The organism is Pseudomonas sp. GD04019 (assembly GCF_029837695.1).
In the GTDB taxonomy this organism is placed as follows: Bacteria; Pseudomonadota; Gammaproteobacteria; order Pseudomonadales; family Pseudomonadaceae; genus Aquipseudomonas.
This window is the reverse complement of record NZ_JAOEEA010000006.1, coordinates 1-57,671: the sequence shown is the minus strand read 5'-3', so window position 1 is coordinate 57,671 and position 57,671 is coordinate 1. Positions and strand designations below refer to the sequence as shown.

The following is a 57,671-nucleotide window of genomic DNA, read 5'->3' as shown; positions in this document are numbered from 1 at the left end:
TGTTGACGACACCAAGCTGGTCTCCATGCAGGCCTTGAGCGAGGGGCGGACGCTCTACAGCAATACCAACATTCAGGGTGCCAGCTTCGAGGGTTCTTTCTCGCTGCAGGTGCCATCCGAGGGTGATGAGCTGGTTATCGAGCTGCGTGGCCGTGACCAGTACGGCAACGAGGCCGAGGTTACGCTGTGGCGCTTCGACATCGAGCGCGATATGCCGCCGCAGCTGAGCGTACGCCTGCCTGCTCCAGGTGCGCGGCTGTATGAAGGTGAGGCCTTTACTGCCCAGGTGCTGGCCCTGGATGACCGCAAGCTGGAACGGGTCGAGTTCTTCCAGCGTCAGGGTAGCCAGACCAAGATACTGCATACCGTCCAAGGCACCGATCAGAACCTGGTGCGTGAAGGCTATGCCAGTGCCGCTCTGCGTGTGCCGACTCAGACTGATCCGGCCATTGTCATGGGCGCGCGTGCATTCGACAGTGCCGGACAGAGCAGCGAGGCGCTGTTCGACATACAGATCATCGACGATGTCGAGGCGCCGACTCTGCAGCTGAACAAGCCCGTCAGCGACTTCAGTCTGGAGCCTGGCAAGAGCTTCGATGTACAGGGCAGTGCGGGAGACAACCGTTTTATCGAGGCGGTCGACGCCATCCTGATTGACCCGCAGACCCATGAAGAACACGTTCTGTCCTGGGAGATGTTCGGCCGCAAAGATCGCGTCGAAACCATCAAGGTTCCCAACCCCGGCACGCTGGGCTCGATCATTGCCGGTGAGCGCTTCTTCACCGACTTTAACGCTCGGCTGCGCCTGTCCGCCGTGCTATCCCGCCGTTATGCCGGCCAGGTCGTCCAGCTGGTCTTCCGCGCTCGTGACCGTGGTATCAACGAGGGGCGCACCGCGCCGATCAATCTGCGGATACTGGCCGATGAGACCGGGCCGAGCATTACCATCCAGTCGCCGGCCGAAAAACTGTTCGAGCGCCAGGCTGCAGAGCTGAAGGTTTCGCTGCAGGATGAGACCGAGGTGGATTCGTACGAGGTCCGCCTGCTCGATGATCTGGGGCGCGACGAGGTAGTGGTGAGCGCCAGTGGCGTAGCCAGCGCCCAGGTCAGTATTCCCGCCGCCAACGGCACCAATCCATTGGTACTGGACCTCGCTCGCTATCGTCCGACGAGCGAGCCGACGGCTCTGACGCTGGTAGTGAAGGCCAAGGATCTGCTGGGCAACGAGAGCCAGCAGACTCGCCGTTTGCTGATTCATCAGGATCAGGCGCCCAAGCTGACCTGGCGTGACGGCTCTCCTGCCGAACAGCAGGAGCGTGGTCAACCTCTGCGTGGTGTCTTGCAGGTAGAGGATGATTACAGTTCCAGCCAGTCGAAGGACGCCATCGATCATCTACTGCTGATCAGCTCGCTGCGTGGTTTGGGTCCTGTGCGGGATCTGCGGGGGCTGTCCGTCTATGACAGCGCTCTGCTTCGCAATCGAGCTCGGATCGATTTCGCATACCCCGAAGCACAAGGCTGGCATGGCCAGTTGCTTTTGAATGGCAAGCCTTACCTGAATGTGCAGGAGGGGCGCCTGCTGCTCAGTGGTGGAGACGAGTCGCGCGAGCCGAAGAAGCTCAAGTTGGGCAACCAGACCATGAGCTGGAGTGTGGAGACACATTCGAGCCATCTCTGTCAGGTGCGTCCTGAGAGTCGCGAGATCCAGGCGGTCAATGGTGAGCTGGACCTGAGTGCGCTGATCAATACAAGCACTACGCGTCTGGTGCTGCGTCCCCGTTCAGGGGTTCCGGGCTTCATTCGTGAGCTGCAGTTCAGCCTGCAGGAGTCCCAGGCCGCTGATCTGCAGAATGCCGCCGGCACCAGGGTGCCGGGGCGTTATGCGCTCACTGTGCTTCTGTTGGATGGTAGCGACACTGCATTCCTGCAGCTCGCGGGCAGCGGTTATCAGAACTCTACCAAGGCGAGCTACTCGCAGCTCATGCCGATCCCGGTCGAGGGCAGCAGTGCCAGCGTGGCCTTGGTCGGTCACGCGGTCGACCGGCTCTCGGTAGAGCGTGGAGTTCAGTCGCTCCAGCCGCTGTTGCAGCAGCCATTGATCCTGGACGAGCAGGCGCCCTCCTCGAAAATTCTGTCTCCTGCGCCCGGCACCGTTGTCCTGCCGATGCAGCAGCTCGATCTCAATGTCGAGTTTGGCGACGACAGCAAGGCGCTGAAGAGCCTGCGTCTGTTGGAAAATCGTAGCCGTACAGTGCATGAGCTCGGAGTGAATCTCGGGCAGAAGAGCTGGGTGCTGCCCTATCGCGTGCCGAAGCCTCTCTCCAGCGGTGAGCTGGAGCTGACGCTGATTGCGGAAGACTGGAGTGGTCGCAGTAGCGAACACAGCATGGTCTATCCGCTGCAGGCCAACGAGAAGCCCGAGCTGACCATCAAGGGTTTCAACACCTATCTGGTCAGTGGCGAGTACAAGAAGGCGATAACCGAACCCTCGCGCCTGAACTATGGCGAGTTCTGGGTGCGCACCAACGAGCGCTTCCGCCTAGATACCCATCTGCGCGACGACGCCGGCCTGTCCTCCTTCAAGGTGCTGCGCCTCAAGCGTGATGGTTCGCTCGGCGCCGTGGTCTACAGCCGCGATTTCCCTGCACCTTGCCCGAGCACACCACCACTGCAGGCCGGAGACAAGGCGGAGATCCAGTTCGATCAGACCGAGCCTACCGAGTATCGCATCGAGCTGACGGACACTTACGGTCATGTCAGCCAGCGCACCATGCTGATTCACCCGCTGGTCAACATGGTGCCGGAGGTGCGTATCACGGCGCCGGCCGAAGACCAGGACATAGCCGCCGGGACCTTCCGCATTCGTGTCGGCCTGGTGGCCGCCGATGATCGCCTGCTGACACCGAACAATCTCAGGGTATTCGCCAATGGTGTGCCGCTGCCGGTACTGTCTCAGAGCGACCCCGTCGCAGCAGGCGGTGAGCACGCCATCGACAGTGCTTTTGCCAGCATCCATGACAGTTTCCAGGCGCACTACAACGCGTCCATGGCCGATGACTTTGGACGCAGAAGCAGCCCCTACGCGCTGCAGCGCACCTTTATTCTGGAAGTGCCGCAAGGCCTGATCCGTCACAACGAGAAGCTCAAGCTGACGGCACAGATCACCGACTCCGATGGAGCTGTAGGTCTGTCCGAGCGTGAGTTCAATGTGGCAGCCGACCTGATCAAGCCCGAGGCTCTGATCAAGCGCCCGCAAGTCGGTTTCGGTGCTATCGAGGACAGTGACTTCACTCTGACGGTACAGGCCTATGACAATGTCAAGGTCAACCGACTGCTGATGTCCAGAGCCTATGGCGTGCTCAAGCGCGACGGCACCTACGTCAAACAGGATTTCGTGCAGCAACGAGATATCGCCGGTATTCCTGCCGAGGACTACGAGCCGGTTACCACCCTCAACATCGATACGCCGGAATACAACCAGGTTCTGCATGTCGACCGCCTGCACCAGATTCTCGGTAGCTTCGGTCTGACTCATGACGACGTCAGCCGTGTCGATCTCTGGGTTCGGGTCGAGGCCTTCGATGTGGCCAACAGCCAGGCCCGCGAGGTGAGCTTCCCGGTACGGGTCGACGAGCGTCCCGTTCTGGATGTGATCGAACCCTTGGCCGGGGCCAAGGTGGTCGAGGGCAACCCGCTGTATGTCAACGTCAAGGCTTTCGACGACGTCGCCATCGAATATGTGAACCTGCGGGCCACCTATGGCAATGGTCAGGCGCCTTACGAGATGCGCCTGCGCGCTGCGCCCTACAACTTCTCCGTACCGGTACCGGCGTTCGATGCGGCGAATCCGGCTGCCAATCGTGTGCAGCTGAGCATCGAGGCGGTGGACAACTATGGCGTCGCCCATGGCGATCTGGATGCCCACCGCGCCGAGGAGGCGCTGGAAGTCGAGATCGTTCAGGACCAGGCCCCGAGCGTCGTCATCGGCACGCCTAAGGACAACAGCGAGACCGATGAGGGCCAGCTGATGCTGGTACAGGTCAACGCGGTCGACGATGTCGGAGTGGATCGCGTGGTGCTGAACGTCGCCGGTCTCAAGGGCGGCGACCGCAGCCTCACCGACATGGTCTTCCCCTATGAGTTCCTGGTCGAGATTCCCTATGGTCAGGCCGGCACGGACCTCCAACTGACCGCCAGCACTCTCGAGATGCGTGCATCTGGTCAGCCGCGCAGCGTATCCACGGCCCGTCCGGTACGAGTCAAGGTATTCAAGGACACCAAGGCGCCGGAGATGCTGGTCAAGTTGCCGGTCGCGACCGGTGCCAGCGTGTCCGAGAAGCGTACTCTCCCGTATCAGCTGGAGGTCAGCGATAACGTCCGGGTAGGCTCGGTCAGTCTGGGGCTGTATGTCGATCGCGACAGCAACGGTACCTATGCCGACAACGAGCGGGTCATGGACCGCATGCTGATCAGTCAGCCTTTCATCGGCAGCATTCCGTTGAATGCCATTGCCGATTATCTGGGGCGTACCGACAACCTGCCCGAATCCCTGCCGATGCAGTTGCGGATCACCGCGCGCGATGCAGCGGGTAATGAAACGCGTGAAAGCATCATCGTCACCCTGCGGCGTAACCAGCGGCCGGAAGTTAATGCGATCAAGCTGCTGGATGCGCGTGGCTTCGCCATGGGGCAGGTGACGGAAATCACCGAGGGTCGCGGCCTGGTGGTGCAAGTTCAGGCCAACGACCCGGAAGTCGGCGTGCAGAACGCTTCGCTCTTCTATTCCATAGGTCCGGCCGATGCTCAGCCGGAGTTCCAGGCACTGGGCGTGGATTCGGCAGCCCCCTTCCAGTTCCATTTCAAGGTGCCGAATGAGCGCGTTGGTCAGGTACTGCGCTTCCGCGCCCAGGCCCGTGACCTGGATGGCTATGACTCGGTCATGGTCGATCTGCCGGGCACTCTGACCATTAAGGCCGACCAGGCGCCACAGGCGCGCATCGTCAAGCCGGACAATAACAATAGCGTGGTGATCGACGGCGAGGACGTGGAGGTCTTCGTCGAGGCCTTTGATGATCTGGGGCCGGAGGGTATCGACCGCGTCACCTTCTATGTCAATGGCCTACCGGTTTACAGCAGTGAGCAGAGCTATGGTCAGCAGACCGGCAGCTATGCCCAGGATCATGTCTATCACGCCATGATTCCTGCGCCCGCGGGCGTGAATGGTTTCACCGTGCAGGCAATCGCCTACGATCAATTGGGTCAGTCCGGGGCTTCGCAGACCGTGCGTATCGGTCGTCTCGAAGACACCGTGGTTCCTCGCGTATCGGTACTCGCGCCGATCGACAAGGATGTGCTGACCCAGAGCGAAAGCCTGCGTGCAGTGGTTGGCATCGAGGACATGGGCGGCGCTATCCAGGAAGTCAGCATGCTCTGGCAGCGCCAGTACCAGACCGAGAGCGGCGAGTGGAAGGTGGCTGACGAGTATCCGCTCAATCTGTTCCGCGACGACACTCGCGTACCGGGTGACAAGACCCCCGTGAGCCAGCCCGACAAGCACTATTTCGTCTACTGGGCCGACTTCAGTCAGGGCAATGTGCTGCGTCGTACCGGGCTGCGTAACGAGCGCCTGCACGTGCTGACCAAGGTGGTAACGCCCAACCACACGGTCAAGCGCGACACCTATCACGAAGTGGGCTGGCCGCTCAGCGAGCGCCGCTTCATCGCGCCGAACCTGGGCAACCAGCAGGCCGCGAAGACCGTGCACTACACCGCGGTGGACCAGTACCGCTCGCTCGACCGCAGTGGTGCCATGATGGCGGCCTGGTCCAGCGTCGATCCTCTGCGTATCGAGCAAGGCCTGGGTCTGCTGGAAAAAGGTGAGCAGAGAGCGATGCCGCCTGCTCGTACTGGCATCTTCATCATGGACGCCGTAGACGAGACGCAGAGCAACCAGAGTGGCGACTTCTTCGCCTACTCGCCGCTGCTCAACGGCGCCGCCGAAATGTTCAGCGGCAGCATCGGCGAGCTGCTCTCGGACGAGAATATTGTTCTTGCATCCAAGTCGGGCCTACCCAATGGCAAGTGCGGTGAAGACACGCCAGAGTGCTCCTTCATCAGCAGCATGGAGCAGGAGATCCGCAAGGACTGGGTCGGTGGTGACCGCCCGAGCGAGGGGACCGGGGCGCTCTATCTGGACAACGATGCCGGCGAACTGCTGCTCTTCGGGCAGAAGAACGGCGACGGGCAGTTCGGACTGCCCTATCTGTTGATGGGTCGTGTAGACATGCCCTATCCGGATGTCTATGGCCTCACCCGCAGCGGCAATCTCGTGCTGGTTGCCAACGGCAATGGCGGCGTGCAGGTGATCGACATCAGCAACATGACCGCGCCCTATCACGTCGGCTACATCAAGCCCAACGGATTTACCCGCGACGTCAAGATTCGTGGCCACTATGCCTATATTGCCGCCTCCGAAGAGGGCGTGGTGGTGGCCGACCTCAGTACACCAGCCATGCCGATCGTGGCGCGCATCGATACCCTGGGTGTGGCCAACCGCTTGCACCTGGTCGGTAGCCAACTGTTCGTTACCGACATGGCCGGCAACGGCGACAGTGCCCGGCTGTCGCGTATCGATATCAGCGAGCCGGATCAGCCGCGTCTGGCTCAGGTCGTCGAAGTTGGCCCGCACCGTCCTGACCAGGCTGCCGATGGCCTCTACGACGTACATCTGTCCGGCAACCTGGCCTATGTCACCCAGCTGTTGTCCGACCAGTCGGATAGGCCGACACAGAGCCTGGTGCAGATCATCGATCTGGCCAGAGTCGGCGAGAGCGGGTTGGACGCCAGTGTGCCGGTCATGCTGCAGCGCAACGCCACCACTGACAATTTCGCCGTACGCGGCGTAACACTGGCTCGTGGCGGCATCCAGGTTGCTGCGGGCAAGGGTGGTATCGGGCGTATCGATCTGCCGGCCCTGACGGTCCTGCAGCACAGCCCGCAATATGGCGAGAACGATGTCAGCACCCAGCTGCCAGCCATCCTGATCGAGCTGTCTGCCGTTGTGCCGGACAGCACGGTCCTGGGCGACTACCTGCAGGTGCTCGAAGGCGATGCGCAGATCGGGCGCGATATCACCGCCCAATTCGACCTGTCCTTCGCTGCTCGCGGTACCGACGTGACCAAGCGTCGTATCCAGCTGACCCGCAAGGAAGGCCAGAATCTTCTGCCGCGCCAGCGCTACTTCGTGCGTGTGAAGCAAGGACTTACACCGATCACCGGCCAGCCCATGGCTGCCGACTATCTATTCAGCTTCACCACCGCGCCGGCCGATGCCCTCTACCCGGATATCCAGAGCGTCTGTACCCGCGAGAGTCGCGAGCGTGGTGCCTGCGTCAACGTTGGTGATGTGCGTGGTGGCACAGAGCTGATCGTGCGTGGTCGCCACTTTGGTGACCAGCCGCGCCTGCTGGTTGGCGGCGAGCCGTTGGTGGTCGAGCGGCGTGAGGTGGATGCCGAGACCGGCGTGGTGGCGCTGTACGCCAAGACCGTGCCGAACTATCCAGGACCGGCGACGGTCATGGTGCAGACCGAGGGCGGCCTGACCGACACCGTGCTGGGCGGTTTCATCTTCGTCGATGAGCTGTCGATCTCTCACCTGACCCCTGCAGTGGTACGAGCCAAGCAGAGCGGCAGCAATGATCGCGTCGAGCTGGTGGGCAAGGGCTTCCATGCCGGCATGACCCTGACCGCCTACAAGAGTGGTGACCCGGATAGCGAGCAGACCTTCAAGGTCGGCTCGGCCGAGCTGCGCCTGTACAGTGGCGAGCGCATGAGCTGGGTGGTGCCGGACCTGCGTGATGACGAAGGTGGCGGCTATCGTGGCTTTATCGATATCGAGCTGTCCGATGAGCTGGGTCGTCGCTACATCCAGCGCAATGCTCTGTTCTACGGTCGCCTGCAAATGGATCGCGGCCTCGAAAGCGAACCGCCGATGACTCGCAAGGAAATCGAGGATCGGCTGAAAATTCTGGAGCACGGTGGGTTGACCGACTATGTGCCGGACCCGCTGAAGCTGCCGCCAGGAAATATTGTCGACCTGGCCGTGGATAGCGATCTGCGCATGGTCTACGTGCTGGGTCGTGGCGAGCTGGGCTCAGGTGTGCCTACGCCAGATAAACTCAATACCCTCGAAGAGTTCCAGCACCTGTACGCACCGGGTTGGATCAGTCTGGTCAAATATGATCCGGCGCGCATCGATCAGGCCGCCCCGCGTCACGGTCTGGGTTACTACAACCTGCCCCAGGACCTGCAACCCAGTGCCATGGCGCTGGCCGAGAAGCAGCTGTATGTGGCCGCGCGGGGCTACAAGTTCCCCTATCTGGATACCGAGAACGAAGACCGCAGCTTGCTGCTGGTCTATGACCGCGAGATACGTGATCCAGAAGACCTGACCGAGCAGCCGCCGGGCAAGGATCGCGGCATCCGTTTCAGCCTGCCCCTGCCGTTCACCGGCGTGGTGGAGAAGGTTGTGGTTCATCAGGGCTTGGCGCTGGTAGCCAGTCGCCAGGAAGGCGTTGCCGTGGTCAGCCTGGCCGATCCGCTGCGGCCGAGCGTGATCCGTCGTATCGCCCAGGCGACCCTGAATGGCCAGAGCCAGAATTTGAGCGACGTGCAGGATATCGCCGTGATTGGCGACACCCTGCATGTGGTCAACGGCACACGCCGTGTTGCGTTCGACCTGAGCAAGCCGTCCCTACCGCAACTGGGTGATGGCAAGGCCAGTGGATTCTTCGGTCTGAGTGCCGATGGCAGTCGTTATGTCGGTAGCGAAGATCTCAAGCTCTACGATGCCAGCCGGCCTGCCTACATCCGCGAAGTGGGCGCCTACGAACCCGGTGGTTTCAGCGTGCCGGGCGCCAGCAGGGGTATCCATGCGCAGGCCACCACCTGGCTCGGCTTGACCACGGCTTCCACGCCTGGTGAGAAATGCATGGAGTCTCCGGGAGGCTACCTGGGCTTCTACGATTTCAGCCGCCCGGACAATATCGGTCTGCTGGACGCTCTAGTGCTGCCTGATCGTTGCCTGAGGCGGAACAGCGGGTTGCTCAGCAAGACCGGCAACAGTCTTCCATTGCTGGTGACCGACCATGGCGTCGGTGTGTTCGCCCTTCAATTCCCGAACAGCAAAGGCGCGACGATTTCCCGCTTGGGCATGATCGATCTGCTGACGTTGGAGCTGGTCGGTAGCGTGCCGCGCGATCAGGGCGAGGGTGTGCCACTGGACAGCCCGCTGGAGCTGCGCTTCAGCCGCTCGCTGGCGCATTACGATGACGACGAGCTGCGCGATTACCTGCAACTGCAGCGCGATGCCCTGACCGGGCAGAGTCCTGAAGTCGTGCCGTTCGCCATCGAGCGCAGCGCGGACCAGCGGACTCTGCGCCTGCTGCCGGAGCAGACGCTGGCTGCGGCCAATGGCTACCGCATTGTGCTCAAGGGCGATCTTGCCAGTCGTAGGACCCGCGGCCTGATGGAGCACAGCGTCCGCTTCCGTACGGGCCTGGCTACAGGCCCGCAGATCGATATAGAGAGTATCGTGCCCGGCACGCTGGATATCGGCGGCGGCGAGCTGGATGTACTGCTCTCGGGGAACAGTGGCCAGCCACAGTTCAGCCTGTCCGGGCAGGTTGCATCGGCAACGCTGGTCGAAACCCTGCTGGACGGGCGTGCGCGCTATCGCGTTCAGGCTCCGGCCAGCCTGCCGGGCCCTGCCAGCATGCAGGTCATCGCCGGTAACGGCAGCAAGGCGTCGAAAGTCGGTGCTGTGCAATTCGTCGAGCCGCTACTGGTGCGTTCGCTGAGCCCCAATCAGGGTTCGTTCAATGGAGGCACTCGCGTCCTGATCAAGGGCCAGGGTTTCCGCAGCGATCCAGGTGCCATGTCGGTGCTGTTTGGCGAGATGCCAGCCGAGCAGTACAAGGTGCTCGACTCCGAGACCATCGAGATCATCACTCCAGCCGGTTCGCTCGGTACGGTCGATGTACTGGTCAAGCTGAATGGCAATGGTCAGCAGGGCATTCTGCGCCAGGCGTTCGCCTATCAGCAGTCGCCACAAGCGTTGATCCGTGACAAGGGGCGTGTCTACGACCTGGCTCTGGACCCTACTGGCAGCTACCTGTTTGCTGCGCAGGGTAGCGCTGGTGTGCTGGTGTACCGAGTCAACGCCGGTGATCAGGTGGTCAACCCGGATACTCTGCTGGGGCTGATCGATCGCAATGGCGACAAGAGCGATGATCGCATCGTTTCCCGCGTGACCCTGCCGAACCAGTTTGTTGCCCTGGGTGTGGAGCCGTTCTTCGAACGTGGCAGTGATCGCGCCTATATCACCGGCGTGCGCCTGGATAGTAGTGGGGCGCCGATTGAGGCTCGTCTCTTTACCGTGGCCTTCGACCAGATCAATCCGGTTAACAGCACGATACTCGGCTCTCTGGAGCTGCCCAGTAATCTGGTGCGTGGCCTGCGTGTGCGCAATGCGCGAGTATTGCTGGGCATGGGGGGGGCTGGTGTTGGCATAGTCGATTCCTTCCTGCCGAACAAGACCTACCTGGTCGAGAATCTGGCGACCGAACCGAGTCTGCCGTTGCTAGATGTGGCCACCCAGGATGCTGCTGCGGGTGATGCGAGCATCCTGATTGGGGTCGGTGGCAACTTCAGCGTGAATAGCAACCGGCTGACCACCCTGGAGGCCAACGGTAGTGGCGGCTTCTATGTGTTCCGCCAGGACAAGGCACAGGGGCTGCGTCAACTGTCCCGTCTCGACCTGCCGGGTACCCGTGTTTCTCTGCAGGGGCGCTTCGCCTATGTGGCTGCGGGTGCCAGCGGTGTCGCAGTGGTTGATCTGCAGGACCCGAGCGCGCCGCGTATCGTCGCGCGAGTCAATGACATCGGTTATGCATACGACCTCGACTTCAACGGCAACACCCTCTATGTCGCGCGCGGTGACAAGGGCATCCTGACCATCGATGTCACCGACCCGCTGCGTCCGCAACCGGGCCGCAGCATGAACGCCCCGGCGGGCGGCAGCATCGAGAGCGTAGTAGCGGATGCCTACTCGGCGCTTGGCGGCGGCGTAGAAGCCAATGGTAGCGTGGTGCAGGTGATGCCAGACGTGGTGCTGCGTCTGCACATGGTGGACCCGCGCAACGGCATTCTCGACCGCCAACCCGATGGTAGCCTGCAGGTCATGGCCCGCTTCAGCAAGGCGATCGACCAGTATCCGGCCAACCTCCAGCATTTCAGTCTGCTGGGGCCGCAAGGCGATACCCTGAGCGCAACCACGCAGATCACCAGCAATGATGCCAAGCTGGTGCTGGATAGTGCCAGCGCCGCTCGCCTGCAGGCGGGAGATCGCCTGACGCTGCTGGTCAAGGCGGGCTTGGTATCGGTCAAGCCGATTCCCGGCAGGGAGCCGCTGGTTCTGCAGCGTCTGGCGCAGGATCAGCGGGTTTCCATGATCTATCGTGGTGCGCGCACCGATGCCCTGTCGATCGAGGCCGTTGTGCCCAGGAGGGTGGCGCGCGATCAGGCCAGTCTGGTGACGGTCAGTGCCCGCGGTGTGCCGGAGAACCTCGCGCAGGTCCACATCTATGTAGGTGACCAGGCGGTGCAGATCGAGAGCGTCAGTCGCGAAGGCGAGACCGCTCCGGCTGTGCTGACTGTCAGTGTTCCAGCGTTGCCAAAGGCCGGGCAGTACAACCTGACGATGGCGGCGGTGCGCGATGGTGTTGTCCAGCAGGCAGTCCTCGAAGGTGCATTGCTGGTAGATGCACCAGTGCGCCTGGACGAGCTATCGCCGCTTTGGGGGCCAGTCGGTGGAGAAACCTCGGTCACCTTGCGTGGCGACGGCTTCGAGCCCGGCAACAGTGTGATGGATGGTCTCAAGGTGCGCTTCGGTGGCATGCCGGTTGGCCGTATCGAGGTACTGTCGAGCACCCGCATGCGGGTGACCTCTCCGCGCGGAGCGCCGGGCAAGGTCGAGGTATTGGCCGAGGATCGCTACGGCAACCAGTCCCGCCTCAATGGCGACAAGAGCTTTGGCTACGGCCTGCGCAAACTGTCCGAGCTACATCCATCGCTGATCTACCCCAGCGACCTGTGGATCGATCAGGAAACCGGCGTGGCCCTGACCAACGGTGGCCATATGACCGACGGATATGGTCAGTACAAGCTGCCCATCGGTGGCTGGTTGCCGGAAAACTATCGCGCCGCCGCCTTCTCCGTACAGAACCCCAGCCAGCCGCTATTGGTCGGTGGCTCGCCGGCGCTACCGAGCGACTCGCGTCGCATCGATCTGAAGATGCAGGCGATGGCAATCAATGAGCGCATCGCCAGAGCGTTCATGTCTACTGGTAACTGGGAGCCCTCGCCGGAAGAGCAGAGAGTCCTCAATGTTCAGGCTGCCCAAGATTTCCGTGTGGGCCTCGATTCGCTGCAGATCCAGCCGACCCAGGAGTGGGAAGAAAATACCTGGCGCAAGCGCCTGTATGTCGCCAGCGGCCTGGGTGGTGTAGCCCGCCTCAACCTGGATGAGCAGAACGGCCTGCAGGTGATTCATGAGGAGGTGCTGACTGCCCCTGTCAGCCGCGTGCTCAAACGTGGCGCTGGTCTGTTTGCTGCTGATGCCTCGATAAAAGCGGATCCACCAGACAGTAATACCTGTGCATCCAGGATCGGCGAGTCCCTCCCCGACTCGCTCATGGCCCTCAACTACCGCGATGGCGAGGATCCGATCCGGCTCGCATCCGTCGGCATCAAGGGCAGCGGTTTGCTGCGTCTCGACGATGGCTGGCTGATGGCCGGTGGTGTTATTCGCAGCGCCGCCTGGGTGAAGTGCCCGGGTTGGGACGAGTCGCTGGTACAGGCGAAGGACGGTACTGCTGGCAGCATCGAATCGGTCAACCTGTTCGATCCGGCGCAGAAGCGCAGTTACGACTTCACGGCCAATCCGCAGGATGCCCTGGTTTATGGTCGTTACCTGTTGGTGGCGCAGGGTAGTAGCGGTCTGGAAATCGTTAATCGGGATCAACCGCTGGAGCGTGTGCGCGTCGCGCTGGGTCAGCAGTTGCAGTCGGCTGCTGGCCGTGGTCTGCGCCTGCATCTGGCCGGCAGCCTGTTGTTTGTGGCAGCCGAGAGCGGTGGTGTAGTGGTCTTGGACATCCGCGAGCCGCTGCAGCCACGAGTGGTTTCTGCGGGTAACGAGGAGCGTATCGAAGCACTGGATCTGTTCAATAACCGCTTGGTCGCGGGTTCGGGTAAGAAAGGTCTTACCCTGCTGGAGCTACCAGGTGCCGTTGTGATGAACGCCAGCGTGCAGCAGGGCGGTATTCTGGCCTCTGGTGAGCAGGCGCTGCAGCTGACCTTCAACGAGCCGGTGACCCTGGAATCGCTGCGGGCCGAAGGGGCTCTGCAACTTCAGGAGCTCTCTGATGGTGCCTCAGCCATGGCGGTTCCTGTCGTCGAAGCACTCAATGGCGATGGGCAGTCTGCCAGCCGAGTCGCACTGCGCTTTGCGCCCAAGTCAGGGGCACAGCTACGCCTGCAACTGAACAGCGCGCGCAACCTGCGTGGCGGCGGCCTGTGGGCGCCCTTCCAGGTCGACTTCCGCACCGCCCCTGAGAACGCCAGCCAGCCGCGCATCAAATTCCTGGAGAATGCCAGCTTCCACCGCGGCTCCCAGGATACTGTGGTGATCCACGGCTCCGGCTTCTCGCAATCCGTGAAGGCATTCATCAACCAGTATCCGATACAGGTCCAGAGGGTCAGTGCCGAGCGCCTGGAAATCGCTGCGCATGCGCTCGATCTGCTGCCGCTATCTCCGGGGCAGTGGCATCTGCGTCTGGATGATGGCGGCCTGCGTGATGACTATCTGGGTGCTCTGTTGGTCGGCGCGGAGCAGCCGCTGGAGCAGGTCAAGTTCACTATCTCGCCAGACTCTGCCGGCAAACAGGGCGGCCAGACGGTCAGCATCGCAGCCAGCCATGAGAGCCTGATGCCGGGCACCCGTGTGGTGCTTCGTGCCCGCCATGGCGACACCGAGATCTATACCGGCCGCAACCCCGTTGTCGAAGATGCCGGTGTAACGACCATCGATTTGCAAGACAACGTGATCACCCAGAGCAGCTTCACGTTCACCTTGCCTGGCGTGATCGATCCGGATATCTACGACATCTTCCTGCGCATCCCCTCGGGTGCTGCCATCCGTGAAATCAAGGTCGGCTCGCTGTCCTACACTCTGCCGAAGGGTCTCGGTGTAGTACTGCCGAACTATCCGCCCATGCAGATCGGTGCCGCTCAGACCATCGAAGATCTGCTGTTCGTTGGGGTCAAGGGTGGCGCTCAGCCTACTTCGAGCAATCGCTTCCTGATGCCGGGTGGCATGGAGATCTACGACATTGGTCTGTGGGAGCGGCCGATTCGTCTGTCCCAGCTGCGCCTGGACGACCCGGTCCTGGGTCTGGAAGTGCTGGACAAGGCAGTCTATCTGGCCAACGACCGTCGCGGCGTCAGTGTTGTCGATACCAACAATCTCAATCAGCCACTGCTGGTCTCCACCCTGTCGCTGCCGAATCACCGAGCACTCGATCTCGCTATCGAAGTCGAGCGTCGGGTGCTGGCGGTGGCCGCCGCCAACGATTTGGGTACTGGTTATGTGCGCTTCCTGCCGTTGGGTCGTGACGAACTGGGCGCTCCGGCCTCCCTGCCGAACATTGCTTTCGACGGCAGCCTGCGTGCTGACCTGCTGGGGGCACCAGTCGATGTGCAGTGGCTGAACGGCGAGCTGTACGTGCTGTTCTTGCGTGACAAGCAACTGCATCTGGCGAGCTTCAAGGACTTCGGCGAGCGCCTCGACTATCGAGTGCAGGCGATCGAGCGTGGCACCGTCAAGGTGGAGTCTATTGGTCAGGCCCTGCTGCTGCCGTCCCTGCAGGTGCAACAGGGGCTGATCAGCGTTGCCACTGGCGATAGCTATCTGCTGCTCGAGGCCAATGCTCAGGGTCAGTACGAAACCATCTACTGGCAAAAGGGTAGCGGCGAACTGCTTGGCATGGGCGGCCAGATCATGCAGGACAACGGCAAGGGCGTTGAGATCAATACCCAGCCTTATCTCGCCGTGGCGTCCAGCACCCCGGGCAATGGTGCGGTGATCGGCGTCAACGAGACAGTCCGCATTGCCTTCAACAACCTGATCAACAGCGATGCTGCCCATCTAGCGGCGGCCATGCGTGTGCTCGATGGTGAGGGCCAGCCTCTGGCAGATGCCGCCTATGAATTGAGCGGCAGCAATACCCTGCGTGGCGGCCATATCGAATTGCGCTTCAAAGGCGACTACCAGGGCCGCCTGCGTATAGAAGTCGGACAGAACCTGCTGGATCTGCAGGGTCATGGCCTGCGCCAGCCGTTTGTCCTGCAACTGGAGCGTCGTGTCGGTCAGCGCCCGCAGGTGAACCAGGTGCAGCGTGAGGTCGATGGCGTTGCGGGTCTGCATTACTTCCATGCCACAGGCGGCGAAGTTGCCCTGCTGCGAGGTTCGGGCTTCGGAATAGCGGCTGAGCAGCTGGTGGTGTGGATAGGCGAGACCCGCCTGCTGCCTGAGCAGATCATTGGCGTTTCGGATCAGGAACTACGCGTGCTGGTACCGGATCTGCAGCTGCGTGGAGTCAGCGCCTCGTTGCCGGTCAAGGTCGAGCGCTTGGACCAGAACCTAGCCTACATCCGCCAGGGCGCCATTACCGTGCTGCCGCAGATCGAGATCGACGACCTGCAACCGAAGACCGGTCCTCCCCAGGGCGGTAATCTGGTGACCTTGCATGGCCGTGGCTTCAGCCATCACATGAAGGTGCGTTTCGCGGGTGCTCTGGCTGGTGATCTCAAGGTCATCAGCAGCAATCGCGTCGAAGTTCGCGCACCGGCTGGCAGCTTCGGCAAGGCCAAGGTCGTGGTGGAGAACCTGCTGTTCCAGAACGAGCAGACCGAAGCACCGGTGGAATACTTCTATACCGGCGTGCCGACCGGCTCGGTCAACCTGCCGCCAGAAGTGGCTGCACCGGTTTCTGCCATCGCCCGTCTCGACAACGCCGACTCCCAGCTGCTCTATGCCATTACTGGCGGCAGCTTCGACAAGCTCGACCATCAAGGGCGGGTGTCGCGCATCACCAGCAAGGATGCCCGCCTGATCGTGGCCGATATCAGCGATCCGGTGCACCCGGTCATCCTGACCAAGCAGTTCCTCGACAGCGAGAAGTACTACCACTACGAAGCCAGCCTGACGCCACGTGGCTTCGTCGACATGACCATCGCGAACAACCAGCTGTTCGTGGCGGGCGCGCGCAAGCTGATCCAGTTCGACCTGACCCTGCCGGCAGAGCCGGAGCGCATCACAGAACTGGATCTGCCAGCCGAGATCAATGCGCTGGCCAGCGGTGACGGCCTGATCTACGTTGCCTATCAGCAGGGTATCCGTATCTATCGCCTGACCAACGAGCTCAAGCTGATCGACCTCGGCCTGCTGGACAACGCCAAGCTTGGCGGCGCTCCTGGCCGTCTGCGTCTCGCCGGCTCCAGCCTGTGGCTGACCCTGCCGGAGCAACGGCAACTGGTGGAGATCGAGCTGGCGAGCGGCGAATACCGCGTACAGCGTCGCGTCGATGCGCGCAGTGCGGCGGGTTACAGGTTCCGTCCGGAAGACGTGCTGGTGCTGCCGGAGCAGCTTCTGGTGTCCAGTGGTGACAGTGCCACCGTGCAGCTCTTTGCGCTGGATAGTGAGACCAGTGCCAGCCCGATCACCGATCTCAAGCTGGCTTATCTGGTCAGCCGTGGCGATCTGTATGCCGGCCAGATGCAGTTGGCCGGCCAGACCCTCTATGTGGCCGGTGGCCAGGGCGATGTGCAGTTGTTCGACATTTCCCCATGGCTCAACGGCCAGGTACGCGAAAATATCGGGCTGCGCGACTACTTCAGCGTACTGGGCAACGTCTCCAGCCTGTCGCTGGGGAGCCAGGCTCTGTATGCCGGTAGCTCCTTCGTCTTCGTCAACGGCGAACCGCGCGAGAACCCGCTGGACGATCTGTCGTCCGCCACCCAGTTGGGCGGCAGCCTGAACACCCTCGTCTATCAGGATCTGGCGATCCTGTCGCAATCCCCGCGCCTGGCGGGCCGCCTGCCGCGCAACAGCGCGATCGAGGTGCAGTTCAACCGCCTGCTGGACAACCAGCAGCTGCGTGACCAGGGCGCCCAGCTGGTACAGCTGCGCCTCGATGGCGTAGTGGTCCCGAGCCAGATTGCCCAGGCGGGTGTGGGTCGCCTGGTGATTCGCCCGAGTACGCTGACGGCGGGCAAGCAATATGAAGTGGTGCTGTCCGGCGAGCTGCGGGACCAGCAGAAGCGCAGCCTGGGACACGACTACCGCTTCCGTTTCATTGCCGATAGCGAAGAGCAGCCACAGCTGGATAGCCTGAGCCCGCGCCAGTCCAGCTGGCGAGGCGGCGGTGAGGCCATCCTGCGTGGGTATGGCTTCGGCGAGAGCCTGATCATCGAGGTGGGTGGCCTGCGCGTGCCGGCCAGCGACATTCTCTACCGTGACGAGAACGAGCTGCGCTTCCGCCTGCCCGCCCTGAGTACTTCGCCGAACAGTAACCTGCTGGTCGGCCTGCGCCTGCGCCAGGGCGGACAGGAAGTGTTCCAGGCTGCCGCGCTGACCTATGTCGCTGACCCGCGGATCGACGTATCGGGCGAATACAACCGTACCAGCGGCACTCTGGCGGCGAGCAACAAGCGCTTTATCTTCAACGCCGGTCAGACCATCGGCCTGCAGGGGCGTGGCTTCGGTGAGGCCACCCAGGTGCGGGTGAACGGCCTCCTGCGCAGTGACGTCCGCCTGGAGCGTTCCGACCTGCTCAGCTTCGTCGTGCCGGACGACACCCTGGGCACCCTGAATGTGGAGCTCAGCAACCAGGGCTTCGCCAGCGATGTCGCCGCGGACACCAGCCTGCGAGTCAATCTGCCGTCGCAGTTGCAACTGAAGGAGGTATCGCTGTTCCGTCGCCAGGGCGATCTGATGCTCACTGCGAACCTCAAGAACCTGCAACTGTTCAGTCTTCGTGATGGCAGCAAACCGCAGTTGCTGGCCAAATGGCAGAGCGATGCCGATGCTCAGGACATCGCATTGGGCGATGGCTATGCTGCTGTTCTCGACAAGAATGCCCAGATCAAGACCTACGACCTGAGCAACCTCTATGCACCGCGCCTGCTGACATCACTGCCCAACAGTCGGAAGGTTGCCTATCAGAACCTGGAGCTTGCCGGTGACCTGTTGCTTGCCAAGGCAGGTACCCGCGTATTCCATGGTCAGGTGCAGGGCGCCGAACTGCAGGAACTGACCCTCGACACCCCTGCGGATCTGGTCCAGGTGGAGCTGGACAACCGTGCCATCTACCTGCTCTACAAGAACCGTCTGGAAGTGCGCAGCTCCCGCGATCCGCAGCAGGTGCTCAGCCGCCACAACCACACGCTGAATGCCGTGCAGCGCCTGTGGGCGGATGGCAGTCGCGTCTACCTGCTCGGTGGCAGTTCGCTGCAGGTGCTGCATCGCGCCGCCCTGCTGCGTGGCCGCGGTGACCCCCTGCTGGGAGAAGTGGGCGTAGGGGCTAGCCCGGTTACCGCGCTGGGCGATCTGCTGGTACAGCAGTCCGGATCCGACCTGCAGGTATACGACCTGAACCTGGACGCGCCCTACGTGCTGAGCCGCAAGCCGGTCGCCGTGGTGCCTGCCAGCGCCCAGATCGATCAACTGGAGATGCATGGCAACCTGCTGGAGTGGCGCAGCGCCGGCTCCTATGCCAATGCCGTGCTGCCGCTGAACAACGTCTGGGAGGTTGCGCCGGAGAGCCTGGCGGCCGCGGATGAGCCGATCGGCCTGCGCCTGAATGGCCCGGGCTTCGCCTGGCAGACCGCCACCACCCGTCTGAGCGACCTGGGAGGTGCATCGATTGCCGCCGCCTCGCAGGTGCAGGGCAGCGAGCTGCGTACGGTACCTCAGCAGGCAGCATTCGAGCCTGCCGGCCTGTATCGCCTGAACATCGAGAGCGCACCGCTCGACTGGCTGCAGGGTGGCGAAGTGAAGTTCGACCTGCCCTGGCTGGTGGACTCTGCGGACTTCTTTGGCACGACGCAGGTGCGTCTGGATGCGTTGCAGCCTAACCGTGGCCTGGCCGGTCAGGCAGGCAGCTATGTATTGCAGGGCCGCCAGCTGCAGCTGATCGACGAGCTGCAGATCGGCGAGCGGGTACTGGGCCGTCAGCAGCTGCAGGTCAATTCCGCCGGCGACCAACTGCGCTTTGCTGTGCAGCTCGATCAGGCCGGGCTTTACGCCTTGCAGGCCCGCTATGGCCAGCAACGGGCGATGTTGCCGGTGGCGCTGGCCATTTCCGCGCCTCTGCTGATCGAAAGCGTCACTTCCGGCCGCGCCGATCCCTCGACCGTCAGCGACAGTGGCGGCACCGCCATACAGCTCAAGGCTCAGGGACTCTCCGAGGGTATCAGCCTGCACTGGTTCCCGGTCGAGCAGGGCATCCAGCCGAACGCCACCAACCGAGTCGACTTCACCCTGGGCAGCGAGGGCCTGAGCTTCGTCACGCCGCCCAGCCAGGCCGGCTGGAAATACCAGGTCAGCCTGGTGCGCGAGTCCAGCGGCGAGCGGATCGACGCACAGCCGGCACAATGGCTGACGGTGGTGGACGACACGGCACCCAAGGTGCGCGTCGTGCGCGCGCTGGATGCGGCCAACCCACTGATTCTCGAGGCCGGCTCGCCGCTGAGCTACAGCAGCTTCAGCGTGCTCAAGGAGTTCAAGGACTACGACAGCCACTCGCAGCCGAAAGAAGACGTCAGTGCCCGCTTCATCGCACCGGTAAGCACGGGCAATCGCCTGGAGCTACGCCTGCGAAGTGATGCACATCTGGAGCCCAACGCCCATTACGAAGTGCGCCTGAGCGGGCTGCGTGATGCGGCAGGCAACCTTGCCATCGGTGACGTTTCGCAGCCTGGCAACTACCTGGCCATCTACAAGGCCGATGACCGCCTGCCACCACGCACCGATTCCCTAAAGGTGAGCCTGGCGGGAGGGCAGCCGCTGACTCCGGTCACTCAGCTGAAGGTAGGGAGCAAGTACGACTTCAGTGTGCAGGCTGAAGACAACATGCAGGCTACGGACAAGCTGAGTTATGCCTATCGCCTGTCCAGCGACGGCGGCAAGACCTACAGGACCGACTGGATCGCGATCGGTAAGCAGGCCTTCAGTCTCACTCTGGCAGGCGAGTACCAGGGCTTCAGCCTGCTGCTGCGGGTCAGCGACGGGGTCAACGCCAGCGAGCGCCGCTTCGATGCCCAGGTCAGTACACCGAATCTGCGCCTGCGCCAGTTCTCCACCCTGCCCGTTGCAGTCGAGGAAAGCTCCAGCACCAAGCTGCGCTTCGAGCTCGAGGGCGACCTCGACCAGGTGACCGAGACCAGAATTCGCCTGCAGGATGGCAGCTACGTCACCGCACAGTTCGATCGGCAGAGCGGCCTGGTCAGTCTCGACCAAGTCCACCCGCGCCTGCGCGACCTGCCGGGCAGCCCCGCCGCGCCATATCCGCTGACCGCCGAGCTGCGTGTCAGCCTTGGCGAGGGCCTGAACCAGTACTTCCAGGGTCGTTACGATCTGCTGGCCGACCAGACTCCGCCGCAACTTGCCATCGTTTCGCCGATGGATGGCGAGTTCGTGCCGCGCGGTGAGGTCACCGAAGTCGTGCTGCGCAGCACCGATCGTTACGGCATCGACCACGTCGAGGCATGCATCGACAGCCAGGCCGCCGATCCCTTTGCTGACACTCAGACCTGCCAGCGCCTGGCCGACCTGGGTCGTCTGCGTGTGCCGGTCGCGGCGGATGCCAACCAGCCGATCCGCGTGGTAGCGCGCGCCATCGACCTGAACGGGCTGGTCAGCGCGACTGCCAGCATCAACCTGCTGCCATATGACGGCAAGAAGGGTGCCCCGGAGCTGAGCATCGTCAACCCGGCCGACGGTCTCAACGTGCATGCTGGCGAGCAGTTAGCGGTGCGCGTGCGGATGCGTCAGCTCGAGCAGGCCACGCTGCACCTGGACATCGCCGGCGACAGCCATAATCCGGCCAACCCGGCCCCGCGCACCATTACCCGTGCGGCGAACGACGACGAGTACCTGGATCTGCAGATCCCGGCGCCTCAGGTGAATGTCGATGGCGTGCTGGTCCTTCGCTTGCAGGCAACCTGGCAGGGCCAGACCCTGCGGGCCCAGCGCATCCTCAATCTGCGCGCCGATGACGGCATAGCCGAGGCGGCGACCCTGGATCTGCAGCCGTCCCAGACGCTGCTGGCCGGCAGCGAGCTCTGGCTGCAGTCGCCGCCGCCGGCGAACATGCCGGACTTCAGCAGCGATTCGCGCATCGACCTGTTCGACCCGGCCAGTGCCGCGACCCCGCAGCGCCTGGCATTCAATGCTGCGCGCCAGGTGATCGAGAGCCGTGCCGAGGGTGACTCCCTGCGCCTGGATGCCGTGTTGCGTGACCGCTCCGGCCACGAGAAGAGCACGTCGCGCAGCCTGGCCAAGCTTGGCTACCTGCAGGGCGAGCAGCGTCGGGAGTCCATCGACAAGGGCCATCGCGCCACGCTGCTGGTCGCACTGCCGGGCAATCCGCAGGCAGCGGCCTGGGTCGAGAATCGCACGGGTGGCGGCTATGTCCTGAACACGCTGACTGGCGCCGTGGAAAACAGTGATAGTGGCCGCGTGCTGCGACTGTTCCATACCGGAGCCGGCCTGGTGGCGCAGATTCGCCGCGATGGCGATGACTTCCTGCGCTACTGGTCGTGGCAGGCCGGCGCCTGGCAGCCAGCCATCGAGCGCGGCATCGCCGGCGATCTGGTCGGTGGCAGTGGCAATCTGCTGTTCATTCGCCATGGCCAACTGTTCTCCGGCTACGCCGTCAGCGCCCAGGGCTTCGCCGAGCTGGTCGGCCTGAGCCTGAGCGGCGAGATCCGCCAGGCTCAGGTCGACGGCCAGCGACTGGCGGTACTGACCGATGCGGGCCTGGAGCTGCTGCAGCTGGGTGTGGGCGAGGTGCCCGCACTGCAGTCCGTCGCCAGACTGCCACTGGCCAATCGCAGCGGCTTCGCCCTGCAGGGCGAGCGCCTGCTCAGCTGGAGCGTGGCAGGTGCCGAGCAACGGAGTCTGACGAAGGGCGCCGATGGTTGGGTGCTGGGAGATGCGCAGACCCTGGCCGTTGCAGGCTCCGTGAGTGACGCGCGCTTCGATGGTGAGCTCACCTGGCTGCTGGTGAGCGAGACGCTGTACGGCAATGCCTGGCAGGCCTGGCGCAATGGTGAGCGCCTGGGTGCGCTGGGTGGTAGCTACGAGGCCATGGCCTTTGCTCAGGGCAAGCTGACTTCGCTGCAGCGTCGCGAGGGTCAACAGGAGCTGGTCGTCGAGGCCCTGGCCGTGGCAGCACCTGCGGCGCCCGATATGTCGAGTGTCATCGTCAAGCGCCTGCCCAACGGCGTCTTGGTGGGCGGCCTGTCGAATGCTGCCCAGGCCGCCCTCGGCCTGGCCGATGTCAGCTTCCGTGACGACAGCGGCAGCGTATTGCCGGCCCATGAACTCTGGTACCAGGGCGAGCTGGATGCCGCGCTGGGCGAAAGCTTCCCCGCGGGGCGCGCCTGGTTGCTCGCTGGCGCGCCGGCAGGCCTGCAGCTGCGGATGCAGGACCATGCTGCGGTTCATGACCTGGAACTCGACGTTCCGGGTGCTACCGCCCAGGCCGCTACTCTTGCCCCGGCCAGCACTTCGGTCATCAGTGCTGGTGCCCGCCTGCCGCTGGTGACCGCGTTCCCGTCGGGCAGCACGGCCGGTGGCGCCGATCTGCAGCGCAATGGTGTGTCGCTGCCGGCAGTGGCCACCGCCCAGCAGCTGTTCCACTGGATCGAGCTGCCGGAAAGCGGCGAGGTGCGCTATCAGTGGCAGGATGCCGCGGGAGCACGCGAGCTGGCTCTCTACACCAAGCCCAACGAGCCGACGGCGACCATGACCCTGAGCGGTGCCGGCAACAACCAGATCTTCGCGGAAGGCAGCGCCCTGTCGCTGGGCTATCAGGTCAGCGAAGCTCCGGCCTGGGTCGAAGTGGAACTGCGCAGCTTCAATGGCCAGACCATGGCGCGCGTGTTCGCCAAAGGGCAACAGGGCCAGTTCAGTCTGCGCCTGCCGCAGGTGGCCGTTCAGGAGAGCCTGGTGCTGCGTGCCCGTGCGTACTTCTCCGGCGATTACCATTACAGCGAGCAGCAACTGAACCTGCGTGTGGCTCCGCAGCAGCAGATGCCGCAGCCAGTGCTCAGTGGCCTGCCCAGTCAGCTCTATGCCGGCAGCCAGGTGGAGCTGCGCCTCAATGGCGTGGATCTGGCTCGCTATCCCGTGACGCTGGAGGCCCTGGATCAGGATGATCGGCTGCTGGCCAGTGGCAGCGAACGTGTCGGCCTGCGGCTGCCCAAAGGCCTCTCCGAGCTGCGCGTGCGGGCTCTGGTCAACGACGAGCTGGGCAATCGCCACGAGCAGCGCTGGAGCGCTCCTGTCATCGACGCGTGGCGCCTGCAGCCTGCTGCCGAGCGTCTGCCATTCGACACTATGTTGCCGAGCATTGGCGGCTACTGGCTCACTCGCGGTGCCGAACTGTTCGACGCCCAGGGGCCGCGTCTGCGTATGCCGGGCGAAGTGGCCGCCATGGATTATCTGCAGAGCCATCTGCTGTTGAGCGTGAAAGGCTTCGGCCTGGCCCTGCTGGACCCGCAGGATAGGCTGCGCATTGCCGGCCAGGCTAACCTCGCGGCTCCGCTCAACCATCTGGCGGTGCAAGGCGAAAGCGTGCTTGGTGCCAGCGGGCGAGACCTCTATTGGTTCGACGTCAAGGGCGCGCAGATCAAGCAAGACACCAGCAAGGCTATGAGCCTGGCCGATGATGTGCGTCAGCTGCGTGCCTATCGCGGCGGCTTCCTGGTGCTGACCGGCAAACAGTTGCTGCACCTGTCGGCCACCGGCGCGCCCCTGGCTCAGTTCCAGGGGGCTGAACTGCTGAGCTTCGTCGCCCAGGGGGAGAGCATCTACGTGGCTGCTGCCGACGATAGCCTGTGGCGCCTGAATGCCGAGCTCAAGGGTGATAGCACAGCTATGGCTGGCGGCGTGGAGCGCATGTTCATGCTGCCTGGACAGATTCTGGGTGTGTCCAGAGACCGCGTGCAGCTGGTCGACCTAGCGAGCCGCCAGCGCATTGCCGCCTGGTCGCTGTCCGGTGGCGGCTCGGCGAAGGCCCAGTGGTCCTCCGGCAAGCTCTGGCTGGGTGGCAGCAATGGTCTGGTTCTGCAGCCCCTGCGTGGCAGTGCCGGGATGCACAGCCTGTATGACAGCGCCTCTGCGGCACAGGCCACCTATGGCCTGGTCGAGGACCTAGTGCTGCAGGATGGCCAGCTGCTCCTGGCGGCCGACAACTTTGGTGCCCAGCTCCTGCGCCAGGATGGTGCCGGCAGCTGGCAATCGACGCTCTATCCGAGCCAGCCGTTCACCGAGGCCGCCAGCCGCGTCGTCGCCGGCGGAGCATACTGGTTCGTGCTGCAGGACCTGCGCCAGCAGGTCGTGGCGCTGAATCGCAGCACCCTGACCACCAAGCTGGTGTTCCAGGCTCAGCCGTTGGCCGACCTGGCGATAGGTGGCGGCCACCTGATCGCGGCCAGCGGCGGTAGCCTGCAACTGGCGAGCCTGGCTCAGCTGGATAGCAAGCGCACCATTAGTGTCAGCTCGGAGAGTCTGCTGCAGCTCGCCGCCTACGGTTCGCAGGTCGTGGCGCTGGGTGAGAGCGGTCGGGTGTTCCTGGTGGATCTGCGCGAGGGCGCGTCGCGCCCGGTACAGGAACTGACCGCCCAGCTCGGCGGCGAAGTCGGCCAGCTGGTATTCAACGGCGAGCAGCTCTTCTACCTCTCCGCGGGTAGCGTCTGGCGCTATGACCTGCACAGCCAGCAGCGCAGCCAGCTGCTGGCCGGTGCACAGGCCAACCAGGTCTATTGGGCTCTCGGCCTGCTGTGGGTCGAGCAGCGCATGGGGCAGGGCCAAACCCTGGTCGCCGTGGATCCGCGCAGCGGCGAGCCGATTGCCGGTGCCAGTATGCCGCTGGCGAAGCGCTCCACTGCCCTGGCTGCGGAGCAGAATCGCCTGGCGATCGGCTTCGGCACCGATGGCGTGAAGCTCTACGAGCTTCCCTATGGCCTCGGCAGCGTCGACGCGGCTCCTCTTGCCCCGCTGTCGGGCGCGCAGTTGCCGCAAGGTGGCCAACTGCAGCTGGAGTTGGCCGAAGCGGGCGTACAGCGAATGGACTTCGCCATCAACGGCCAGCGTGCCGGGGCACTGTCTCAGCCTCTGAACATGTCGGCTCTGCGCCTGCCGGCCAGTCTGCCGCAAGGCCAGAGTTTCGGCCTTACCTTGCGTAGCGAAGATAGCTATGGCGTCGTGCGTGAGTCGCTTGCTCGCAACCTCTACCTGCAGGCCGGCGATGGCATCTCTAATGCCTTCACGGTCAGCCTCAGCTATCCGCAGCACTCCTGGCTGCCGATGCCGCTGGCGGTGACCGCACAGATCGATGGCAGCACCCAGCCGATCGCCCAGATGGAAGTGCTGGTTGCGGCCAGTGCAAGCGGGCCCTGGCAGCGAGTGGCGGTACGCAACGCCGAGCCATTCCAGGCCAACCTGCTGCTGGACGGCAGCTACAGCGGTCAATACATCAAGGCGCGCGCCGTGGATGTGTTCGGCAACCGGGCCGAGTCGCTGCCCGCGCGCTTCTATCGCCACCAGGACCTCAAGGCGCCGCAGGCGACCCTGGCTTATGAGGGGGCAGCTGTATTCACTGACGTGAAGAAGGCCGTTCGTGGCTACCCCTTCACGATCAAGGCACAGATGAGCGATGAGGAGGGGGCTCTGGACAAGGCCACCTTGCTGCGCAATGGCCAAGTAGTCGCTGTAGCCTTCGGCCAGAATCAGCTGAGCTACCAAGAGAGTGCAGCCAGCCTTGGCGAACAGATCTATACCCTGGTGGTGCAGGATCGCGCTGGCAACGCTGGCAGCGCCGAGTTGCGGGTCACGGTGATCGACGACGCATACCCAGTGGTCGCATCGCTGACCGCTCCTGCTGAGATCGTCGAGCAGGGCAGCTTCGCCATCCAGCTGTCTGCCGAGGACGATGTGGCGGTCAAGGCCGTCGATGTGATCTGGAATGGCTTCACCGATCACTACGAACCGAATGCCAAGCGCCTCGATACGCAGAACTTCACCGTCAGGGACCGCCGTACCGAGCGCGTGGCGAGCAGCCTGACCGAGTCCCTGCGAGTGCGGATCACCGACAGCCGTGATCAGGTCAGCGAGGCCCCGCTCAAGGCGGTGAAGATTCTGCGCGACAAGTTGCCGAATGCATCCGCCTTGCAGGTCAGCCTGCCGGCGCGTGGCGTCTATGGTGGCCTGATCAATCTGCAGTTGGCCAATCTGACGGCCATCGATGACACCACTGGACTGCAGGTGCGAGTTCTGCAGATTTCTGGGTCTGAGCGCCAGGAGCTGTTCAGCTGCCTGCAGGAAAATGCCAGTCAGTTCCGTTGCGCCGGCGCTCTGTACAACAGCAGCTACACCCGCGATCTGCGCCTGCCCAGCGCGACACAGGCCGGCGACCAATATCGTCTGCAGGTCGAGATGGTGGATCGCATGGGCCAGAGTGCGACCCGGGACTTCGCCGTGGCCCTGAATCAGGCCCCCAACCTGCTGCGCTTCCAGGGGCTGCAGGCCGGCGACAACCCGGATCAGGTCCGTGTTCAGGACAGTCCCCGCTACCGTGTGCAGGTGCTGGACGCTGCCTCGCGGCCGGTTCCTGAGCAGCCGGTGCGGTGGCGCCTGCGTCGCATGAGTGACGGCTCAGTCTCACATCTAGGCACCATCTACAGCGATGCTCAGGGGTACTCCACTGCACCGTTCAGTGCGGATCGCAGCGTTGGTGACTATCAGCTGTGGGCCGACCTGCCGCAGTTCACCCAGATTGCTCGTGCCGAGAAGAACCTGACGGTGCTCAGCGGGCCGACGCGTAATCTTCTGCTCAGCTATTTGCCACCGATGACTGCGGGTGATCAGGCGATGTTGGCGGTGCAGGCTCGTGACCTGGTGAACAACCTGGTCACCAATGATCAGTCCTCGGTACTCGAGCTGACCATGCCGGCGACCGATTTCCATGTGCTACCTGGCCCGGGCATCAGCATTCAGAGCACCAATGTCAACGGCCAGACCGTGGAGCTGGTGCGTGCAACGCTGAAGGATGGTAATGCCCAGCTCAGCTTGCAGGCCGGTCAGAAGACCGGGCAGTTCAGCATTCCGCTCAACAGCTCGACCGGTAGTGCCTATTGCACGGCAAGCAACAGCGGTACGGGTTCCTGCTCACAAATCGCTCTCAGCGTACTGCCGGCGGCTGCAGCCCGTGTCCAGCTGCTCAATGACCAGGGCGTCGCCCAGGCAGAAGGAGCTGTGCTCCAGCGTGGTGTGAAGCAGGATGTGCGCCTGCAACTGGCGCTGCAGGACCGCTTCGGCAATCTGGTAAGCCAGTTGGCGGGCAAGCCAGCCAATATCAGCGTACAGGTTCGAGCCAGCGGCTCGGCGGCCATCAATGCCCAGGCCGGCGCTGCTAGCGTGGCGCTGGTGAATGGCCAGGCCTCGTTTGCCGTCAGCAACGAAGTCTATGAAGAGTCGATCGTAAGTCTGGCTGGGCCGGTCGAAGGCCTGCCGCAGTTGGACCTGAACAGCCAGTTCCGCATCAACTTCACTCTGCAGCCTCCAGAGATTGTCCGCAGTGTCATCGAGGCCCGTGACGGCACTGTGCTGCGCGCCCACTTCGAGTACGACGAGCCGGTGCAACTGGCCAGCGGCGAGGCGATCCGCTTCTATGAGGGCAACAGCCTGCGCGCTGGCACCGCCAGCCTGAGCGCCGATGGCCGCACCCTGACCTTCATGCCGCAGCAGGCGCTGGTGCTGGGCCGCTGCTACCGCTTCGATACCACCGATTCCGGCCTGCGTGGCGTGGCACGCAACGATGAGGTGCGCGAGCAGGGCGAGCCGCTCTGTGCACCGCATGCCCTGTTCAATGTGGTGGGCCCGGTGAAGTTGCTGGCAGGGCAGGTCTATAGCGTGCCGATGCTGATTGCCAGCACTAGCGATTTCTACTGGCCCAATGTGACTAATGGGCGGGCAGAGTTGGGTGGCCACAGTGTCGGTCTCAACTGGTATTGGAGCCCAACACGTAGCTTCACCGTGCCTTCGTTCTTTACCCAGCCGAGCAACCAGGTTGCCGATGGCGCCATGCTACCGCTGGTCTTGAGTGGTGTTCTCCCCGGCACCCCAACTAAGTCTGTGGTGATCGGTAATGGTTTGCAGCTGCAGGTGTTCGACCCGCTGACCGACTTTGACGGCGACGGTCTGAGCAACCAGGTGGAGCTGAGTAATCCGCCGCTCGATCCAAGCAAGACCGACAGCGATGCTGATGGTCTCAACGATGGTGACGATGACCTCGACGGCGATGGCCTGAGCAACCGTGCCGAGGTGGCTAACGGCAGCCTGCTGAGCAAGCAGGACACCGATGGCGACGGCTTATCCGATGCCAGCGAAGTGCTGACTCATAAGACTGATCCAACGAAGCCGGACACGGACGGCGATGGCCTTACCGACGACGATGAGGTTCGTGGCCCGCCGGTATCCTCGCCACTGAAGAAGGACACCGACGGAGATGGTGTACCCGATAAGGTTGAGCGCGATCTCGCGCTCAACCCGAATGATCCCCTCGACGGCAGTCAGGACCTGGATGGCGACGGTCTGAGCAACAAGCGCGAAGTCGAGCTTGGTACGGACCTCAGCAAGAAGGACACCGATTCTGATCTGGTGACCGATGGAGCTGAGGTTAATCAACTGCATACCGATCCTTTGGTGCCGGACACCGACGGGGATGGTTTGCTCGATGGCGAGGACAGTGCGCCGCTGGATAAGGATGCCCAGCCACCGACCGTACAACTGACCAGTCCTATGCCAGGCTCGCAACTGATCAAGGGGCTACGGCTGAGCATAGTCCCGGCCCTGCAGGACAACGGTCGTGTTACCAAGGTATTCGTGCGGGTGAATGGCGCTCAGCAGGCCACGCTGACCCAGGCCCCATTCACGACGTCGCTGACGCTACCGAGCGATGCCGACAGTGTTCGCCTGGAACTGGTGGCTGTGGACACCAACAACAATCAGGGCAGCAGCGGCGAACACAACTTTGCGCTGGTGCAGGACCCGCTTACCACTGTGATCGGTCGTGTACAGGATGGCAGTGGCGCGCCTGTGGGCGGTGCGGTTGTCGAAGCTCTGGGGCTGACGGCGGTCAGCCAGGCGGATGGCAATTTCGTGATTCCTGGTGTGCCCGTAGCTCAAGGCTCGGTACTGGTAATCGCCAATGGTGTACTGGGTAATCAGGCGGTGACTGCAGCGTCGGCGGAAACCGTACCGATTTGGGCCGGCACTACCGATGTGGGAGCAATTACCCTGCAGGCGCCGAAGGTGCGAGTGGGTTATCTGGAGGCAGATGGTCAGGCACGAGCCGTCATCCTGAATACGGGGTATGACGCCGTACCGATTAGCAACCTGGCTAGTTTCGACATGTCTCAGATTGACATGCTGTTCCTAGATGCCGGTTTCACCCAGGACGCGGGTGGTTTCTATTCGGCTAGCGTAGCTCAGAGCAAGATATTCCCGTTCATACAGAATGGTGGGGTTCTGTTGTACAACTCCCATCAGGATTGGGCTCAGCTTGGAGTGTTGCCGGGTAACCCGGTGACACAGCCTGCAGTTTCTGGGAGCGATCTTCGCTTGACGCCCGCACGGCGCTGGTCCGAGATCTCGGAGGGTGAGGCGGGCTCTTGGTGGCCGCAGCGCAATCGTGCACTGCATGCCCATGGATATATTCAACAGGCTTCGCTGGCGGCTGATGTAGTTCCGCTGACGTTCTCTGGTGCACGTGCTGACAGGATTGTTTCGTCGTTCCATTACAGCTACGGCGCTGGCCATGTCTACTACAGCTCAGTGTCGTTGTATGACGCCGATACAAGCCTCCGCACTATTTACATGCCAAATGCGCTGTCCTACATGCACAGCTTGGTCCTCAAGGACAGTGATAGTGATGGCCTCAAGGACGCCTACGAATACTCCCACGGCACCAGCGCGTTCCAAGAAGATCGTGATGGCGATGGTCTGCTGGACGGCTTCGAGGTCAAGTACGGCTTCGATCCTAAGGTGTCCGGTGAGCAGAGCCTGGATAGTGACAGTGATGGTCTGAGCAACCTGCGCGAGCAGCAGTTGGGCACTCATCCGCGGCAAGGCGACAGCGATGAGGACGGCCTTCAGGATGGCGTGGAAGTCGATCAGCACCACAGCGATCCGCTGAGCGAGGACACAGATTACGACCGTCTGCTCGATGCCCAGGAGATTCAGTACGGTGCCGACCCGACTACGGCACACAGCGATAGTGACGAAATCTCCGACTACGACGAAGTCTTCCAGTGGGGCACCAAGCCGAACAACCCTGACTCTGATGGTGACGGCCTGTCCGATTGGATTGAGATCAAGGGCCCCTATGAGGACATTCTCAATCCGAACAGCAAACCAGACGCCGAGCAGGACTACGACAAAGATGGTCTGAGCAACAAGCGTGAGCTGCTGGAAACCCTGACTAATCCAAAAGTGCCCGACACCGATGGCGATGGCCTGCTCGATGGAGCCGAGATAGCTGCCGGTCTCGATCCGCGCGACGCCGACGTCGATGACGACGGCTTACTCGATGGTGAAGATAGCCAGCCCAAGGACAAGGACCTGGAAGCCCCAAGCGTCAGCCTGGTCAGTCCAGCGGCCGGTGCAGGTCTGGTACATGACCAGCAGGTACTGCTGCGCGCCGATGCCACGGACAACGGCCGAGTGGCTTCGGTGACCTTCGTGGTAAATGGTGTAGAAGTCGGTGCCGATAAGGCCGCGCCCTATCAATATGTAGTGCAGGTACCAAGCCAAGGCAGCCAACTGCAGGTAGAGGTCATTGCCCGTGATACCAACGGCAACGAACGCCGCGCCTCGCGTAATTACACCATCACCGCTGATACCGCGACGCAGATTATCGGCCGGGTGCTGGATGCGGCTGGCAAGCCTGTGGCCGCTGCAGAGATTTCCCTGGTCAGCGGCTATGACGGCAAGGTCTCCCCGCTGAGCTATGTCTCCAGTTCTTCGCCTGCGCTTTATCTGGACGAAAGTGGTCGCCAGTTGATCGATGGCCAGGTTGGCGTTGCAGATTGGGGGCGCGATCTTGGCTGTGGTAACGGCTGCGAATGGCTGCGCTGGGGAGATGCCACGGTCAATCTGGACTTCGATTTCGGCGTTCCGGTCAATATTGCCAGCGTGACGATTGGCTCCACGCAGGACACACCGACGTCCACTGCGCTGCCGTCTGTCGATGTGTATCAGAAGGTGGGCGAAGATTGGGTGCTAGCGGGTGCGCTGAATGTGCCGGCCAGTGCCGCCAACAACTATGAGGGCCCGGGATCCACCAAGCCGCGTCGTGCCCTGGAAGTGACTGGGCTGCAGATCAATTCGCGTTATGTACGAGTCACCCTCAAACGTACTGGCAGTGCAATGCTGGTCGACGAGATCAGCTTCAGCAGCACCGCTGTAGTCGCGTCCACGGCCAAGACCACCAGCGATGCCCAGGGCCGTTTCATGCTCAACGGCGCTACCGGGCTGCTGGAACCGCAGATCAAAGCTACGGCTCTCTTCGGCAACCAGCCGGTGAGTGCGCTAAGCGCTGTATTCGAGCCTGTGCGGGGCGGTACCACCGAGGTTGGTGACTTGGTGCTGCGGAGCACTGGTCGTAGTGCTGGCGATGCCAATGAGGAGCGCTATCGCGTCTTCGAGGAGCGTAGCGCCGCCTATAAGCGCTACCTCTATAACCGGCAGACCTGGGACTTCAACAGTTACGGCACTATTGAGAGGGGTTACGGCTACACCTTCAACAATATCAACTATCTGTCGATCAATGGCACCACCTACAATGCCGACACCGCGCCGTACCTGCTGGGAGATGGCCAGAGACTGCTGAGCATGCCGGCTTTTACTAGGGATCAAATGCTGTTCAGTCGTCGCATCCAGGTGCCTGCGAATCAGAGCTATGTGCGCTATGTGAACGTGCTGGAGAATCCCACCAGTCATGACCGTATGGTGCCGATCACCATAAGCGGAAACTACTACCATAACCGGCCGTATCAGCTGTCATCTTCCGGCGATACCAAGTTCGACACCGGTGATACATGGTTCCTCAATGATGATGAAAATGAGGCTTCTGGCCTGCTGGCAACGGGTGTTGCCATCGGCGATCCACATGCGGTGGCCAGGCCCCTGACGCAGAGCTTGGGATCGAGCAGCTATCAAGCGTTCTATATCGTCACCGTTCCGGCGCACAGCCGTAAGGTGTTGGTGCAGTACGTCGTGCAGAGCATGGATCGCAGCGAGGTTAAGCGTGTCCTGGAGATGGTCTCTGCTCCGGACTTCGTGGACCAAGGTCTGAGCCGCGAGGAGCACCGCGATATCTCCAACTGGGTCACTTTGCGCGACAGCGATCTCGATGGCCTGTATGACGTCGATGAAGTCGAAATGGGCCTCGATCCGCTGAAATCTGATTCCGACGGTGATTTGCTCAAGGATGGCTTCGAGCAGCGCTATGGCTTCGATCCGCGGGTCAACGAGGGCAAGACCAACGACGATCCGGACGGTGACGGCCTGAGCAACCTGGAAGAGCAGGAAGCGGGTAGCGATCCGCATGCGGAAGATACCGACGGTGACAGCCTGCGCGATGGCGACGAGGTCAAGGTGCACCTGTCCAATCCGCTGGCCGTGGACAGCGACCTCGACAGCGTGCGCGATGATGTGGAAATCGCCAATAACAGCTCGCCGAACAAGGTCGACACGGACGACGATGGCCTGGACGACAACGTCGAGCTTCAGTACCAGTTGCGCCCGGACATCAAGGACAGTGACGGCGATGGTATGTGGGATGGCTTCGAGATCCACAACGACCTGCTCAACGAAAGTGCGGCCGCTGACATCGACAGTGACGGTCTGAGTAATCTGGAAGAGTTCCAGGCCGGCACCAAGCCACGCATTCAGGACACCGATAACGACAGTCTGTTCGACGGCTGGGAAGTCAAGGGCGTCCCGGCAAGCGATCCGCTGCTGGCGGATGGCGATGCTGGCGGTCGCGTGGACAAGGATGAGCGGTTTGTTGACGCTACCGATCCGAAGGTTAAAGCGGACGATCGGCCATATGTCTCCGCTAGCCGCTCCGTTGTGGATGAGCGTAGCCGTACGCTGAGCTTCGCTAGCGATGCACGTATATCCAGCACTACCAGTAGTGCGACTAGTGACGCCTTCCGTCTATACATCAATGGCACGCAGTACGGTTCGACCAGCTATGCCACTACCAGCGCCAACAATCGTGAGTACCACTACGAGGCGCGCCGCTATGGCAACGTCTTCGTCGGCCGACGGGTACTGGTGCCTACAGTTGGCAGTTATATTCGTTACCTGGAGATAGTCGACAACCCTACTGGCGAAGAGCAGGTGGTCAGGCTGCGCGTGCAATCCATTTATGGGGCGAGCAGTAGCAGTCCGATTGCAGTGGTCACCAGTAGTGGCGATGCACAGCTTTCCCAGGACGACCAGTTCCTGACCTTGCGTGACACCACCAGTACTTCGCGGCCAATCATGGTGCATGTACTGGCGGGTAACGATAACCGGCGCTTGGACTTGGCATCCGCCACTCAGGCCGGTAGGAACTGGAGCGCCGAGTACGAAGTTCGTGTGCCTGCTGGTGAGCGTCGTGTGATCATGCACTTCGCTACCCTGGAATCGTTCGCCGATATTGCCCAAGCCAACGCGGCCAAGCTACGCAGCCTCAAAGAAGGTGGTCTGGACAATATCGATGCCAAGCTGGCGAGCAAGGTGGTGAACTTCTTTGCCTACTACGATCGCGACGAGGATGGTCTGAGTGATGCGGACGAAATCCGCCTGGGTACTGGCATCGATGATCCAGACAGCGACAACGACAATATTCCGGATGGCAAGGACAACGATCCGCTGACCGCCGACGTAACAGCCCCCACCGTGGCGATCACGCCGCTGGAAGCCAAGCGCCGTTATCCGGGTGAGCCTCTGGAGATCGTCGCCAACATCAATGACAACGGCCTGATCAAGACAGTCGAGCTGCTCCAGGATGGCGAGCTGGTCGAAACCCGTATGGAGGGTGGTGAACAGGTCTTTGGAGTGCTTCTGCCAGATGCAGAGCGTTCGACACTTAAGGTGCGCGCCACCGACACCAACGGCAACGTCAGCGAAGCTGAGATCAGCGTCGACATCAACGAGACGCCGGAAATCCGCATGAGCGGGCGCGTCGTGGATGCGCTGAACCAGCCGCTGAGCGGTTTGGAGGTCACCGCGGAAGGGGTGACGGCGATTACCGGCAGCGATGGTCGCTTCAACCTGACGCTGTTCACCACCAAGCGCGAGTTGATCGTCCGCAGCGCGACGCTATTCGGTGCTCAGCAGATGCTGGCGCAGAAGACGCTGGCCGTGACTTCACTGGATGACGTAGTGGACCTGGGTGATATCGGTGACCTGAAGCTGGTTGCCCAGGGGCGCAGCGGCCTGAATCCGATTCACGACAGTGAGCTGGTTTACGAGAGCAGCTTCTACAAGGAGTACCCGACCCTGCAGAACCAGCAGACCTGGACGTTCTTTAGCCCAACTGCGCAACTAACCTCTGCTTCGGGTAACGCATTGGGCTGGTCGCAGGCACTCACGGTTCCTTGGTATGACTACAACACTGGGCAGTTCCTCTATCACTCGCGTTTGAATGGTCATGAGCTGACCTTCCCGATGTCCTACAGCTACGGCGTGAACGTACGACGTAAGGTCTATGCTCCGGAGGGTCGTACCTATGTGCGCTATCTGGATATCGTCGAGAACCCGTCCAGTGAGCCAGTGACCGTACCGCTCAGCATCAGTGGCAACTTGACGTACAACTCGCAGCGTCAGGTGGTGGCGACTTCCTCGGGTGATCAGGTTTACGGCGCCGATGATGGTTACGTCCTGCTGGACGATGCTACGGATGGCGTAGAAGGTACCTATGCCGTCGGCTTGCTGATGGGCGATGTCGGTGCAGAGCTACGACCGAATACCACTCAAGCCACTTATAGCTATTACCAGACTCTTTTCGACAACGTGACTATCCCGGCTGGTGGCCGCAAGGTGTTCATGCACTACGTGGTGCTTAACCAGAGTCGTGCAGAAGTTCAGCGCGTCCTGAACGAGCTGAGCGATCCAAGTTTCGTAGAAGAGGGCATGACTCACGAAGAACTGCGTGACCTCGCCAACTGGCGCGCCCTGGTCGACAGTGACAGCGATGGCATGCCGGACTCCGAGGAGATCCCGCAGGGGCTTGATCCGCAGAACCCGGATTACGACAACGACGGCATTCCGGATGGTCGCGACGACGAGCCGAAGGTGGCTGATAGCGTGGCCCCGACCGTGGCTATTACCCACACGGATGGCCCGTTCTATGTCGGTGACCCGATCACTCTGTACCTCGATGTGCGGGATGCCGGCATCGTGGGCGACGTCGAGTTGCTGATGAATGGTGAGCAACAGGCCGTTTTCAACGGTGCTGGCCTGCACGAACAGCCATTGACGCTGCCGGATGTGCTGGGCAACGTCCACTTCGAGGTGCGTGCAACCGACAGCAACAACAACGTTGCGATCCAGACCCTGGATCTGAACGTCGAGGCTATTCCGCCAAGCAGCATTGCCGGGCGCGTGGTTAACGACCTGGGCGCGCCAATCGCGGGTGCGCGAGTGACCCTGAGTAGTAACCAGAACGGCGGAAGTGAAGAGCCATCGTTCATGGCGCGCATGTTCAGTCTCGACGGCGACGCTTATGTCACCGACGTTGACGGCCGCTTCCTGTTCGAGAACCTGGATCGCCGCGAGACTGCTAGCTGGACAGTTCACATCGAGAAGGATGTACAGGGCTTCCCAGTCACCCGCGAGTCCAACGTCTACCTGGAAGTCGATGGAGCTAACGATGTCGGCGATATCCATCTATGGGTGGACGAAGACTACACGGCCCCGCTATCCGGAGATCTTGGCGAGTCGTACCAGAGTACGGATCAGGAAATTGAACTGACCCTGCCAAGCGACTTCGCATTCTCCAGCAAGTCCGTGAATGTGTGGATCAGCGGCCAGCAGGTAATGGTGGGCGATGTCAGCAACATGCCGCTGCAGTATCTGGCCTCAAACTATCAAGGTACCCAAGGCTTCCATGTGGCGACGCTAGAGGACCGCGTGGTGCTGACCTGGACCGGCTGGCGGCCAGAATATTCCGAATCTGACGATAATCTGGTTGATATCCAGGTTGTGTTGCACCGCGACGGTCGCATCGAGAATCGCTACTACCAGGTGCCTTTCAATGGCTGGCCATGCTGGGAAGGCACCCCGGTGCTGACTCGCTTCTTCCATAGTGATTGGCAGGGTGATGCCGACGACAGTTCGTTGCTCGAGGCCGATGGTCGTCAGGTATATCCGGGTATCGCGAGCCAGTACCGTAGTAACTGCAATAACTACCTGCAGGGTATGATCATCACCTATGCACCGACGGCCGAAGGTAACTATCGTCTGCAGCTCGCGCGGCTACCGGGGCACGTTGATGGCGATGGTGATGGCCTTTCGGATATCAATGAAACCCTGCTCGGCACCAACCCGGATGAAAAGGACAGCGATGGCGATCGTCTGTGGGATAGGTTCGAGCTTTACCAGGATATGAATCCCCTGGAAGCGGACCCGGGCGTGGCCGATGAGGATTGGGACGAAGATACGCTTAGCAACTTTGAAGAGCAGACGTTGAACTCTGACCCGTATAGCGGCGATAGCGATGGCGATGGGCTTAATGACGCCGATGAGGTGCGCCTCCACAATACCGACCCGGTGCGCTATGACACCGATGGCGACTGGGTCAGCGATCGTGCCGAACTCGAGGCCGACAGTGATCCGCTCAAGGTTGACACTGATGGTGATGGACTCAGCGATTTCGAGGAGATTGAGCTGTACGGCACCCGGCCAGACAAGCGCGATAGCGATGACGATGGCATGGAGGACAAGTTCGAGGTCGATTACGGCTTGCTCGATAGCAACGCTGCGGATGATGAAGACGGCGATGGTTTGAGCAATCTCGAGGAATTCCAGCAAGGTACCCATCCTCGTGCGCTGGATACCGATGGCGACGGCCTGCCGGACAAGCTGGAGCTGGAGGTGCTGGGTCTTTCGCCAAAAATCTTCGACACAGATAGCTCGGGCCGTGGCGACGGTGATGAGCTGTTCGTCGACGGCACCGATCCGGAAAACCCGGCTGATGATCTGGCGCCGCTGGATAGCGGTAGTGAATTGAGCGTGCCGACCGAGGCTGGCTTGATCGTTCGAGTGGACAGTGCTGGGCGGGTAAGCTTCTTCAACCAAGATGGCGACAGCGATATTGGTGTGTCCGGCGCACTGGCACTAGACGGCTATGCTAAAGAGACTGAAGAGAGCGAAGAAAGTAGCGATTTCCGCGCGGGCCGCGGTAGCAAGCTACCGGTGCGCAGTTTTGTTCAGGTTGGGGAGGAGCCGATCTGGCGGGCTCCATTGACTGCTTTGAGCAATGGACTATTGGTCAGCCGCGAGTACTACGTGCCACCTACTGGTCGTGGCTATGTACGGGTACTCGACAAGTTCTATAACGTCAACGGCGCAGCCCTGACTGCCAAGCCTGTGCTGAGCTCTAAACCGGTCTATTGGGGGCCTGGCTATATCCAGAGCACTTCGAGTGGAGATGAAACTTTCGATGCTCAGGACAGTTGGTTGAGCCTGCGCAAGTATGACTACAACGTCGAAGGCCCTGGCCCGGTTGCTGCTCTACACGTCATTTCCGATGCCGCTGGCCGGCAGGTGCTGGATAGTGAAAGCCTCTCCAGTGACGCGCACTACTACTGGGATGTTGGCTACCGTTTCGAGATTCCGGCCAATGAGCACCGGGTGGTGATGTCGTTCCTGGCTATGGAGAATGATGCTAGCCCGCTGCCGGACGCCGCTGGTGTTCTGCAGGACCTCGGTGAGAACACCTTGCTGGGCATCTCTGCTCAAGATCGTAGCCGCATCGTCAACTTCACCCTGTGTGCCGACTCGGATCTGGATCTGCTCTGCAACGCCGACGAAGACCAGCTCGGCACCCAGAACAACGAACCTGATAGCGACCATGATCGTTTCAACGATGAACTGGAAGTACGATTGGGCAGCAACCCGGCAGATGCACAATCGATTCCGGAGTTCGATATCTACGTCTTGGGGGAGGGTGAGGAAACCTCTCGTATCCTGCGACAGAGCGGCTTCAATGGCGCGCTGGCGGAAATAAGAGAGCTGGATGGGTCCTATCGCAGTGTCGATGTGGACGACACTGGCGAGCTGTGGGCTGCCGGCGCTGGCGGCTCTGAGGGCTTCAGCTACGACTCTTACAATCTGGAGACTCTACAGCGGGATGAGTACAGTCTGTGGGCAAATGACAGCGCCGAGTTGCTCGACGACTCGCAACAGGCATTCCCTCATTATTTGTTGATGGATGAGCGAGAGGGCGAGGATGGTGAGCCGGTATTGAGCATGATCCTGCGCTCCATCCGCAACACTCGCTGGGGTCAACAGAATGACACATTGCTTGAGGTGCCGGCGGATCTGCGCTGTGGCACCGGCTTGGCCCAGTGGCAAGGTATGCCTTTGCTGCTCAACGACTGCAAGCTAAGCCGTTACGACAACACCTGGAATTTGGTGCCGCTAGCAGATCTGAGCTTCTCCAGCGATTTCTCCGGGCAGCCACGTGTGTTGTCCATGGACGATATGCAACAGGCTGGCGGAGTGTTGGTGCTGGTTGAAGATGAAGTCGATGGCTCGTTGCGCCGCAGCCTGGGCTTTATCGATAAGAAGACCGGCCGGGTAGAACGCTTGGGCGATATGCCGGATGATGCGAAGAGCATTTCGGTTAAGTTCAAGGGGTTCCAGAACCAGCCGAAGTGGCCAATTGATATTGCCCCAAGCTAATTTGTGATTTATTTCACAACTTTGTTTGTGGCTGGCCTGTATATCGCTCGCCGCGATAAAAGGAATTTGACCTTATAAACATGGTGATTCAATGAAGCAGTTCCCGCGTCTGGCCCTGACGATCTCCCTTCTGACCCTTGCCCTGGCGGGGTGCGATTCGGGCGGTAATAGCATCGCTGAGGTCAATGGAAAAACTGTCACCCAAGAACGTTTCGATGCTTATCTGAAGCTCAAGCGTGTACCGGCGCAGAATGCCGAATGGGTCAATCGCGAGCTTGACGATTACCTGGAGCGCGAGGGGCTGGCCGGTCAGATTGAGGAACAGGGATTGCTCCCTGTCGATCAGGTGGAGGCCGAGGTTTCCGAGTTCCGTAAACAGATGCTGATCAGCCGTTACTTCGAGGAATATTTGCGCGAGCGGGTTACCGACGAAGCGGTGCGCAACTTCTATGCGACCAATCCCGACCAGTTCCAGGCCAAGAAGGTACATGTCGCACATATCCTGCTGCGTACCAACCCGGCCATGAGCGATGCCGAGCGGCAGGCGCTACTGACCAAGGCTCAGGAGGTTTACTCCAGGGCAAACGCCCAGGAAGACTTCACTGCTCTGGCCAAGGAGTTCTCCGAGGATCTGCTTTCGGCCCAGCAGGGTGGTGATTTGGGTTGGCTGCAGGAAGGGGCTATCGACCCGACCTTCAGCAGCAAAGTCTTCGCCATGAAGGCCGGTGAACTGTCAGAGCCGCTGGTGACTCCTTTTGGCTTCCATGTCATCAAGGTGATAGAGGGGCCGCAGGTGATCAAGCAGCCGTTTGAGGCTGTCAGCGGCGATATTCGTTATCGCCTGCGCCAGGAGGCCAAGCAAGCTGAGCTGGATCGTCTGAAGCAAGCCGCGAAGATCGAGAAGAAGACCCAGCCGGAAAAAACTGAAGTCCAGGCTGGGGATGAAAGTGCAAAAGGTTAACTGGGCTCTCGGCTGCCTGCTGGTCGGGTTTGGGCTCGCCGGCTGCGAGGAGTCCTCGCAGCAGGCGTTGCAGGAGGTACCGGTCGAGCCATCGGCGACGCTGGTCACCGTCGATGGCTCGCCAATCTCCCGGGCCCAGCTTGAGCTGACCATCGAGCGCACCCTGGGCGACTCGGCCCCCCTGTTTGCCAACGAGGAAGTCGAGCGCAAGATTCTCGATAGCCTGGTAAGCAGCCGCGCCATGGCACTGCTCGCCGAGCGCGAGCTGGATGCTTCCGAGAAGCAACAATTGGACTTGAAGGCTCAGGCTTATCGCGAGGAGTTGCTGGTCCGTCACTACCTGCAAGAGCACGCGACCCCCGAGCCAGTGAGCACGGAAATGGTTGCGGACTACTACAACCGTCACCCCGAGGAGTTCGGTGGTGGTGTAGAGAAGAGTTTCGAGATCATCGCCAGCACCACGGAGCTGGACGAGCGCCAGCGCTCAGAGCTGATCACGCTGCTCAGTGGTTCGGAAACCCACGGCAAGGACTGGCAAGCACTAGTGGCCGCTTGGCGGAGCGCAGGGCGCCCCCTGGAGTACCGCCAGAGCAAGTTGCGGCCGGACATGCTGGATCAGCCGCTGCGTAGTCTGGTGGAGCCTACGGCCGTCGGGGCTATTGCTCCTCTGTACACCAATGGCCAGCTGTTGCTGGTGCGCGTGATCGGCGAACAGAAGCTGCCGGCCAAGTCTCTGGCTGAAGTCAGTGGTGCCATTCGCGAAAAGCTGGCGCCACAAGCCTTGAAGAAGGCGGTGAAGGAGCTGAGCTCTCAAGCCATACAGCAAGTTAAGGTGCAGTACAGCTCGCGCTAGACGAGCAACCATGAACGGCCAGGCGGATTGCTGGCTAGAAGGACAGCGGCAGGGCAGCTGTATCAAGCGGATGGAAAGGGCTATGGGGATGCTGAAGGGGAGGGCCAAGCAGCGCCTGTTGTGGGCGGGGCTCGTCTGGTTGCTGGGCGCAGCCAGCGGGGGCGTGCATGCGACAGAAACCTGTCGTGCTGTGTTCTCCGGTGGCCTTCAGACGCATGGCTCCGGCGGGGTCGTCTTCCAATGGGGTGGCCAACTGGTCGGCAACCCAATCCCTCAGATAGATACCGTTCGCGTCCAGAATGCCAGGGGCTCGCCCAGCTGCGGTAGCGCCAATTGCCAGGCCAGCGGCCTTGCAGCCGGTGATTTGGGCACCCTTGTTTTCCCTTCTACAACCAGCCAGCATGATCTGCGGATCGGCTACCTCGAGGTAGCCGAGGCCGGTGGCAGCGAAGTGAGTCGCTATCGTGCCATCGAGCTGGGTGCTGGTGCCTCTCTTGGCTTCAACGATCAACACCACGCCTATTACATCGAGCGTCTGAGCCTTGCCTATGGCGCCAAGGTTACCTTGGCGCCTGGGCGTTATTGGATCGGCCAGCTGGACATGGCAGCTAATAGCCAGATTCGTGTGGCCGGCGGTAACGCTCGCCTGATGGTGGGCAATTCCCTCAACGTGCCTTTCCAGGCGCGTATCAATGGGGTCGATGACGGATCGGGGCAAGCGGAAGCTCTGCAGCTCTTTGTGCGAGGCAATCTGACCCAGGAGTCGTCGAGCACGATCAATGCACTGGCCTATGTCGACGGTGATTATCGCGCAGCCTTCTCAGCCCTCCTGAGCGGTGCCCTCAACGCCCGCAGCGTCGACTTGGCCAGCGCTGCACGCGTGGTGACCCGCGAGGCGGCGATTGGCACGCTGGACTGGAATCGTCAGTGCCGCGAAAGCACCGACCTCGACAGAGATGGCTCACTGGACCTGTTCGACGACGATACCGATGGCGATGGCCATGATGACGAGCGCGAACGCCTTGCTGGCAGCGATATCCGCAATGCGCAGAGCACGCCTCAGGTCACGCCTCCGCCGTCCCAGCCTAACCTCTGTGTCGCCGCTTTTAGCAAAGGGCTGCAGACCCATGGCAATGAAGGTCGTATCAGCTTCGGCCTGAATGCCCAGCTGCGTGATGCGCCATCGGCCTACCTACCGGCACTGTTGGTCGAAAGCAGCTTTGCGTCTACGGCCCGAAGCTGCGGTGCTCAGAACTGCCAGGCCAGTTACTCCACAGTTGCAGTTCCGGCCTTGCCGACTTTCCTCAAGACCACCGATGGCTATCGCCAGGATGTAGGGTTTGCCGGGAGTGTCGTCCTGGATGGCAGTCGTAAGGAGTGGGCGCGGCTTGCTGTGGGTGGCATGGCCAAGGCGCGCTTCGCCACGCCGGGCACCTATCGCCTGCGCGAGCTGGAGGTTGGCTATCGAGGCATCCTCGAGTTGGCGCCAGGCGACTATTGGATCGAGAAACTGACCCTGGCCAGTGAGGCGCGCGTGCTACCCATCGGTCAGGGAACGGTCAGGCTGCACCTGTTGGGTGGCCTTGATCTGCCCTGGCAGGCGCGACTCAACGCAGCGGGTTACGAGCAGCCAGGAGAGCCATCGCGGCTATTGGTGTTGACCGGAGGCAACGTCACCCTGGCGTCCAGCTCGACACTGGCAGGTTTCGTCTACAGCCGAGGCAAGCTGACCCAGCAGTATGGTTCTCTGCTCTTTGGTGGCGCAGTGGCTGGCAATGTTGCGCTGGAAGCCTTGGCGCGCACTCGTTTCAATCCAGCTGCGCTTGCTGCTGTGGATTTCGGAATGCTCTGCGATCTGGATGGCGATGGTATCGGCGATAGCCTGGACTCCGATCGCGATGGCGATGGTGTGTCTAACGAGCATGAAGAGCAGGCCGGCTCCAATCCGAATGACCCCAATAGTGTGCCTGCGGACCAGGACAAGGACGGCATCCCGGATATTCTTGACCCGGATCGTGATGGCGATGGCGTAGCCAACGGCCAGGATGCCTTCCCGGACGACAAGAATGAATCCAAAGACTTGGATGGTGACGGCGTTGGCGACAACGCCGACCCGGACCGCGATGGCGACGGTATTTCCAACGATTACGAGACCGAGGCCGGCACCGATCCGAATAATGCGGCGAGCGTGCCTGCGGATCAGGACAAGGACGGTATCCCGGATAGCCTGGACAGTGACCGCGACGGCGATGGCGTAGCCAACGACCAGGACGTCTTCCCGGACGACAAGAATGAATCCAAAGACCTGGACGGCGACGGCATTGGCGACAACGCCGACCCGGACCGCGACGGCGATGGTATTTCCAATGACTACGAGATCCAGGCCGGCACCGACCCGAATGATCCTGCGAAGGTACCAACCGACTTGGATCGGGACGGAGTGCCAGACGCGCTGGATATAGATCGCGATGGCGATGGTGTACCCAACGATATCGATCTGTTCCCCGACAATCCTGGCGAGCTCAGCGACCTGGACCGCGATGGTATCGGCGATAATGCCGACCCGGATCGCGACGGCGACGGCATTTCCAACGACTACGAGACCCTGGCCGGCACCGATCCGAATAATGCGGCGAGCGTGCCGGCTGATCAGGACAAGGATGGTATTCCCGATAGCCTGGACAGCGATCTGGATGGTGACGGCGTAGCCAACGATCAGGATGCTTTCCCGAGCAATCCGGCGGAGAGCAAGGATCTGGATGGCGATGGCATTGGCGACAACGCCGACCCGGACCGAGACGGCGACGGTATCTCCAACGACTACGAGACCCAGGCTGGTACCGATCCGAACAACGCGACGAGCGTGCCGGCAGATGAGGACAAGGACGGCATCCCGGACAGCTTGGACAGTGATCGTGACGGCGATGGCGTGGCCAACGACCAGGACGCCTTCCCGGACGACAAGACCGAGTCCAAGGATCTGGACGGTGACCGCATCGGCGACAACGCTGACTCGGACCGCGATGGCGACGGCGTCTCCAACGACTATGAGACCCAGGCCGGTACTGATCCGAGCAACGCCTCCAGCGTACCGCCGGACCAGGACAAGGACGGTATCCCGGACAGCCTGGACAGCGACCGCGATGGCGACGGCGTGGCCAACGAGCAGGACGCATTCCCGGACGACAAGAACGAATCCAAGGATTTGGACGGCGACCGTATTGGCGACAACGCCGACCCGGACCGCGATGGCGACGGCATCTCCAACGACTACGAGACTCAGGCCGGCACCGATCCGAATAATGCGGTAAGCGTGCCGGCGGATCAGGACAAGGACGGCATCCCGGACAGTCTGGACAGTGATCGCGACGGCGATGGCGTAGCCAACGACCAGGACGCCTTCCCGGACGACAAGACCGAGTCCAAGGACCTGGATGGCGACCGTATTGGCGACAACGCCGACCCGGATCGAGATGGTGACGGCATCTCCAACGACTACGAGACTCAGGCCGGCACCGACCCGAACGACGCCAACAGTAAGCCTTCCGACCAAGACAAGGACGGCATCCCGGACAGCTTGGATAACGATCTGGATGGCGACGGTGTGCTCAATCCGGTCGATGCATTCCCGGGCAACCCTGCGGAGAGCAGTGACCTGGATGGCGACGGTATCGGCGACAACGCCGACCCGGACCGCGATGGCGACGGCTTCTCCAATGCTCTGGAAGAGCAGGTCGGTACCAATCCTAACGACGCCAGCAGCAAGCCGGCCGACCAGGACAAGGACGGTATCCCGGACAGTCTGGACAGTGATCGTGACGGCGATGGCGTAGCCAACGACCAGGACGCCTTCCCGGACGACAAGACCGAGAGCAAGGACCTGGACGGTGACCGCATCGGCGACAACGCCGACCCGGACCGCGACGGCGATGGTATCTCCAACGACTACGAGACCCAGGCCGGTACCGATCCGAACAACGCGGCGAGCGTGCCGGCGGATCAGGACAAGGACGGCATCCCGGACAGCCTGGACAGCGATCGTGACGGCGATGGCGTAGCCAACGAGCAGGACGCTTTCCCGGACGACAAGACCGAGAGCAAGGACCTGGACGGTGACCGTATCGGCGACAACGCCGACCCGGACCGTGACGGCGACGGCATCTCCAACGACTACGAGACCCAGGCAGGTACCGATCCGAACAACGCCTCCAGCGTGCCGCCGGACCAGGACAAGGACGGTATCCCGGACAGCCTGGACAGCGACCGTGATGGCGATGGCGTAGCCAACGAACAAGACGTCTTCCCGGACGACAAGACCGAGAGCAAGGACCTGGACGGTGACCGTATTGGCGACAACGCCGACCCGGACCGTGACGGCGATGGCATCGCCAACGACTACGAGACCCAGGCCGGTACCGATCCGAACAACGCCTCCAGCGTGCCGCCGGACCAGGACAAGGACGGCATCCCGGACAGCCTGGACAGCGACCGCGATGGTGATGGCGTGGCCAACGAGCAGGACGCCTTCCCGGACGACAAGACTGAGAGCAAGGACCTGGACGGTGACCGTATCGGCGACAACGCCGACCCGGACCGTGACGGCGACGGCATCTCAAACGACTACGAGACCCAGGCCGGTACCGATCCGAACAACGCCTCCAGCGTGCCGGCGGACCAGGACAAGGACGGTATCCCGGACAGCCTGGATAGCGACCGCGATGGCGATGGCGTAGCCAACGACCAGGACGCCTTCCCGGACGACAAGACCGAGAGCAAGGACCTGGACGGTGACCGCATCGGCGACAACGCCGACCCGGACCGCGACGGTGATGGCGTCAGCAACCAGGACGAAGAGGCTGCCGGCACCAACCCGAACGATGCGACGGACTTCCCGGACCGCCAGGCGCCGGAGGTCGGCATCGACGGACCCGAAGTCATCAGCGTCAACGAGGACAGCGTAAGCCTGACCGGTAGTGTCAGCGACGCCCGATCGGGAGTGGATCGGCTCGAATTCACCTCGGACCGCTATTCGAACGCGCGCTTCGCCGTGACCCTGCAGAATGGCAAGTGGACCGCCAGCGTTCCGTTGCTGGAAGGTAGCAACCTACTCACCCTGACGGCCTTCGACAAGGCGGGCAACAGCGCGCGGCTGATCCGTACCGTGGAACGAGTGATTCCCGCCAGCGACATCGGCCTGGTCATCGACTATCCCCATCAGGGTGCCGTCCTCAACAGTGCCACCCTGGTGGTGCGAGGCATTCTGCGCAGCGATAGCCCTGCGCAGAAGATGGAGGTGCAGGTCAACGGCCAGGTCGCGACACTCACGCCTACCTCCCAGGTGACAGAGTTCGGCTTCCAGTCCCCGGCCATCACGCTACAGCCCGGTAACAACACCCTGGCGATCCAGGCCAAGATCGATCAGCGCAGCGTGCAGCGGACCATCCTGGTCACCTACCAGCCGCCGCAAGCCAGCTTCCAGCCGCCGCGCTTCGACAACCTGTCGCCGGTGAATGGCAGCCTGCTGCCGGGCGAAGGCTTCGTGCTGACTGGTCAGGTATACGCCGAGGCGGGGCTCGATCGGGTCAGCCTGAACGGGCGCAGCCTGGTTCTGCGCGAGGTAGGTCAGCAGCTGATGGACCTGCGCGAGGTGCTGAATGTGCCCGCCGGGCAATCCTCGTTCAGCGTCGAACTGCTGGCGCGGGATCGTACCGGCCAGGAGAAGCGCCAGAGCCTCAGCTGGCAGCTGGACAAGCAGCTGCCGCAGATCATCCTCGACCAGCAACTGGTGGACCTGCCGGCGGAGAACCGCGTCAGCGAGCAACCCTTCCCGGTCAGCGGCACGCTGCGGGAAAGCAATCCGGCCAGCTTCCAGATCAATGGTAACGACGTGGCCCTGCAGCCGGGTGCCCAGGCGGGAGAGTTCCGCTTCTCTACCAGGGTGGCACTGTCTCTGGGGCAGCCGGTCACCCTGACGCTGGACGCACGCGACCAGGCCGGGAACCAGCTGCGTCGCGAGTACAGTCTAGAGCTGTCGGGGCAGGCCGCGATCAACTGGGTGCTGCCGACCGAGGGCACCGAGCTGCTCAACCTGGGGCAGCCGATCGACCTGCAGGTGGCGGCGCGCATCGAGGACCTCAGCGGCCAGCTGGTCCCCCGCGCGGTGCTGCTGTCGGCCAACGGCGATACCCTGAGCGAGGCGGAGCTTGCCGGCGACACCACGCTGAAGAGTGCGAACCTGCAGATACCGGCGCAAAGCGGCGAATATCGCCTGCTCGCCGTGCTGCAGAACGCCACTCAGCAGGTGATGGCGCAGAGCAGCCGGACAATCAAGGTAGTCACTCCGGTGCAGGTGCCGCTGGCGTTGGAACGCATCTCGCCGGACAACGGCGCGCGCGATGTCGAGCCGAACGATTTCATCGGCTTCTACTTCAATCAAGCCGTCGATCTGAGCAAGCTCGAGGTCAAGGTCTTCGAGACGGCACACGGCAAGAGTTATGTCGATCTGGACGGCCTGGGCACCGACGAGCTGAACGCCAAGGGACACCAGCTGGTTGACGTCAACCGCGACTTCCAGCCGGTCAGCGGCAAGCTGTCGGAGCTGCCGGGCAGCCAGGTGGTCGCCTTCTACCCCGAGCAGGATCTAGCCTACGACGCGGAAATCACGGTCGAGGCGACCTACGCCGGCGAGGAGCTTGGCCGCATCCGCTACCGCACCCGCCCGCTGCCGACTCTTATCACTGGCACCTTGATGGACCAGTTGAGCCAGCCGGCAGTCAACGTCGAGGTGCGTATCGAGGAATTGGGGCGCAGTACCGTCACCAATCGCGATGGCGGTTTCAGCTTCGGCTTCGCTGAAGGTGCCGAGCGGAACATCGCCGGAGGCCAGTATCAGCTGCAACTCAACCCGGGCCAGGCGAACAAGAGCTACGGCAGCAGCAGCCGCGCGATTACGGTCCAGCAGGGCGCCTTGAACGATATCGGCCGCGTACCGTTGTCGCAGCTCAGCTCGGAGCTGCCCTACGTTCCGCTGCGTGGTGGCGAGCAGTTCAGCCTGCTGCAGGGTGAGATCAAGCTGGATCTCACCCAGGCGCGCCTGCAGTTCCCCGATGGCCAGCAACAGGGCGATGTGCATGCCCAGATGCTCACCATCACCGAGCTGCCCTTCCCGGTAGATCCCATGGCAATGCCCTACTGGATGTACTCGCTACAGCCGGGCGGGGTCCGTGTGGAGGGTGAGGTGAGCCTGGATCTGGCCGCGCTGCCGCTGGGCGACAGCCATGAATATCTGCCGGAGAACGGTGGCCACGTCGTGATCGTCGGTCTCGATCCGGAAGCCGGCCGCGTCGTGCCGGTCGGCGTCGGGGTGATCGACAACTTCCGCATTCGCAGTGTGGGCAAGCTGGAACTGCACAGCCTGGATCTGCTCGGCTTCGCCCTGGCAGGGTTGGAAGCCCAGCCTGCACTGCAGGCCTATGCGACGGGCGATATCAACCTGCGCCAGCTGCAGGCGGAACTGTATAGCGTGATCAAGGCCGCCCAGGCGGCCCAGGGACAATGACTCAAATGGACAAGCCGGTGATGCAGTACTCCACTCGACTCCTCAAAGGCGCCTCTGTTGGCAGGGGCCTGCTGGCCGCATTGCTCCTGCTGCTGCCGGCCTGGTGCGGAACGGCTCATGCCTTCGGCCTGCTGAGCATCCCGGGGGTGTACATCCCGCAGACCTATCTCAAGATCGGCGCCGCCTATACCCGGGCGATCGTTCCCGGGCCGAACGGCCGCCCCGTCTACGTGGAGTTCAACACCAGCGGCAAGGAGGCTGCCGAGATCGGCGAGGCGACCGGCCCGCTGGAGCGTGCCAAGGTCATGCCGGCGGGCACCTATCGTGCCTACCTGCAACGCCTCAGCGATGCCCGTCAGCGCTACCCCGACAGCCAGGTCATGAAGGCCTCGGAGTACCGAGGCAAGACGTTCAAGACGGTGACCGGCGAGACCATCAAGAAGCCTTCGATTTCCATGAGCTCGCTGACCGTGCTGGTCCGCGCTGACGAGCAGCTCTTCTCTACCGATGGCAAGGAGCTGCTGCTCCTCGAGCTGCCCATCAAGTCCGACGTGCAGCCCAGCAGCAGTAGCCAGTCGCTGCTGTTGTCCGAGCAGGGTGACATCCTCCATCAGACGGCCAATACCATCGGCTATCGGGTCGGTTTTCACGGCAAGGACGGCAAGGTCAACGAGAACCTGGGGCGTGATCGCGAGTCGCAGATCTATGGTCCGCTCGCGGGAGTACCCATACGGCTGTGGCACGAGGGCGGCACCACCACCGGCGAGGATGGTCGCTATGTAATGCCCTACATGCTGCCGCCCTGCCCGGGCTTCTCCATTGAGTACAAGACCGACGCCTATCTCGAGCTCTACTACAAGCGCTTCAATCCGCGCGGCAAATCCTATCTGCCCTATTACATAGTCCGTCCGGACTGGGATTTCTGTACCGGCTTCGAGGTGTACAGCTGGCTGCTGATGGGTATCAAGCTGAGCATGGCCATGCCGGCTGAGCCCAATCTCGACTTTCCGCTGGACCTGATGGTCATCGATGGCGCCGCCACTCTGCGTGGCGCGAAACTTGGCGGCAAGACCGAGTACAGCTCCGAGACCGGCGAGCGTGACCATCGTCTGCAGGAGAAGTACGACTTCGACGGCGATGAGAAGCCCGACTGGGCGGTGCCCGGCAAGAAGGTCAAGAAGGAGATCGATGGTGAGGAGCGTGAGGTCTTCGTCAAGACCAGCCTGGAGGAGGCTGAGCTCCAAGGCATTTACCTGTCGAGTCGCTACGAATCCGTGCCGGCCGATACCGAAGAAACCGGCCCTGACTTCACACGCCTGATCGATACCTCGCCGGACTTCCAGGATCGAGCTCTGCTCGAAACTATCAGCGAAGACGACCTGCGAGACACCGACATCTATGTATTCCGCGAGTCCAACGGCCAGTTGGTTGCCGAGCGCAGGGGCCTTCATGAGTCGGAGCTCTACAAGAACTATTCCGGTGTGGATTCCGAAACAGGCAGCTTCCGTTTCACCATTCACTTGCGTGGTGAAAAGGAGGGCATATTCAGTTTGTGGGGAATCGACCAGGGAGGGAAGGAGTTCACCAAGTGGCAGAGTGCCGGTGGCTTCAAGGAGGAGTTCCAGAAGCGCAATGCCAACCACCTGAAGCCGGGCGAGATGGTGCGCATCATCGCCATCAACCGTCCCACTGGCTATATGGGTAGCCTGCGTTACCAACTTGAATCTGCTGATGTCAGTAGCGGGTACATGGGATTCACTGGCCAGCAGATCGAGATGAGCCCGCCCAACCTCAAAGTCTGGGCCGAGCGCAAGAACAAGATCGAACAGGGCGCGACCAAGGGCGAGGAGAAGAAGCAGCTGATCGGCAACGAAGGTGCCGGTCTCGGCAGCGACATCAGCATCGCCATCTATACCGATTGGCTCGACGTCGACGGGACTCCCTTGCCCGAGGAGCTGGCCGATTACGGCTATACCGGGCGGCTGGCGAAGATCGTTGCGGCCAATCAGCTGGCTCCGGTTGGTGCCAATAATCTCTCCCAGTTCCAGATCAAGCCCGGTCAACACGTCCAAGTAATTCAACTGCCAGAGAAAGTGTTGGCCAAACAACACTTGTATCTACAAGTCGCAGGTCAGCCGACTAACCGAAATCCTGATTTTTCCTCTGGTGGCGGTAGCGGGATTCTCCAATATCGTCCCTCCAAATTTGTGCCGGTCATGGTGCCTTTGCATGATGAAGAGGCTAGCGAATTGGCACGGCAGGCTTGGAGCAAAGCAAAGAAAGAAAACCCGGAACGCGAATACAAGAAGCCAGAGCCTCTATATAGCTGGGTTTATCGGCCAGAGCTCCAATTCAGTCTCTACGACCTAAATGTCAACTCTCTTCGTCGTGATACATATGTTGGGGAAATGGAATTAATAGGGAAGGATAACCCCAGTATATCGGCAGCTGATAATAAGCTCACAGTGCTATTCGATTTTATTAAATCTGAATTTTCAGAGTTAACACTGTGGGGCGGAGAGAAGGCTTTTGTCTTCGACCTTGGAGGGCGAGAGATTAAAGCTACTCTTGGAAAGTCAGGACAGGTAGAGTTTGATGATCTTTCATATATATCATCTTTGGCGCCGGATGATTTTCTCTCGCTACGGCTTTTGTCCAATGGCGACGCGGGAAATATTCTTTGGGAATGGTCGGTTAATACTCAGATAGTTGTCACGCCTGATAATTATAGGGTGTCCGCCAACACGGCAGAAAGAGATTTGTTGGCATATGTTCTGTTGAGTGAAGAAGAGCTAAAGCAGGAAGGCAAAAAAATAAAACTGCTTTGGTCTGTCTCGGGGCCTAGTGGGAAGCTTGAGTCGGTCCTGACGGATGTTGAAGGAGGTTTGGCAAATAATAAAATAACTACCAGTCGACGTGCAGGTGATTCATATTCCGTAAAGGTCGTGGTGGCTCAGTCCGATTATAAGCGGATACCTGTTGGAACTGAGAAAGAGTTTGGGCCTTATATTGTTGAGGCATATGTTCCTGATAGGGTTGAGCTGACAGCCTCCAAGGATGAGGTGCTTGCTAGTGGCGTCGATACTGTAAAACTAACTGCGAAAGTATGGGATAAATATGGTAATGCAGTGGCGGATGGTACGCGCGTAGACTGGGGGCTGGGTTATAGCGGTGAGCTAATAGAAGAGCAGTTATTCACTCAGGGCGGAGTGGCTACTGCCATATATGTGGCAGGTCAAGAAGCTATCCCCACAGATGTCAGCGCAACCGCTGGGGCTGTAACGGCGGAAAAATCTATTGCCAAAGTACCATTCCAATTTTCTGTGCATGTGTCGAAGGGTGCTATTAGTTACGACAGTAACGAGACCTCGATAATTACTATTACCGCAAATCGCGCACCGGAAAAAGCAATAGATCTGGCATTGAGCACTACAAAGGGCGTGTTATCAGGGCCGACTACGTATGGTGGTGGGGCGGTCCGTGCCACGCTGTATGCATCGGCTGAGCCAGGGGAAGGAGATGTTCGGGTTGGCATGGCTGGTGATGAAAAGATCATCTCTGTCTTACACAAGGCTGAAGCTGGAAAATTAGGTATTGTATTTGACCAAGCTGCGTTGTCATCTAAAGCCTCTGCATCTGTTGAGCGTCTGAACGGAGGGAGTGTTGTCTATGCAATGCCTCAGTCGGCGACGGGGACTGTTTATGGCCCGGCAAATACAGATGTAATTATTCGGGCTGGCAGTTTTTATGCCCCGAATAGTCGTGAGTTGCTTCATTTGGATATGGTGGGTATAGACTCTGCGCAGGTCGGAGGGCAAGACCAGCGGGTTATCACATCTACCAATGATCTATACCAGGCCGTAGTGAACTCCATCGAAGCTGAAATAGATATGGGGCAATCCTATACTATGCCAGGCGCCAGTTTGCATTTGGGAAGCGGTTATTTATCACTGGCCAATGCACCTGCTCTCGAAGTTGATGAGAGTTTCTTTCTCAATGCGAGATTCCGCGCCAATCCCGCTCTTTTGGAGTCAGCGGCGGAAATATATGTTCTTCGAAAGCTAGGGCAGGATGGCGGAGAGGTATTTTCTCTGCGGCTTATCCCAGACTCTGGGATGTTTCGAGTGGTGGCCCGTGTAGTTACTGAGGGTGGCGAGTATGAGGTCACATCTTCGACTAAAGTAAGTCCTGAGCAATGGGTGCTGGCTGGCATTCGATATGATTCAGGTCAGCTGCAGGTCGACGTAGATGGCAAAACTGAGTTTATTGCCGCAGCAGGTGCTATCAAACCTCAAGGTGTGAGTGGCGCATTTATATTTGGCGAAGGATTTATTGGCCACCTTGATGACATTAAATTTGGTAAAGAAGGCTCCGGCAGTAGGGGGGCTGTAGTTCTATTTGAGGATGGTAGTACTGTCCAACAGATTCGTTTAGATGCCAATGGTCTCGGCCATGTCTCCGTGAAACTTGCCGAAGGATTTGATGGGCGCATGTTGCGTGTCGGGTTCTCGGTTTTGGAGGCTAGCAAAGATGGGGTTACAGTCCGCAAGGACATAAAAGTCATGAATGACTTCTACTCCAGACTTACAGGCTTGGTGATAGATTCAGCTATTGCCGAATCTCTACAGAAAGTAGATCGCCATGAGGGTGGCATCGCGGTGGCTGATTCGGCATCTTTTTCCGACGCGATCAACTATATGAGGGAGAAGGGTGGGGCAGCATTCGACTATGTTCAGGCTGCTGGGAAGTTGATTTACGAAATAAGCGGTTTGTCGGATCTATATACCATAGGTAATGCGCTTTATCTGATCTTTAATGGAAGATGGGACGAAGTTGACAAGATGGAGTTGGCCTTTGCGGCCATCAGCCTAACGCTGACAATCGTTACCGTCGTGGTTTCGGGAGGCGCGGGGGCCGTCGCTGTAGGCCCGCTGCGAGCAAGTCTGGCTTTCCTCAAAGCGTTTTTAAAGGAATTGGTAATGGACCCGGTGGCGCTTTTGAAAGCCGGGGGGTCTATTTTCAAGTACACCGCTAATCTGGTGGTTAAGTTCTTCAGAGAAGGGGGGCGCGCTGTAGTTAAAGAAATATCTGCTCTCGGAGATGCGCTGAAAGGCATGCTCAGCTCCGCCGGCAGGGCATCGCTGCAGTTGTTCATGGCAACTGTGCGTAGTATGCGTGACCTGAAGAACTTCCTAGAATTGAAGGTCGTTCTGCGGAGGATGCAGGGCCTGCAGTGCCCGCTGGCACAAGCTGACATATTGTCTGGAGGTGATGCGTTCTATCTGGCGCGCTTGTCATTCCTGACGAATATTGAATGGGCTGAGGCCGCGCCGCCGGCCGGTGCACTTTGTGGCTCGCAGCTCGAAAGTTACATTCTCACCTTGCGGAAGCAGATGTCTGATCAGAAGGGAGGGATTTTCTTTGATGATGTTGTTTCCGTTGTGAAGACCCTGGCCGACTCTCAAGGAAAGCTTTCTGTATCTCGCGAGAGTCTGGACACGTTGAAGCGTCTTTCTGAGACCGGTAATAGCGCTGCGGTGAAGAATATCCTCGAAGCTATGCGAGATGGCCGTTTGAAGCCACACCCGTTATCCCAGAACCCATTAGATGATATGAGTGAGGCTGCTGTGATTTCCGGGCAGGTACAGAACTTCTCAAGCTTTGATTACATGATGAAACTGTTTGACTATGGCTTGCGAAGAGGTGGCGATCCCAAGGACTTCCAAGCCTTGCTTAAGCACCTGGAGCCGAATAAGAACGCCGAGATCACCGGCTATCAGTACAAGCGACTGATCGGCGAGCTGAAGGGCGCTGAGGTAATGGAAGATGTTTTGAAGAGCAGAGGCGTAGATCTGCAGTTTGTCAGGGCCAATGATATTGTTGCCTCAGATGACTTTGGTCGTCTTGGCAAGCAAGGCGTGGACGCTGTGTACAAAAGTGAAAAATACAAGGATGTATATGGAGAGTTCAAGAATATGGGGGCTGCTTCTGGGGCTAAGCGTGAGGAGTCCTTGGCCCGACTTGATAATCAGTTTGTTAAGCATATGGAAGAGAACGTAGTCGGCAAGCTGCAGATGCCTGGCTGCACATGGAAGAATGGTAATAAGCCACCCTTCTTGCAATATGTGGTGATGGGGGGGTTCTTTAAAAATGCTCAAGATGTTGATGCTGTTAAAAAGCGTTTCGTAGAGAAATTGGCAAAAAGTCCAACGCTGAAAAATTTGGCTGAATGCTTTGAAGTGAAGCCAGGTAGTGCTGGGAAATTAAGCCAAATATTTGATATGCATTGGGATCCGATTGAAGTTAAGCCATTTATTCAGTGATGAGGTGGGTAGTGCAGTACGGTAAGGCGCGGTCATTCGGTTCTAGAAGCGAATATATTATCGATACGGTAATGGAGTTGGATCGAGGCCGTCTCTTCTACGCGTTTTGCACCCCGGGTGAAGAGAATTCTTACTTGCGAGCAGTGGATGCTTCTACGGGCGATCATTTCTGGACTTATGCGGAGCGCGCTGGATCCGGTGCTTGGTGGACTATTCATGGCGAGTTTCTGATAAGTACGGATCAAATCCTCGATATCAATACTGGGTTATGCCTGTTCGATTTCTTTGGTTCGTTAGGATCAGAAGAAAAGCTGCAACCATACTTTATCCAATTGGACGAGCATCACTTGATGTTTGAGGTGCGCGGGGCGGAGCGCGCCATGCGATATTTGGTTGTTGATACGTGCGCTTGGCTCGCAGTTGCACCAATAGAGTTGGAGTTGTGCCATTCATTTATTTATGAAGGTTGCATTTACGGGTGGATGCAGGGTGAGAACGAGACCTGCTTATATGGCTATAGGTCTCAGGTTGGGGCGGTAGACATGGTTGCTCGAATTGAGGTTCCCTTGCAGCTAAGGTCGGCCTTTCGTGTGATGAATTACATGATTGCTACTTCTGACTATGCAACATGGATGAAAATTGATGTGCATAGCGGGGCTGTCTCGGTGATCCCGCTGTCGGCTCCTGATAATGGGGCTCTTCATCCGGCAGGCGTGTCGGGTGGGAATATTTATTTTTCGTCCTGCAGTGGGTTGCAAGAGTACTCTGTTATCGATGATAACTTTCGCCAGATCATACAGCACTACGTATCTTCTGTTTGCGTTCTTGATGGCATTTTATATGGTATAGAGTCATACCAAGATGAACACTCGGTTGATCATGATGCCCCATTTGCGCTGAGTCTGGTCGATGGGCAGTATCTTTGGAACGGCCCTTCGTTGAGAAATTGCAATCACCTGCGGGTGAACGAGTTAGGTGTATTTGTCGGTATTGCAGGGGGGAAGATTCATCACTTCCCTGCACTTGAGCATGTGGTGCGCGAGCGTGGCAAGGCTAGCAACTCGAAAGCTAAGCCTTTCAAGCTGGATCTCTCTCATTCGCCTTATATCGAATTGCTGTCCGATCCCATCGGCCTGCTACAGGCCATTCAACGGAGGGTCGTGGCAGATGGGCATGAAACTACTGTCGCCGCTGTTGCTGCAAGTAACACTCTCGGCTTGGTCGCCTTCGTAGAGTACGGTGACGATGTAGACTTTCCTTTGCTACGTCTGCTTGATCTTCGGACCAATGAGATTTTGGCTATCGATAGCACCGATCTTATTAATGCTCCGATGATAGATGACATTGCCTTTACCAATGAGGATGGCAAGCTCCAGCTTGGCTTTCGTAGCGGTGGGCAGAGATTGGTTTCGCTCGATGTTGTTGCCAAAACAGTGCTATGGGAATGAGCGTTTGCGAAGTTTTATTTCTTTTTCACGCCCCCAGATAATATTGGCAGCTGCTATTGCTTCGTTGCCAGGCGGTTTTTTTCTGCTTGTCTTTAACTATCTACGCATGGGTATGCGCAAGCACGCTTTTTTTTGTCTATTGTTCGCCTTTCTTCTAAGTGTAGGGTTGGTTGTATTGTTTCTCTCGTTACCTGCGAGTCGAATTGATCGTTTTTTTCCTCTGTTGTCCTGTGTGCTGATGTTCTTCATCGCTCGATCAATGCCTGCCTTTTCTGCCTCTTGGTTGAGCTGGTTATTTGCTGTTTTCTTTGCGCTGATTTGGCTAGCGTTTGAAATTGTATTAGGGGCGTGGTTGTATCAATTTATCCATGGTTGATCTGGTCGCTCCGCTCTATATTCACAGTGTATTTAGTGGGCCGGCTTACAGCCTGTGTATTATGGCCGCTGTTTTTCTGACTTAGTTCAGCGAATTTTGTAATGCATGCTTCTTATCCAGAGCCCATCACTCGCCCTATTGAGCCCCTGCGCTCCCTGCCTTTCGCCTTCGCCAAACGCCACGGCGTACTGCTGCGCGAGCCCTTTGGCCAGGCGCAGCTGCAGGTGCGCCGCGGTGCCAGCCTGGCGGCCGTGCAGGAGGCCCAGCGTTTCGCCGGTCGTGTGCTGCCGCTGCACTGGCTGGAGCCGGAAGCCTTCGAGCAGGAACTGACCCTGGCCTATCAGCGCGACTCCTCCGAGGTGCGGCAGATGGCCGAGGGCCTTGGCGCCGAGCTCGACCTGGCCAGCCTGGCCGAGCTCACCCCCGAATCCGGCGACCTGCTGGAGCAGGAAGACGACGCGCCGATCATCCGCCTGATCAACGCCATCCTCAGCGAGGCGATCAAGGCCGGCGCCTCCGACATCCACCTGGAAACCTTCGAGAAACGCCTGGTGGTGCGCTTCCGCGTCGACGGCATCCTGCGCGAAGTGATCGAGCCGCGCCGCGAGCTGGCCGCGCTGCTGGTCTCGCGGGTCAAGGTCATGGCGCGCCTGGACATCGCCGAAAAGCGCGTGCCGCAGGACGGCCGTATCTCGCTCAAGGTCGGCGGCCGCGAAGTCGATATCCGCGTCTCCACACTGCCCTCGGCCAACGGCGAGCGGGTAGTGCTGCGCCTGCTCGACAAGCAA

The 57,671-nt window shown here is 60.6% G+C and carries 8 protein-coding genes (1 of these 8 running past the window's edge); all 8 read left to right on the top strand.

Going from position 1 to position 57,671, the window contains the following annotated elements:
• A protein-coding gene (locus tag N7607_RS11055; RefSeq protein ID WP_279867831.1) for an Ig-like domain-containing protein crosses the window boundary here: on the top strand, positions 1-39,364 show its 3' portion. 3,146 nt of this gene lie to the left of the window's left edge; only the last 39,364 of its 42,510 coding nucleotides appear in the window; its start codon lies beyond the left edge, outside the window; its stop codon occupies positions 39,362-39,364.
• A gap of 91 nt (positions 39,365-39,455) precedes the next feature.
• On the top strand, positions 39,456-40,325 hold the full coding sequence (locus tag N7607_RS11050) for a peptidylprolyl isomerase (RefSeq protein ID WP_279867830.1): 870 nt from the start codon (positions 39,456-39,458) through the stop codon (positions 40,323-40,325).
• A complete protein-coding gene (locus N7607_RS11045; protein WP_279867829.1) occupies positions 40,312-41,178 on the top strand; it encodes a hypothetical protein in 867 nt (288 codons plus the stop codon). The genes N7607_RS11050 and N7607_RS11045 overlap by 14 nt, the downstream gene beginning before the upstream one ends.
• A 451-nt stretch (positions 41,179-41,629) precedes the next feature.
• Positions 41,630-48,736: a thrombospondin type 3 repeat-containing protein gene (locus tag N7607_RS11040; RefSeq protein ID WP_279867828.1), complete on the top strand. Its 7,107-nt coding sequence runs from the start codon at positions 41,630-41,632 to the stop codon at positions 48,734-48,736.
• Complete coding sequence (locus N7607_RS11035; RefSeq protein ID WP_279867827.1) at positions 48,733-55,059, top strand: hypothetical protein; 6,327 nt, start codon at positions 48,733-48,735, stop codon at positions 55,057-55,059. The genes N7607_RS11040 and N7607_RS11035 overlap by 4 nt, the downstream gene beginning before the upstream one ends.
• 11 nt (positions 55,060-55,070) lie before the next feature.
• Positions 55,071-56,507: a hypothetical protein gene (locus N7607_RS11030; RefSeq protein WP_279867826.1), complete on the top strand. Its 1,437-nt coding sequence runs from the start codon at positions 55,071-55,073 to the stop codon at positions 56,505-56,507.
• A complete protein-coding gene (locus tag N7607_RS11025; protein ID WP_279867825.1) occupies positions 56,476-56,883 on the top strand; it encodes a hypothetical protein in 408 nt (135 codons plus the stop codon). The genes N7607_RS11030 and N7607_RS11025 overlap by 32 nt, the downstream gene beginning before the upstream one ends.
• Before the next feature lie 101 nt (positions 56,884-56,984).
• Positions 56,985-57,671 (top strand): ATPase, T2SS/T4P/T4SS family (locus N7607_RS11020; RefSeq protein ID WP_279867824.1); only part of this gene is annotated, 687 nt, incomplete at its 3' end.

Excerpts from the sequence above, each read along its gene's own strand:
- N7607_RS11050 (WP_279867830.1), top strand. The coding sequence starts at position 39,456 with ATGAAGCAGTTCCCGCGTCTGGCCCTGACGATCTCCCTTCTGACCCTT.
- N7607_RS11025 (WP_279867825.1), top strand. The coding sequence starts at position 56,476 with ATGTTGTTGCCAAAACAGTGCTATGGGAATGAGCGTTTGCGAAGTTTT.
- N7607_RS11035 (WP_279867827.1), top strand. The coding sequence starts at position 48,733 with ATGACTCAAATGGACAAGCCGGTGATGCAGTACTCCACTCGACTCCTC.